The 55,776-nt window shown below is 66.8% G+C and carries 55 protein-coding genes and 1 tRNA gene; 24 read left to right on the top strand and 32 right to left on the bottom strand.

Annotated elements, in window-relative coordinates; genetic code table 11:
- Positions 1-140 precede the first annotated feature (140 nt).
- Positions 141-1,586 (top strand): molybdopterin-dependent oxidoreductase, encoded by a 1,446-nt coding sequence (locus ACFQ9K_RS42045; protein WP_378720572.1) that lies wholly within the window; start codon positions 141-143, stop codon positions 1,584-1,586.
- Between the two features lie 260 nt (positions 1,587-1,846).
- On the opposite strand, the gene ACFQ9K_RS42040 is transcribed toward ACFQ9K_RS42045, so the two are convergent.
- Positions 1,847-2,665 (bottom strand): MerR family transcriptional regulator, encoded by an 819-nt coding sequence (locus tag ACFQ9K_RS42040; RefSeq protein ID WP_378720573.1) that lies wholly within the window; start codon positions 2,663-2,665, stop codon positions 1,847-1,849.
- A 46-nt stretch (positions 2,666-2,711) separates the two neighbouring features.
- On the bottom strand, positions 2,712-4,691 hold the full coding sequence (locus tag ACFQ9K_RS42035; protein ID WP_378720574.1) for a TPM domain-containing protein: 1,980 nt from the start codon (positions 4,689-4,691) through the stop codon (positions 2,712-2,714).
- 101 nt (positions 4,692-4,792) lie between these two features.
- On the opposite strand from ACFQ9K_RS42035, the gene ACFQ9K_RS42030 reads away from it, so the two are divergent.
- The 4 genes from ACFQ9K_RS42030 (at position 4,793) to dnaG (ending at position 9,613) form a co-directional block, all read left to right on the top strand.
- Positions 4,793-5,470 (top strand): MBL fold metallo-hydrolase, encoded by a 678-nt coding sequence (locus tag ACFQ9K_RS42030; protein ID WP_378720575.1) that lies wholly within the window; start codon positions 4,793-4,795, stop codon positions 5,468-5,470.
- Between the two features lie 92 nt (positions 5,471-5,562).
- Positions 5,563-6,243, top strand: a complete 681-nt coding sequence (locus ACFQ9K_RS42025) for a YdcF family protein (protein WP_378720576.1) — start codon at positions 5,563-5,565, stop codon at positions 6,241-6,243.
- Positions 6,243-7,502, top strand: a complete 1,260-nt coding sequence (locus ACFQ9K_RS42020; RefSeq protein ID WP_378720577.1) for a deoxyguanosinetriphosphate triphosphohydrolase — start codon at positions 6,243-6,245, stop codon at positions 7,500-7,502. Before ACFQ9K_RS42025 ends, ACFQ9K_RS42020 begins: the two co-directional genes overlap by 1 nt.
- 185 nt (positions 7,503-7,687) lie before the next feature.
- Positions 7,688-9,613 (top strand): DNA primase, encoded by a 1,926-nt coding sequence (gene dnaG / locus ACFQ9K_RS42015; RefSeq protein WP_378720578.1) that lies wholly within the window; start codon positions 7,688-7,690, stop codon positions 9,611-9,613.
- A gap of 57 nt (positions 9,614-9,670) precedes the next feature.
- Here dnaG and ACFQ9K_RS42010 read toward each other — a convergent pair whose 3' ends face one another.
- On the bottom strand, positions 9,671-9,916 hold the full coding sequence (locus ACFQ9K_RS42010) for a hypothetical protein (RefSeq protein WP_107654933.1): 246 nt from the start codon (positions 9,914-9,916) through the stop codon (positions 9,671-9,673).
- A 140-nt stretch (positions 9,917-10,056) separates the two neighbouring features.
- Here ACFQ9K_RS42010 and ACFQ9K_RS42005 point away from each other — a divergent pair, with 140 nt between their 5' ends.
- Positions 10,057-10,884, top strand: a complete 828-nt coding sequence (locus tag ACFQ9K_RS42005; protein WP_378720579.1) for a methyltransferase domain-containing protein — start codon at positions 10,057-10,059, stop codon at positions 10,882-10,884.
- A gap of 51 nt (positions 10,885-10,935) precedes the next feature.
- On the opposite strand, the gene ACFQ9K_RS42000 is transcribed toward ACFQ9K_RS42005, so the two are convergent.
- Positions 10,936-11,076, bottom strand: a complete 141-nt coding sequence (locus ACFQ9K_RS42000; RefSeq protein WP_191094305.1) for a hypothetical protein — start codon at positions 11,074-11,076, stop codon at positions 10,936-10,938.
- Positions 11,077-11,220: 144 nt separating this feature from the next.
- Here ACFQ9K_RS42000 and ACFQ9K_RS41995 point away from each other — a divergent pair, with 144 nt between their 5' ends.
- Together ACFQ9K_RS41995 and ACFQ9K_RS41990 are read left to right on the top strand one after the other, a co-directional pair.
- On the top strand, positions 11,221-12,147 hold the full coding sequence (locus tag ACFQ9K_RS41995; protein WP_378720580.1) for an endonuclease/exonuclease/phosphatase family protein: 927 nt from the start codon (positions 11,221-11,223) through the stop codon (positions 12,145-12,147).
- A 78-nt stretch (positions 12,148-12,225) separates the two neighbouring features.
- A tRNA-Asn gene (locus ACFQ9K_RS41990) sits at positions 12,226-12,298 on the top strand.
- Between the two features lie 23 nt (positions 12,299-12,321).
- Here the strand turns inward: ACFQ9K_RS41990 and xerC are convergent.
- From xerC to ACFQ9K_RS41925, 13 genes are all read right to left on the bottom strand, one after another.
- Positions 12,322-13,692 carry a tyrosine recombinase XerC gene (xerC, locus tag ACFQ9K_RS41985; RefSeq protein ID WP_378984431.1) on the bottom strand — a complete coding sequence of 457 codons (1,371 nt, stop codon included), beginning with the start codon at positions 13,690-13,692 and terminating at the stop codon, positions 12,322-12,324.
- Between the two features lie 46 nt (positions 13,693-13,738).
- The gene (locus ACFQ9K_RS41980; protein WP_378720582.1) at positions 13,739-13,978 is read right to left on the bottom strand and encodes a hypothetical protein; all 240 of its coding nucleotides are present in this window, start codon (positions 13,976-13,978) and stop codon (positions 13,739-13,741) included.
- A 10-nt stretch (positions 13,979-13,988) separates the two neighbouring features.
- Positions 13,989-15,599, bottom strand: coding sequence for a replication initiator (locus ACFQ9K_RS41975; protein WP_378720583.1), 1,611 nt, complete (start codon positions 15,597-15,599; stop codon positions 13,989-13,991).
- Between the two features lie 77 nt (positions 15,600-15,676).
- The gene (locus tag ACFQ9K_RS41970) at positions 15,677-16,015 is read right to left on the bottom strand and encodes a hypothetical protein (protein WP_378720584.1); all 339 of its coding nucleotides are present in this window, start codon (positions 16,013-16,015) and stop codon (positions 15,677-15,679) included.
- A complete protein-coding gene (locus ACFQ9K_RS41965; RefSeq protein WP_378720585.1) occupies positions 16,015-16,389 on the bottom strand; it encodes a hypothetical protein in 375 nt (124 codons plus the stop codon). Before ACFQ9K_RS41965 ends, ACFQ9K_RS41970 begins: the two co-directional genes overlap by 1 nt.
- Positions 16,386-16,712, bottom strand: a complete 327-nt coding sequence (locus tag ACFQ9K_RS41960) for a hypothetical protein (protein ID WP_378720586.1) — start codon at positions 16,710-16,712, stop codon at positions 16,386-16,388. The genes ACFQ9K_RS41965 and ACFQ9K_RS41960 overlap by 4 nt, the downstream gene beginning before the upstream one ends.
- The gene (locus tag ACFQ9K_RS41955) at positions 16,709-17,365 is read right to left on the bottom strand and encodes a DNA methylase (RefSeq protein ID WP_378984426.1); all 657 of its coding nucleotides are present in this window, start codon (positions 17,363-17,365) and stop codon (positions 16,709-16,711) included. The genes ACFQ9K_RS41960 and ACFQ9K_RS41955 overlap by 4 nt, the downstream gene beginning before the upstream one ends.
- The gene (locus ACFQ9K_RS41950; RefSeq protein ID WP_378984423.1) at positions 17,362-18,684 is read right to left on the bottom strand and encodes an FtsK/SpoIIIE domain-containing protein; all 1,323 of its coding nucleotides are present in this window, start codon (positions 18,682-18,684) and stop codon (positions 17,362-17,364) included. The genes ACFQ9K_RS41955 and ACFQ9K_RS41950 overlap by 4 nt, the downstream gene beginning before the upstream one ends.
- The gene (locus tag ACFQ9K_RS41945) at positions 18,681-18,899 is read right to left on the bottom strand and encodes a hypothetical protein (protein ID WP_378720590.1); all 219 of its coding nucleotides are present in this window, start codon (positions 18,897-18,899) and stop codon (positions 18,681-18,683) included. Before ACFQ9K_RS41945 ends, ACFQ9K_RS41950 begins: the two co-directional genes overlap by 4 nt.
- Positions 18,896-19,237, bottom strand: coding sequence for a hypothetical protein (locus ACFQ9K_RS41940; protein ID WP_378720591.1), 342 nt, complete (start codon positions 19,235-19,237; stop codon positions 18,896-18,898). The genes ACFQ9K_RS41945 and ACFQ9K_RS41940 overlap by 4 nt, the downstream gene beginning before the upstream one ends.
- Positions 19,234-20,040, bottom strand: coding sequence for a hypothetical protein (locus tag ACFQ9K_RS41935; RefSeq protein WP_378984420.1), 807 nt, complete (start codon positions 20,038-20,040; stop codon positions 19,234-19,236). The genes ACFQ9K_RS41940 and ACFQ9K_RS41935 overlap by 4 nt, the downstream gene beginning before the upstream one ends.
- Positions 20,040-20,282, bottom strand: coding sequence for a hypothetical protein (locus ACFQ9K_RS41930; protein WP_378984418.1), 243 nt, complete (start codon positions 20,280-20,282; stop codon positions 20,040-20,042). The genes ACFQ9K_RS41935 and ACFQ9K_RS41930 overlap by 1 nt, the downstream gene beginning before the upstream one ends.
- Entirely contained in the window at positions 20,282-20,743 is a 462-nt protein-coding gene (locus tag ACFQ9K_RS41925) for a hypothetical protein (protein ID WP_378984415.1), read from the bottom strand. Before ACFQ9K_RS41925 ends, ACFQ9K_RS41930 begins: the two co-directional genes overlap by 1 nt.
- A 142-nt stretch (positions 20,744-20,885) precedes the next feature.
- Between ACFQ9K_RS41925 and ACFQ9K_RS41920 the strand changes: the two genes are divergently transcribed.
- Positions 20,886-21,623, top strand: coding sequence for a helix-turn-helix domain-containing protein (locus ACFQ9K_RS41920; RefSeq protein ID WP_378720596.1), 738 nt, complete (start codon positions 20,886-20,888; stop codon positions 21,621-21,623).
- 5 nt (positions 21,624-21,628) lie between these two features.
- Positions 21,629-22,111 carry an NUDIX hydrolase gene (locus ACFQ9K_RS41915; protein WP_378720597.1) on the top strand — a complete coding sequence of 161 codons (483 nt, stop codon included), beginning with the start codon at positions 21,629-21,631 and terminating at the stop codon, positions 22,109-22,111.
- On the opposite strand, the gene ACFQ9K_RS41910 is transcribed toward ACFQ9K_RS41915, so the two are convergent.
- The 4 genes from ACFQ9K_RS41910 to ACFQ9K_RS41895 all read right to left on the bottom strand — a co-directional run bounded on the left by ACFQ9K_RS41910 (position 22,087) and on the right by ACFQ9K_RS41895 (position 26,507).
- A complete protein-coding gene (locus ACFQ9K_RS41910; protein WP_378720598.1) occupies positions 22,087-22,614 on the bottom strand; it encodes an HD domain-containing protein in 528 nt (175 codons plus the stop codon). The two genes, ACFQ9K_RS41915 and ACFQ9K_RS41910, sit on opposite strands and share 25 nt — an antisense overlap.
- Before the next feature lie 930 nt (positions 22,615-23,544).
- Complete coding sequence (locus ACFQ9K_RS41905; protein ID WP_378721293.1) at positions 23,545-24,228, bottom strand: hypothetical protein; 684 nt, start codon at positions 24,226-24,228, stop codon at positions 23,545-23,547.
- A gap of 708 nt (positions 24,229-24,936) precedes the next feature.
- A complete protein-coding gene (locus ACFQ9K_RS41900; protein ID WP_378721292.1) occupies positions 24,937-25,254 on the bottom strand; it encodes a hypothetical protein in 318 nt (105 codons plus the stop codon).
- Positions 25,255-25,415: 161 nt separating this feature from the next.
- Positions 25,416-26,507, bottom strand: a complete 1,092-nt coding sequence (locus ACFQ9K_RS41895; RefSeq protein WP_378721291.1) for an MrcB family domain-containing protein — start codon at positions 26,505-26,507, stop codon at positions 25,416-25,418.
- Positions 26,508-27,483: 976 nt separating this feature from the next.
- Between ACFQ9K_RS41895 and ACFQ9K_RS41890 the strand changes: the two genes are divergently transcribed.
- The gene (locus tag ACFQ9K_RS41890; RefSeq protein WP_378721290.1) at positions 27,484-28,353 is read left to right on the top strand and encodes an alpha/beta hydrolase; all 870 of its coding nucleotides are present in this window, start codon (positions 27,484-27,486) and stop codon (positions 28,351-28,353) included.
- A 24-nt stretch (positions 28,354-28,377) separates the two neighbouring features.
- Here the strand turns inward: ACFQ9K_RS41890 and ACFQ9K_RS41885 are convergent, their stop codons facing one another.
- The 4 genes from ACFQ9K_RS41885 to ACFQ9K_RS41870 are packed head-to-tail and all read right to left on the bottom strand — an operon-like array spanning position 28,378 to position 31,895.
- The gene (locus ACFQ9K_RS41885) at positions 28,378-29,163 is read right to left on the bottom strand and encodes an MBL fold metallo-hydrolase (RefSeq protein WP_378721289.1); all 786 of its coding nucleotides are present in this window, start codon (positions 29,161-29,163) and stop codon (positions 28,378-28,380) included.
- Positions 29,160-30,038 (bottom strand): alpha/beta fold hydrolase, encoded by an 879-nt coding sequence (locus ACFQ9K_RS41880; protein WP_378721288.1) that lies wholly within the window; start codon positions 30,036-30,038, stop codon positions 29,160-29,162. Before ACFQ9K_RS41880 ends, ACFQ9K_RS41885 begins: the two co-directional genes overlap by 4 nt.
- A gap of 56 nt (positions 30,039-30,094) precedes the next feature.
- Positions 30,095-31,249 carry an MFS transporter gene (locus ACFQ9K_RS41875; protein ID WP_378721286.1) on the bottom strand — a complete coding sequence of 385 codons (1,155 nt, stop codon included), beginning with the start codon at positions 31,247-31,249 and terminating at the stop codon, positions 30,095-30,097.
- 40 nt (positions 31,250-31,289) lie between these two features.
- Positions 31,290-31,895, bottom strand: a complete 606-nt coding sequence (locus ACFQ9K_RS41870; RefSeq protein WP_378721285.1) for an NADPH-dependent FMN reductase — start codon at positions 31,893-31,895, stop codon at positions 31,290-31,292.
- Positions 31,896-32,102: 207 nt separating this feature from the next.
- On the opposite strand from ACFQ9K_RS41870, the gene ACFQ9K_RS41865 reads away from it, so the two are divergent.
- Positions 32,103-33,119: an AraC family transcriptional regulator ligand-binding domain-containing protein gene (locus ACFQ9K_RS41865; protein WP_378721284.1), complete on the top strand. Its 1,017-nt coding sequence runs from the start codon at positions 32,103-32,105 to the stop codon at positions 33,117-33,119.
- Positions 33,120-33,252: 133 nt separating this feature from the next.
- Here ACFQ9K_RS41865 and ACFQ9K_RS41860 read toward each other — a convergent pair whose 3' ends face one another.
- On the bottom strand, positions 33,253-33,549 hold the full coding sequence (locus ACFQ9K_RS41860) for a hypothetical protein (protein WP_378721283.1): 297 nt from the start codon (positions 33,547-33,549) through the stop codon (positions 33,253-33,255).
- A complete protein-coding gene (locus ACFQ9K_RS41855; protein ID WP_378721282.1) occupies positions 33,546-33,857 on the bottom strand; it encodes a hypothetical protein in 312 nt (103 codons plus the stop codon). The genes ACFQ9K_RS41860 and ACFQ9K_RS41855 overlap by 4 nt, the downstream gene beginning before the upstream one ends.
- A gap of 428 nt (positions 33,858-34,285) precedes the next feature.
- On the opposite strand from ACFQ9K_RS41855, the gene ACFQ9K_RS41850 reads away from it, so the two are divergent.
- The 8 genes from ACFQ9K_RS41850 (at position 34,286) to ACFQ9K_RS41815 (ending at position 47,451) form a co-directional block, all read left to right on the top strand.
- Entirely contained in the window at positions 34,286-34,735 is a 450-nt protein-coding gene (locus ACFQ9K_RS41850) for a winged helix-turn-helix domain-containing protein (RefSeq protein ID WP_378721281.1), read from the top strand.
- 264 nt (positions 34,736-34,999) lie between these two features.
- Positions 35,000-35,299, top strand: a complete 300-nt coding sequence (locus ACFQ9K_RS41845; RefSeq protein WP_378721280.1) for a hypothetical protein — start codon at positions 35,000-35,002, stop codon at positions 35,297-35,299.
- A 106-nt stretch (positions 35,300-35,405) separates the two neighbouring features.
- Positions 35,406-40,538, top strand: coding sequence for a hypothetical protein (locus tag ACFQ9K_RS41840; RefSeq protein ID WP_378721279.1), 5,133 nt, complete (start codon positions 35,406-35,408; stop codon positions 40,536-40,538).
- 47 nt (positions 40,539-40,585) lie between these two features.
- Positions 40,586-41,119, top strand: a complete 534-nt coding sequence (locus ACFQ9K_RS41835; RefSeq protein WP_378721278.1) for a hypothetical protein — start codon at positions 40,586-40,588, stop codon at positions 41,117-41,119.
- Positions 41,120-41,147: 28 nt separating this feature from the next.
- The gene (locus ACFQ9K_RS41830) at positions 41,148-41,414 is read left to right on the top strand and encodes a hypothetical protein (RefSeq protein WP_378721277.1); all 267 of its coding nucleotides are present in this window, start codon (positions 41,148-41,150) and stop codon (positions 41,412-41,414) included.
- A gap of 293 nt (positions 41,415-41,707) precedes the next feature.
- Positions 41,708-45,481 carry a hypothetical protein gene (locus ACFQ9K_RS41825; RefSeq protein ID WP_378721276.1) on the top strand — a complete coding sequence of 1,258 codons (3,774 nt, stop codon included), beginning with the start codon at positions 41,708-41,710 and terminating at the stop codon, positions 45,479-45,481.
- Positions 45,482-45,625: 144 nt separating this feature from the next.
- On the top strand, positions 45,626-46,507 hold the full coding sequence (locus tag ACFQ9K_RS41820) for an SDR family NAD(P)-dependent oxidoreductase (RefSeq protein ID WP_378721275.1): 882 nt from the start codon (positions 45,626-45,628) through the stop codon (positions 46,505-46,507).
- Positions 46,504-47,451 (top strand): enoyl-CoA hydratase/isomerase family protein, encoded by a 948-nt coding sequence (locus ACFQ9K_RS41815; protein WP_378721274.1) that lies wholly within the window; start codon positions 46,504-46,506, stop codon positions 47,449-47,451. Before ACFQ9K_RS41820 ends, ACFQ9K_RS41815 begins: the two co-directional genes overlap by 4 nt.
- Before the next feature lie 5 nt (positions 47,452-47,456).
- On the opposite strand, the gene ACFQ9K_RS41810 is transcribed toward ACFQ9K_RS41815, so the two are convergent.
- On the bottom strand, positions 47,457-48,629 hold the full coding sequence (locus ACFQ9K_RS41810; protein WP_378721273.1) for an MFS transporter: 1,173 nt from the start codon (positions 48,627-48,629) through the stop codon (positions 47,457-47,459).
- A 77-nt stretch (positions 48,630-48,706) separates the two neighbouring features.
- Here ACFQ9K_RS41810 and ACFQ9K_RS41805 point away from each other — a divergent pair, with 77 nt between their 5' ends.
- A complete protein-coding gene (locus tag ACFQ9K_RS41805; protein ID WP_378721272.1) occupies positions 48,707-49,450 on the top strand; it encodes an AraC family transcriptional regulator in 744 nt (247 codons plus the stop codon).
- Positions 49,451-49,475: 25 nt separating this feature from the next.
- Here ACFQ9K_RS41805 and ACFQ9K_RS41800 read toward each other — a convergent pair whose 3' ends face one another.
- A complete protein-coding gene (locus ACFQ9K_RS41800) occupies positions 49,476-50,522 on the bottom strand; it encodes a crotonase/enoyl-CoA hydratase family protein (RefSeq protein WP_378721270.1) in 1,047 nt (348 codons plus the stop codon).
- Positions 50,523-50,576: 54 nt separating this feature from the next.
- Here ACFQ9K_RS41800 and ACFQ9K_RS41795 point away from each other — a divergent pair, with 54 nt between their 5' ends.
- Positions 50,577-52,214 (top strand): acyl-CoA dehydrogenase family protein, encoded by a 1,638-nt coding sequence (locus ACFQ9K_RS41795; protein WP_378721295.1) that lies wholly within the window; start codon positions 50,577-50,579, stop codon positions 52,212-52,214.
- A 29-nt stretch (positions 52,215-52,243) separates the two neighbouring features.
- Here the strand turns inward: ACFQ9K_RS41795 and ACFQ9K_RS41790 are convergent, their stop codons facing one another.
- From ACFQ9K_RS41790 to ACFQ9K_RS41780, 3 genes are all read right to left on the bottom strand, one after another.
- Positions 52,244-52,981 carry a PaaX family transcriptional regulator C-terminal domain-containing protein gene (locus tag ACFQ9K_RS41790; protein ID WP_378721269.1) on the bottom strand — a complete coding sequence of 246 codons (738 nt, stop codon included), beginning with the start codon at positions 52,979-52,981 and terminating at the stop codon, positions 52,244-52,246.
- Positions 52,982-53,159: 178 nt separating this feature from the next.
- Positions 53,160-53,492, bottom strand: coding sequence for an Lsr2 family protein (locus ACFQ9K_RS41785; protein WP_378721267.1), 333 nt, complete (start codon positions 53,490-53,492; stop codon positions 53,160-53,162).
- Positions 53,493-53,656: 164 nt separating this feature from the next.
- Entirely contained in the window at positions 53,657-54,529 is an 873-nt protein-coding gene (locus ACFQ9K_RS41780) for a LysR family transcriptional regulator ArgP (protein ID WP_378721265.1), read from the bottom strand.
- 73 nt (positions 54,530-54,602) lie between these two features.
- Between ACFQ9K_RS41780 and ACFQ9K_RS41775 the strand changes: the two genes are divergently transcribed.
- On the top strand, positions 54,603-55,235 hold the full coding sequence (locus ACFQ9K_RS41775) for a LysE/ArgO family amino acid transporter (RefSeq protein ID WP_378721263.1): 633 nt from the start codon (positions 54,603-54,605) through the stop codon (positions 55,233-55,235).
- Between the two features lie 249 nt (positions 55,236-55,484).
- Positions 55,485-55,736 (top strand): CsbD family protein, encoded by a 252-nt coding sequence (locus tag ACFQ9K_RS41770; RefSeq protein WP_378721294.1) that lies wholly within the window; start codon positions 55,485-55,487, stop codon positions 55,734-55,736.
- Positions 55,737-55,776: the final 40 nt, after the last annotated feature.

Raw genomic sequence — 55,776 nt, 5'->3', positions numbered from 1 at the left:
CGCCCCCCGCATCGGCGATTGCCCGTCGCAGGGGGCGTAGAGCTGGGTGCCGGTGGGTGAAAGGGGGAGGGTCGAGGCTGTCGTTCGGGCAGAATGCTGGGTGACAGCGGACGATCGGGTTGGAAGCGGGTGTGCCAGCGGTGGTGACGAACGGAGACCGGGGCAGTGGGGTCGGTGCGGCCGCGGTCGGGCTGGCCGCGCTGGGGGTGGGCGAGGCGATCGCCGCGACCAGGGGCGGCTCGCTGATCGACACCCTGGGGCGGGCGGCCATCGATGTTGTGCCGGTGCCGGTCGTCGAGGTCGCCGTGGCGAAGTCCGGCCGGCACGACAAGATCGCTACCCGGGTGGGTATCGGCGCGGGGGTGGTCGCGGCGGCCGCCGGGCTGGCCGCCCTGCCGGAGCGGTTGCGCACGCCGGTCACAGTGGCGGCCGGCGCGGGCGCCGCGGCATTGGCGACCCGGCTGCCGACCCGCTCCACCGCCACGGTGGCCGGCGCCGTGGCGGCCGGCGGAGTGCTGGCCGCCGGCTTGCGCAGAAGGCCGCGCGGGCTACTCGGCGGGCTGGCCTGGCTCGCGACGGGCGCGGGAATGTTCGCCGCGGCGCACACCTTGCACCACGACCTGGACCGCAAGCAGGACAACGACATTCGCCGGATCGGCCCGATGGGCGCGCTGGGCGTCGTGCCGCAGGACGGACTCGAAGACGAGCCTGGCTTGTCCCCGTTGGTCACCGCCGCCCGCCGAATGTACGTCGCCGACGTCAATCTGCGCCCGCCGCGGATCGATCCGGACCACTGGCGGCTGTCCGTCACCGGCAAGGTCGCGCATCCCCTGCGCCTGACGCTGAACGAATTGGCCGAAGACGCAGTGGAATTCGACGCTGTCATGGTGTGCGTGCACAACCACCCCGGTGCAGGCCGGGCCGCCAACGGCCGCTGGTTCGGCGTACCGCTGTCCGACCTGCTGAAGCACGCCATCCCCGAATCCGACGCCACCCGCCTGGTCACCAGGGCCGTGGACGGCTACACGATCTCCCTGCCGATCGAGCCACTGCGCTCCGGCGAATGGCCCGGCTACGTGGTCATCGGCATGAACGGCGAACCCCTCACTCCCGCACACGGATTCCCCGCCCGCGTCTTCGTCCCCGGCCTGTACGGCCAGTACACCGGCGCGAAATGGCTCGGCGAACTGGAACTCACCGACGACGAGCACGTCGACTACTGGTGGCGCCGCGGCTGGCCCGCGGGCCCACTCTGGGTGACCCCGCAGGCCCGCATCGACGTCACCGCCCCCGGCCGGGCCGCCGCGGGCACCACCACGCTCGCCGGCGTCGCCTGGGCCCCGCCCCACGGCGTCGCCGGCGTGGACGTCCGCATCGGTGAAGGCGATTGGCGCCCGGCCGATCTCGGCACCGAACTCGCCCCCGCCGCCTGGCGCCGCTGGCGCATCGCGGTAGCACTCCCACCGGGCGAACACCAGGTACAGGCCCGTGCGATCAGCCGCTCCGGCGAAGTCCAGGACGGCCGCCACCGACCACCTTTCCCCACCGGCCCCTCCGGCTTCCACACGATCACCGTCCAGGCCTGACCACCCAAAGCGCCACCGACACAGCCACACCCAGCGCTCTACGCCAACCACCTGCCCCTTGGCGCGCGCCGGGCAAAGCCCTCGGCGAACTGGTCAGCAAGTTGCGGCTGCGGCCGAGTACCTGCGCCTGACCAGAGGCCGTGCTCAGCACGACGCCCGGGAACATGCCGTCACCCCAACGAATCGTTCTCCCAACGAGATCCGCACCGAAGCCGGTGCGGACCTCGAGGGAGTGCCGATCCTGGAACCCGACGCCCCGCCTACTTCGGGACGATCGGTTCCTGGAGTTCGGTGACCCAGCCGCTCGGGTCCTCGGTGTAGACCAGGGTCACCTCGCGGCTGGGGCCGCTCAGCCGGTACCCGTTGTCGTCGACCCAGCGGCCGAGCGCCTGCCAAGGCGCCAGAACCTCGTCCATGCTGCCGCGGTGCACCACCGTGGCGGCCTGAGGCACGGCGGGGAGGTCAACGACCGCGAAATCGTGCCCCTCGGTGCTGTCGAGGTTGACCGGCATTGCGGCGTGCGCGAGCACCGAACCGTCTTCGCGCTCGTCGTAGTACGCGATGGCGTACCCGGCGATCGGTATCCCGGCGTCCTCCAGCCGTTTGCAGACGTCTTCGAACAGCGGCCCGATGACCGGCCCGATCGATTCCGGCTCGAAACTGGCGGCGACAGCGGTCAATTCGGCTACCCGAACCGCCGGGATGGACTTGATCAGCACATCGTGGACAGGCATGGCGCCCTCCTTCTCGATGATGCGGAGCCTCGTCTCGACCTGGACCAGCCTGGCCCGGTCGCCCGCGATGCGCTGCTCGAGCTCGGCCCGGCGCAGGATCAGCATGCCGCGCAGTTCCGCGCCGCTGACCTGGTCGTCCAGAATCTGGCCGACCTGTTCCAGGGTGAAGCCGAGATCCTTCAGTGCGACAAGGCGATTGAGCCGGGCCAGCTGGCCGCCGGAGTAGAAGCGGTACCCGCTGCGCTGGTCGACCCGATCGGGGCGGAGCAACCCGATCGCGTCGTAGTGGCGCAGCATGCGCACCGACACCCGTCCGTGTCTGGCGAAGTCTCCGATGGTGAACATAACGACTCCTGGTCTATGACCTCACACGGTGTCAGGGTCAAGCGCGTCAGAATCGGCCGCCGCGGCTGATTCGCCGGGACCCGCTGGACCCGCCGTAAGAGCCGGCACTCCAGCCGTCGGACCCGGACCGACGGCCGCCGCTCGCGGCTCCGCGCAGCAGTCCGTCGATGAGGATCCCGCCGAGCACGGCGCCCGCCTGCGACGATCCCGACACCGGTTGGGCCGTCTCCCAGGCCCGCACGCTGGCCTGGGCGGCCCGCAACGCGCGTCCGGCGAGGTCGGCGGCGGACTGGGCGCTGGTCAGCGCCTGTGCCGGGTCGGTGGTGCTTTGTTGTTGGGCTGCATCGAGATTGCGCTGCGCCTCGGACAGCCGGGTGCGCGCCTCGGCGTCGATGCCGCCGCGCCGGGTGGTGATGTAGTCCGACGCGGCGCCGACGCGTGCGCGGGCGTCGGTCAGCGCCTGATCGAGCCTGCGTCGCAGGTCCTCCGCGGCGAGCTTGCGGTCGGTGGCGGCGGCGATGGCGCGGTCCAGATCGCCGTCGGCGGCTACCGCGTCGTGGAAGGCGTCGAGCGGATCCGCCGTCGCGGCGGCAGCGGCCTGGTCCAGGATGGTTTGCGCCGTCGCGATCGCGGCGGCGAGTTCCTGCCCGCCGTAACCGGAAAGCTCGGTGGCGGAGGCGATATCGCGACGCAGCTCGTCGAGCACCGCGGGCAGCCCATCGCGGGCCTGCTGAATGTTGGCGGACGCGTTGTCGATTCCGTCGAGCAGCGTGCGCGCCTGGCCGACGGCCGCCTCCGCCGAGCGGATCGCGGCCACCGCCCCGCCCTGCTTGCCCACCGGCTGCGTCAACGCCGCACGTCCCGCATCGATGTTCTGCTCCGCGAAGGTGATTCGTTCACCCGCCATGGTCGCGTTGTCCTGGATCGGGGCGAGCACGCTGGCCGGATGCGCGGCGGTGAGCCGGGACAGCTCCGCCTGAGATGCAGGCAGCCGGCCCTTCAGCTCGACGAGATCCCGGGTCAGCCCGTCCAATCGATCGCCGGCATTGATCAGCAGGTTGCGCATGGCGTCGAATTCGGCCACCTGAGCGTCGAGTTCGCGATCGGCGCGTCCGACCGTGCCGATCAGGTCGACCAGCAGCGTGCGCTGTTCGTCCGGCGTCTCCGGAATGTCGTCGTCGAGCCGCTGCCGGATGGAGAACGCTTTGGACGCAGCGGCTTTCGCATTGTCGAGTGCGGTGGTGAAGGGCAGCGTGGCGGTCGCACCGAACTCGCCGGTCGCCAACTCCAATTCCTCCGCGCTGGTCCGGACCGCGTTGTCGATCTCGACCAGCGCCTCCCGCGAACGCGCGTGCAGTGCCTCCAGCGACAGCGTACCCAGCGCGGTGCTGTTGTCCGGGTCCACCTCGCGCGCCACCGCGAGTTCGGCCTTCGCCCGGTCCCGCCGCCGCTTGCGCGCGAACAGCACCAGCCCGCCCACCACAAGCACAATCAATACGCCGACAACGAGCAGGAATGCGACATTGACGCCGCCGCCCCGCATCGCCGACTGCACTCCGTCCGCGGTCTCCACGCCCGCGTCCGCCCACCGCCCGTCCCGCAGCGCGGGCTCCACGTCCCGCGTCAGCAGACTGTTCAACTCGGAATCGCTGACCCCGCTGGGCAACTCGCCGTAGAACCAGTACGAACGATCCTGCGTGGCAACCGCGAGCAACAGATCCCGGCTACCGAATCCGGACTTCGCCGCCGTCTGCTCCGCCCACGCCTGCGGCCCCAGACCGCCGAAATCGTGCACGTAGACCACCCACAACCGCACCTGCTGGTCGGCGTACAACTCATCCACCGCCGACCGCACCCGGTCGACCTGCCCACCGCTGAGCGCCCTCGCCGAATCGACCACATAGGTGTCCATCCGCAGCGGCGTCTCCGCCACCCCGGCCGGCGCCCCGACCAGCACGGCCCCGGCGAACAACACACCGAGCAGCACCCGGGACGTCCAGCAGGCAACACGATTCGGCAGCGACATGGCACGAATCTAGCGCGCGACCCCGCCGACCGAGCCGAAGACGACCGACCGGGGCGCCCGCGGAATGGCAGGGGTGGGCAGTGGTCGATAGCATCGTCGGTGTGATCACCATCGATCGCCCGTATACCGGTCATGTCTCGCCGGGTTCCGATCCGCAGCAGCGTGACGTCTCGGGTGCCAGCATCGTCAAGCTGTCCGTCGGCGGCATGGACAACAACTGTTATCTGGTGCAGTGCGCGGCCACCGGCGCGGCCCTGCTCATCGACGCCGCGAACGAGGCCGACCGGGTCGAGGAACTCATCGCCTTCGTGGCGCCGGGCCAGGTCGCGATGATCGTCACCACGCATCAGCACCCTGACCACTGGCAGGCGCTGAAGCAGACGACCGCCGCCACCGGCGCGCCCACCGCCGCACACGAACTCGACGCCGGACCCCTCCCGGTCCGCCCCGACCGCCTGCTCGCCGACGGCGACCACATCGTCATCGGTGAGCTGGACCTCGAGGTCATCCACCTCCGCGGCCACACCCCGGGCTCGGTCACCCTCGCCCTCACGGACGGCGACGGCCGGGTCCATCTGTTCACCGGCGACTCCCTGTTTCCCGGTGGTCTCGGCCGCACCACCGACCCGGCGGACTTCGAGTCCCTCTACCGCGACGTCACCACCAAACTCTTCGCCCGCTACCCCGACGACACCGTCGTCTATCCCGGCCACGGCGACGACACCACCCTCGGCGCCGAACGTCCGCAGCTGTCCGAGTGGCGGGAACGCGGCTGGTAGCCGGGATTCGCGCCCACCTGACTCGGGTAGATCCCCGAACAACGCGTGCGTCGCGCACCTACTGGCAGACTTGGGGAGTGGATTCGCCAACGATGCGCGCTCGAGCCGACGCGCCGCCCGGACCCGTGCCGTCGCGAGGGTTCGGCGCGGGAGTGCTGCGTTGGGTCCGGCGGCTCTTCGTCGGCTCGGTGCTGATGGGGTTGGTGCTGGTCGGCGGGACCGCCTTCCGGGTGTGGCAGGTGGCGCGCATCGACGATTACGCGACGGCCGACGCCATCGTGGTGCTCGGCGCCGCGCAATACTCCGGCACCCCGTCGTCGGTGTTCGAGGCACGGCTCGACCAGGCCTATCGGCTGTTCCGGCTCGGGGTGGCGCCGCGCGTGATCACCGTCGGCGGCAAGCAGGAGGGTGACCTCTACACCGAGGCGGCGTCCGGCAAGAACTACCTGCAATCGCGCGGCGTGCCGAGCGACAAGATCCTGGCCGTCGAGACCGGCTCGGACACCCTGCGCAGCATCGAGGCGGTCGCGACCGCCATGCAGGCCCGGGACATGGGCTCCGCGGTGCTGGTCAGCGACCCGTGGCATTCGCTGCGCACCCGCACCATGGCCCGCGACGAGGGTCTCGACGCCTGGACCGCGCCGACCAGGACCGGCCCCGCGGTCTACACCCGTGAATCGCAGGCGCACGGAATCGCCAGGGAGACCGGGGCTCTGCTCTGGTACCAGCTCACCCATTTCGCCGCGGACTTCCGATATACGGCAGGACAGTAGTGGACGGTTATACCGAGCACGATTGCGAACGACTCGTCGCCGAGCGCGCCAAAACCGCCGGATTGGGCCCGCCGCGTAGCGAATTCGAGACCGGCCATCGCACGGAATTCGCGCGCGACCGGGCCAGAGTGCTGCACTCCGCGGCCTTGCGCCGGCTCGCCGACAAGACCCAGGTCATGGGGCCGCGGGACGGCGACACCCCGCGCACCCGGCTCACCCATTCGATCGAGGTCGCTCAGATCGGCCGCAGCATCGCCGATGGTCTCGGCTGCGACGCGGATCTGGTCGATCTGGCCGGGCTCGCCCACGACATCGGTCATCCGCCGTACGGGCACAACGGTGAAAAGGCGCTCGACGTATTCGCCGACGCGCATGGCGGTTTCGAGGGCAACGCGCAGAACCTGCGCATCCTCACCCGCCTCGAACCGAAGGTGCTCGACGCCGACGGGGTCAGCGCGGGGCTGAACCTGACCCGTGCCTCCCTCGACGCGGCGCTCAAATACCCCTGGGGCAGAACGGGTCCCGGAACCAAGTTCGGCGCTTACGACATCGACACCGAGCGGCTCGACTGGATTCGCAAGGGCGCGCCCGAACGCCGCCGCAGCCTGGAATGCCAGATCATGGACTGGTCCGACGACGTCGCGTACTCCGTGCACGACGTCGAGGACGGGGTGATCGCGGGTCGCATCGACCTGCGCGCGCTGGCCGATCCGGTCGAGCAGGAGGCGCTGGCCAGCCTGGGCAGGCACAAGCACTACTCCCTGTCGGCGGACGAATTGGTCGCCGCCGCGCAACGACTGTCCGAGCTACCTGTCGTCGCCGCGGTCACCGTCTACGACGGCACGCTCGCCAGTTCGGTTGCGCTCAAACGCCTCACCAGTGAGCTGGTCGGCCGGTTCGCCACCGCCGCCATCATCGCGACCCGCGAGACCGCGGGCAGCGAGAACCTCTCCCGCTATGGCGCCGACCTCGAGGTCCCGCACGTGGTCGCCGCCGAGGTGGCCGTGCTCAAGACGGTCGCCCTGCGCTACGTCATGTCCGACCCCGACCACAAACTCCGGCAGGCCGCCCAGCGCGACCGCATCCACGCCGTCGCCGAGGGCCTGCTCGCCGCCGCGCCGCACAGCCTCGACCCGATGCTGCTGCCGTGGTGGGACGCCGCCGCCGACGACACCGCGCGGGTGCGCGTGATCGTCGATCAGATCGCGTCCTACACCGAGAGCAGGCTCGAGCGCGTCGCCGCCGAACTCGGCGCCTGAATCCGCCGCGTTCATCCGCCCCCGCCGAGCCCGCACCGATCGGTGTGACGAGAATGACGCGGCGCGCGATCGGATGCGCCGCGCAGGCCGCCGATGCCACCTTCTTCGCGGACGGCCCCGCGGAGTCGCGGTAGAGCCGGAGCCGTGGGTGAAGAACGTCGGTCCCGGCGGGTACGCTCACTGCCGTGGCCGGACGACTCCCAGATCGCGATATCGCGGCGATACGTGACCGCGTCCGCATCGAAGACATTGTGGGGGAGTACGTCGCGCTGAAGCGCGCGGGCGCGGACTCCATGAAGGGCCTGTGCCCGTTCCATGACGAGAAATCGCCGTCGTTCCACGTGCGGCCGAATCATGGCCTCTTCCACTGCTTCGGCTGCGGTGAGGGCGGGGACGTCTTCGCGTTCCTGCAAAAGATCGACCATGTCGGCTTCGTCGAAGCGGTCGAGCAGATGGCCGACCGGATCGGCTACCAGATCAACTACGAGGGCGGCGGCACCTCGGTGCAGCGCGACCGCGGCACCCGCTCCCGGCTGGTCGCGGCCAACGCCGCCGCGCACGAGTTCTACATGGCCCAGCTGCGCGAGCCCGGCGCCGAGACCGCGCGCAAGTTCCTCACCGACCGCAATTTCGATGCGGCGGCCGCCCAGCAGTTCGGCTGCGGCTACGCGCCCGCTGGGTGGGACACGCTGACGAAACACCTGCTGCGCAAGGGTTTCGAGTTCAAGGAGCTGGAGGGCGCGGGCCTGTCGAGGCAGGGGCAGCGCGGCCCGATCGATCGGTTCCATCGGCGGCTGCTCTGGCCGATCCGCAACCTCGGCGGGGACGTCATCGGGTTCGGCGCGCGCAAGCTGTTCGACGACGACACCATGCCGGGCAAGTACATCAATACCCCGGAAACGATCCTGTACAAGAAGTCTCAGGTGCTGTTCGGCCTCGACCTGGCCAAGCGGGACATCGCCAAGGGACATCAGGCCGTGGTCGTCGAGGGCTACACCGACGTGATGGCCATGCATCTGGCCGGGGTGAAGACCGCCGTCGCGTCCTGTGGCACCGCGTTCGGCGAGGAACACCTCGCGCTGCTGCGCCGGCTGCTGCTGGACGACAACTTCTGGCGTGGCGAGATCATCTACACCTTCGACGGTGACGCGGCGGGCCAAGCCGCGGCGCTGAAAGCCTTTGCCGGAGACCAGAAGCTGGCCGGGCAGACCTACATCGCGATCGCGCCCGACGGGCAGGATCCGTGCGAACTACGCCAGCACTCCGGCGACGGCGCGGTCCGCGATCTGGTCGCGCGGCGAACCCCGTTGTACGAGTTCGTGATTCGCGGGCTGCTCGCCGACCACAATCTGGATACCGCCGAGGGGCAGGTCGAGTCGCTGCGGCGGGCGATTCCGGTGGTCGCGCAGATCAAGGACAACGCGTTGCGCAAGGCGTACGCGACGAAGCTGGCCGGGTGGGTCGGCTGGGACGATATCCAGACCGTGGTTCGCCGGGTCGGCGACGAGGCCAAGCGCAACCGGATGGGCGGCGGCAGTGCCGGCGGGCGGCAGGCGCCGGCCGCGAAGCAGACCGAGTCGGTCGCCGAACAGCCTGCGGCACGGCCCAATCCGAACGATCCGACGTTGATGCCGCAGCGGCAGGTGCTGGCCGCCGCGTTGCAGTATCCGGCGATGGCGGGGGCGGTCTTCGACTCGCTGGAGGCCGACGCCTTCACCCATCCCGCGTATGCGGCGGTTCGGATGCTGATCGCCGAGGTCGGCGGCACCGGGGCCGGGCTCGGCGGTGCCGAGTGGGTCAACGCGATCGCGGATCGGACCGACGACCTGACCATGCGTGCGCTGCTGTCCGAGCTGGCGAACGAGCCACTGCCGGTGAAGAACGCCAGCGGCATCCCGCGGTTCGTCGCCGGGGTGCTGGCGCGCACCCAGGAGGCCTGGGTGGGCAGGCAGATCGCCGAACTGAAGTCGAAGCTGCAACGAGTGTCGTCCACCGAGGAGCCGGACGCCTATATGGCGTTGTTCGGCGACCTGGTGGCGCTGGAGCAGTATCGGAAGAGTCTGTTGACCCAGGCCATGGGCAATCACGACGACTTCGCCACCAGAGCTTAGTAACCGTCCCGGAACACGAACCGGGGTACCGGCGGCCGGATGATTCGGGCGCTGTGCTCAGCGACGCAGCTGATCCTGCGGCACCAGAATCGTGGTGCGCTCGTCCAGCGGCTCCATCGGTTCCAGCCGCGGCTTCGTGCTGAGCTTGTCCGACAGCTTCTGCCTGCCGACCAGCACCAATTTGCGAGTCACCGGGCTTTCCGACAGCGCACGGGTCGCGGCGCTGATCTGCTCGTAGCGAGCCCGCCCGGCCTTGCTGCCGAGTACATACCCGGCCGCCACGCCGATGATCAACCGCAGCATCTCGATGTGCTCCTCCCAGTTGCCTGTTCGCGGCTCTATCCTGCCCGACGCACGATGGCCGTGTCGATCCGGATAGCGCTGCGTGGGCGAATCCGGCAACCCATCCCGCAAAGGGCAAGGGAGCGGCCAGAATCGAGCACATGACCGCCCTCTCGCTGACCGCCGAGCGCCGGGCCGAACTCGCGGCGCTGCTCGGCGACGATCGACGACTCCGCGCCGAATATCCGAAGGTGGCCGACTACCTCGTCACCGCGCCGCTGCTGGCCGACACCGGTGACGCGGGTGCGGACGCGGCGTTCGATCTCCGGTTCGTGCACTTCATGACCAGTGCGGAGACCACGGATCCGTATTGGGCCATCGTCGGGCCGTCCGTGACGGTGGACGGAGGTCGCCGGGTGGTGAACGGTGGCCGGGCCGGCGGGAGCGCTCGTCTGGGATACGCGCAGACGATCTTGCAGGCCGGGTACGCCTACGCGATTCCGTCACCGGAAACGCTGCGCTGGGTAGCGCGGTTCGCGCAGGGGAGACGGGTGCTGGAGCTGGGCGCCGGTCGCGGGTATTGGGCGCGGCAGCTCGCGCGGCTGGGCGTCGATGTCGCGGCGTTCGATTCGGCGCCGCCGGACGAATCGGAGAACCTGTCGTTTCCGGGCGCACCGGGCCAGCTGGACGTGTGGCAGCACGTCGGGAATCTCGCCGAGTACGCCACCGAGTCGCACGCCGAGTGCGTACTTCTCCTGTGCTGGCCGCCGGGCTGGGGCGACCCCATGGCCTCGCGCGCGCTGCACGACTTCGAGCAGGCCGGCGGGAACCGGCTGATCTTCATCGGCGAGCCGAAGGGCGGCAAGACCGGAGACGACCCGTTCTTCGATCGGCTCATCACCGCATGGACGCTGGAAAGCCAAGACCCCGACCATGTTTCGTGGTGGAACCTCGGCGATGTCGCACAGGGGTGGGTCCGTCGGAAGTAGGCGGTGTCGGCCTGGCCGGGCCGGTGACCCGACCAGGGTTCGGAACCGTGATCAGGCGGCGAGTTCTTCTCGCTTGGCCCGATGCTCCTCACACAGTTGCCGGGTGCTCCGGCGGATCAGCGCCGGGTCCAGTCGTTGTGCGAAGGTCAGGTTCTCGTTGCGCCAGCAATCGCCGCATGCGAATTCGCTCATGTCGGCCTCCTAATTCCGTTGCTCAGCGGGGTTGCTGAGGAGTGCCCACTTCGCCACCCGCTCAGCGTCTACGTATTCATACTCGCCCCCGATAGTGGCCGTACCGTTACTTCCATGTGAGAACGGTCGAACTCGCCTGCATTCATGAACCTCTCATCTGACGTGTTCATCGTCGACGGCATGGGATATCTGAAGGATCTCGCCTTGGCGGGCGCCGCGCTGGTGCTAGGTGCGCTGCTGATCGGCTGTCGGCTGTTGCCGGACGGACCACGTCAGTTGGTCGGCAGTTTTCTGCCCTGGCTGCTGGTGCCGACGCTGCTCCTCGCCGTGGTCGCACTGAGCGTCGGCGCCAAGCTCGGCCTCGTCGCCGTGGTCGCCCCGTTCCTGGCCTGGTCGCTGCTCTTCGTGCCGCAGCTCATCCAACGCCCGTACCGCGGCGAGTCCGCCGACGCTGTGCGCGTCGCCACCCAGAACCTCGGCGCGACCGGCACCGCCGCCGAATTGGTCGACGCCACAGTGATTTCGGTCCAGGAACTCACCGACCGCAACCGCGCCTCCGTCGCCGCCGAACTGGACCCGGCCCACCCTCACGTCGCCACAGTCGGCACCGTCGGCCTCTGGAGCCGCTACCCCCTCGACGACATCGAACGCCTCGACCTGGACCAAGGCTGGGCCCGCGCCCTGCGCGCCCGCGTCCACGCCCCCGCCGGCGACATCACCGTCTACGCCGTCCACCTCGGCTCCATCCGCTTCGGCGAAACCGAATCCCGCAACCGCACCCTCCGCACCCTCACCGACCTGGTCCAGCGCGACCCCTCCGACCGCCTACTCGTCCTGGGCGACCTCAACACCGCCTCCACCGACCCCCAACTCACCCCCCTCACCCGAACCCTGCACGACGTCCGCACCGGCCTGGCCTTCACCTGGCCGTCCGACTTCCCCCTCACCCGCCCCGACCACATCCTCACCCGAGGTTTCACCCCCCTTGACGCCACCGTCCGCCGAACCCCCGGCAGCGACCACCGCGCCGCCACCGCAACCCTCGCCCCCACCCCACATGTCAGCAGGTAGAGACGCGATTTGGGCGGGCGGCAGCCCATACGCTAAAGTTTCTCCTCGGCCCGCCTAGCACAGACGGACCGAGGATAGTCCCCTATAGCTCAATTGGCAGAGCAGCCGACTGTTAATCGGCAGGTTTCTGGTTCGAGTCCAGATGGGGGAGCCTGAACGGCCCCTGACCAGGAGTTATGCATCTTGGTCGGGGGCCGAACTCGTACCAGAACCCCCCAAGTCGACAAAAAGTCGGCGAAAAGTCGCACCGTGTCCATTCGCGTCGTGATCGTGGCCTGATCCGTTCGTCACCGCATCGTGGAACACCGCCGCTGCCTCATGATGCACCCGTCCGCGCGCCATGTACTTGCGCTGCGTCATTGCCGGGTCGGCATGCTGGAGTACGTCCGCAGTCACGCGCGCCGACAGCTTGGCATCGTCGAGAACCGTTGCCATGATCTTGCGGAAGCTGTACGGGCTCACATCGTCGGGAATGCCGAGCGCTTCACGAACTCGCTGCCATTGGTGGTTCACATTCACCGGGTCTCGCAATGTCCAGTCGAAGGACGGAAAGATCAAGTCCACGTCGTAGTCGGCCGGCGGGGAACACTCCTGCTTACGCAATTGCATGCGCTCCCACCGCCGATCGAGCATGGCCACGGCGAATCCCGGGAGTGCGATGGTGCCCTGCGGGTTCTTCGGATCGTTGTCCTTGACCACCCGGATCAGGCCCTTGCCCTTCACCCGGATGACTTTGCCGACAGTCTGAATTTGCTTCTTCTCGGCGTGGTAGAACGGCCAAGCCAGCCCGAGCACTTGACTCGGTCGCTGCCCGATGGCGGCCATCATCACCACGAGGTCAGCCAAATCGGCCTCATCGCAATATTCGGCGACAGTCGGCGGTGTGTAGGACCGAATGCCGCGGCGCTGCTCTTCCTTGGTCAGTTTGCGTGGACACGGCAGCACCGACCCGTATATCGCATTGAGGATGAATCGCAGATCCTCCACCGCGATGTGGGCGGCGCCACCGGTACGCCCCTTCGGCTCGACGTTCTCCGGGATGTCAGCTTCCCGAACAGGATTCACATCAATCGCGTCCTTACGCACCGCGTACCGGAACATTCCCGACATCATCGACCGGGCATTGAGCATCGAGCCCGGACCGTGGTTCGCGGCCACCCATTCCAGGAATGCTTCGGCCGTGCTGGTCTTGAATTCCTCCGGCCCGATCCGGCGATACCCGTACTCGGCGACAAGCATTGCTGCCCACCGGTCGTACAGTGTGAGCGTGCCTTCAGCGCGCCCCTTCTTCACCAGATGCGCCCGGTACAACACCCACAGCTGTGCAATAGTCGTAGTCCGGGTCAGCTCGCTACCGGTATCCGGGACCAGCTCAGCAGCGGCAGCCCGTACCGCGGATTCGGCACGACTTCCGTCCCTATCGGGAATTCGCCGGCCGCGGCTGTCCAGGCGCACGGGTGACACTCGCTGAACTTGACGAAGCTTCCCGCGACGATCCCGCACCCAGGTATGCGCCAGCCAGTGCCCAGTCCGCAGCTCGGTCAACCGGACCACCCCTGGCACACCTAGCGGCCCCCGCGGCCGGCCAGTCCTAGCCATCGCCTGATGTACCGTCCTCGGTACGCATGGCTTCCATCGCCTCATAAAGCGCATCGACACTCCACAAGTACTGCCGCCCACGGCGTTTGGGCTTGGGCAGCGCGAACGGAGCTGAACCGGTGCGATGCCAGCGCCGAAGAACTTCAGGGTGACAGCACACGATTGCCGCCGCGCGGTTGGTGTCGACCCACCGCGATCGATGGTCGCTGGCGCCGGTATGTGCGGTAGTCATCGTTTCCTCCTCACGCGGCTTCTTGAGTTGCCGAATATTCTTGTGCCCCAGGTGGTCCCGCTGCGAGCAGGGCATTGGTGTACTCGGCTCGCCAGGTGGTGCGTTGGGCGATAGCGGTCAGGATCAGGTGCTCACGCGGTGGGACCTGCTGGTCTCCGGGTTCGACCGGGGTAACGCGCAGATGCGAGGTATCTGGTTTCTCGATGCCGACATCGGCAAGGAGTTGCCGAACAAAATCGGCACGATCTGCCTTGTGGTCGGGCAGTGTCTTGCCGGTCCAGCGTCGCGAAACCAGCACACGACGGCCCGGTAGGCCGAGGGTGTCACGACGGTGAGCCTTGCCGCGGCAGCGACCGGGTTTGGTCTTGGCGGTCGCGCCCTTGGGGACGATGCCGTGGCGCAGCCACACCGCACACCGAGGCGAGCAGGGGGTGTGTGCGAGTTCGGCGTGTAGGCGGTCGTAGTGGATGGCGGCGCGAACCGATTGCGGTTCAACGATTTCCGCGATCGACTTCGTCAGGTACTTGGTGACGTAGGCGATCGTGCGGTCGGCCTTCTCCCCGGGCGTCATGCCCTGGATGTGGCGCGGGTCGACCTGGACACCGAAGCGCATCGTGTGCGCAGGTTCGAGGTCATCGACGGTATCCATGGTGTCGAGTGCCTCGTCCCAGCTGGTCAGCGGTCGATGGGTGCGCGGGTCGAGGAAGGTGGCCTTGTCCTCATCCCATATCGGCATGTTGTCTCCGGTGTAGACCTCCTGGTCGAAGTGCGGCCACCACACACGATGATTGGTCGCTTCGGTGACCTTGAGGACCAGCTCACGCGGCAGGTCGGTGCGGATGAGGACGTGCACGTGCGGGGCGCCGCGTTTCTGCGGTTCGACCACGGTGAAGTACTGGAGATCACGGCCGACTGCGCGGCGCATGTTCTGAATCCAGCGGTCGAACAGCTTGCCGAAGTGGATGATGTCGCGGGCTGCGCGGGTGTAGTCGTAGTCATCAGGGCGACGAGGAGACCCGTCCGAGCACGTCTTGCCCTCAGGGTCTTTCGCGCCGTCGCGGTTGATCGCACCGTAGGACGGCAACGTCAGGGTGATCAGCATGCCCGGGCGATGACGACCGGCGTACGCGTCACGGATTGTATTGCGCGACACCTTCTTCCGCGGAAGATCCGGAGCGCCGTCGAGCCGACGAGTCGAGCGAGTCCGACGCTTACGAGTCTTGGGCTCCAGCGCAGGCAACCGGCCCCGCAATCCGGTCTCACGCAAATCGCCGTCCACGATCGTCACAGCCGCCGCGATATCGGCCATCCGCTCCTCGTCACCGTCGGCTTTGGCGGAGTGGTAGTCGCTGACCAGATCCGCTCGGGCAGCGAGTATTTCGCGTTGCCAGTCGGTGGCTTCGCGGTGTTCGTCCACTGGTTCGCGATCGAGATGCCAGCCCTCCCGGCATTGCGTCATCCGCAGGTACCGCGCTTGCTTCGCGCATGCCGGGCACGCCGATTCCACCGTCGACTTACACGGGGCCGCGATATAGGAAACCGTCAGGGTCTTCGGGTCTTCCACCCGCATCGGGATCGGCCGCTTGCACACCCCGAACTTCTCGGCCGTGGCCTGAGCCACCTCTAGGAACGAAGGCTTCGCGCGGCGATCAGCGGCCGTCTCTCGGACCGGGGCAGCCTTTTCAGGGGCAGTGTCGGTCACCATAGGATTGCTCTTTTCAGGCGTGAATCAGCGTGGTAGAACCGCAGTTCCACGGTGGCCGGACCGATCAGCTCTGCCCGGCAGTGATCGGCGTCGAACGCGGCAGCGAGATCGAGGGTCCGGTGGTACCAGTCGGCGGGGCATTGGCCCGGCAGCATCCGCACCAGCACCGAATCGATGTCGTCGCCGATGTCGATGCCCAGCCGGGCCGGGACCATCACCGCGTCGGCGTAGGGGACAACGAGGTGGCAGGCGGTGAGCTGGCGGGTCCAGCAGCGGCCGTAACGCCACCAGCCCAGCACCCAATCCTGCGGGCGCACAGTGAGTGTGGTCATTACTTCCCCCTGACCGGTGTCTCGAACAACGCCAGCTGATCCGGCGGTGCAGGCTTGGGTCGTTTGGCGGCGCGGCGTGGTCTGGCCGCTGCGGCGAGGATCGGGTTGATGTGGTGGATCGGGGCGAACCGGCCGACCTTCAACCGGGCATCGCTATCGACGAAGCGGGAGAACCGTGAGGCGACCGGGACCAGTTCCCAGCCCGCGCAGGTGCCTTTCCCGGGATCGGCCGGCATGCGGCGCACCGTGCCGATCGTCATCGGGCCACCACGCAGCGGGTTGCCGTTGATCTCGTAGAGGACATCACCCACTTCCACCTTCTTCGGGGTCACGACGTAGAAGAACTGCGGTTCCGGATCAGCTATCGCGGTCATGGCAGCACCTCCACCTCTGCACTGCCGCACACTCGGCAGGTGCGGGAACGGGTGGAGACCCCGAGCAGTCGTTTCGTGGTCTGCCAGGTGTCCGGGTATTGGTGGCCGTTGCGGTCGCAGTAGTCCGCGGCGATGCAGCCGTCGCACCAGATCCGGTCCCCGTCATAGACCCAGCCGACACCAGCGGCCCGCGATTGCAGATACGACACGGCTTGCTGGACGGAGTCGAAACAGATTGATTCCGAACCGTTTTCGGTGTACACGTCGCCACACATGTCGCAGTAGACGACTGTGTGGTTCTCGGTCACGAATCCGCGTTTCATGCTGCCACCGCCTTGCCGGTGTCGAGCTGTCGCAGGAGCTGAGTGCCGAGGTATCGGGTGTAGGCCGGCGGAATCGCTTCACGCAGGCCCTCACGGCTCATCCACGATGCGCCCATCGCTTGGCGGGCTTGAGCGACACCGGAGAAGTTCCCGACGACGTGCATGAACTCCCCGGGTTGGGGCGGGCGGCCCATCTTCGTTAAGGGCATCGTGTGTGCGGGATGAGCCGGGACCGTGAGCGGGATATTCGATTCGAACAGCCGGTGCCGGTAGGTGCGCAATCCTTCGAACATGGCTCCGCACAGGGTGATCGGGTTGAGCAGGGGCGCATCTTCGACGTTTTCGATCACATACGGCCGGCCACTCGCGACGAGCACATCCCTGATCTGGGTGATCAGGTCCGGGTGCGTGCGGTTGTAGATCCGCTGGGCCTTGCTGTGTGCTTGGCACGGCGGGGACGCGTGCACGGCATCGAAGGCCCAGCCATGGCGTGCGGCGTAATCCACCGCGTCGGCCTGGATGAACCGGAACGGGTACCGCGGCTGTGCTTCGATGTCGACACCTACGACGTCGAAATCGGCCAGGTGATAGCCCATGCCGGCACCACCCTGCTTGCAGAACAGATCCAGCAGCATCGGACGCGTGCTAGTCATGCCGCCACCGACCCTTCCCCATCGCCGAGATCATCAGGGTCGAACGCCGATGGATCGAAGTCGTCATCAGGTTCGACTGCGGCACTGGGTGTTTCGTGCCGGGGTGCGAACTGGTCGACCATGGCGGCGATGTCGTCATCGGTGACCATGTAGAACCGAACCCGTGTGAGTTCGCGCGAGCCGTCTTGTTCGATGTAGCCGACACCGGGTGTGTAGGAGGAGATTTCGTCGCACTCCGCGCCACGATCACGTGCGCCGGCACCGAAGACCATGCCGATCTGGGTGGGTTCGGCCAGTCGCAGGCCCATCCGCAGCGGGAACAGCTGCCGTTGGGGCATGTTCTCTTTCGACGGGTCCTGGATGAACGCGAACACCGAAATCGCGGTTGCGCGAGCCTGCGTCAGCAGCAATCCGAGCAGCTCGTCCAAGCGTGTCTTGGTTTTGGGATCGGCGTAGGCCGACAAGGCCGCGAATTCATCGATGATCAGGAATATCAGCGGTTCATCGGTGGTCGGGATGTGTTTGCGGAGCTTGGCTTTCATCAGCTTGGCTTGCCGTTCCCGCATCACCGCGACGGCTTCTTCCAGCAGCGCGAGGATGTCTTCGGCGTTCTGGTAGGCGAAGCGGACGAACAATTCCTTGCCGGGGCTGAACTCGACACCGCCCTTGGGATCGATCCCCCACGGATCGACGAGTCCGGCGCGGATGGCGGGAGCCAGGCCGGCGACCAGCGACCAGATGATCGAGCCCTTGCCCGAGCCGGTGAGTCCGGCACCGATGCCGTGGGTGTAGAGCACCGGGATACCGACCCGTTCACCGTCTTCGGTGATGCCGGCGGGGACCGCCTTCAGGTCTACGTCGTTGGAGACCCAACCCGGCAACGCTGCCGGGGCCGCGAGTGTGTCGAACACGCGCAGCTGAAGACGGACCACCCCCGGAGCAGGCAACGACACTGTCACCTTCTCCACACCGAGGACCTGAGCGAACGCATCACGGGTCTCCTCGTTCGACCACTTCTTGCGCGACTGGCCGGCCAGCATCACGAACACGGCGTCGATGCCGTGGCGGGTGTAGTCGTAGCGCTCCAACGGTGGAAACCCCGTCTCGACCGAACCGAGCTTGAGCGCTTGAAGCATCAGGTTGGTTTGCAGCGGATCAGCCAGCACCGACACAGCCGGCCGCAACGGTGGCGGGGCGCTGTCGATGATCTGTTGCAGGGTCAGCACCTTCGGTGCGTGGATGGTGACGCAGGACCGCAGGAAGGTCCCGATGGCGACCGCACTACCGGTGGCGAGGAACAGGGGCAGGATCGTGCTCACATCAGCCCCCGCAACGGCTCGAACGACAGCGATACCGAATGCTCAGCGAGGACGTTGGGCAGCACGTAGGTCAGGGTGCGGGCGTCTTCGAGGCTGAGCTGGATTTCGGTTCCGCCGACGAGGAACGACATCCGCGCCGCCGACTCGACCGGCTGAAATGGTGATGCTGCAACGTATTTCACGTTCCGCAGGTCTCCACTGATCGGAGTAGTCATTGCGGTTCACCCCACGCAGGCTCATCGCAGAACATCACGCAGCCACGCGCAACGGCTATGGGCTTCGGCTTGGGCTGCGGTGCACGAGGCGGCTCGCACTTCCAGAGTCGGATGTTGATTCCGGGAGGCGGCTCGGCGCAGTTCGCGTCGTTGAACGACGGCTTCGGGACGTCTTCGCAGAACATCACGCACGCGCCAGGAGCACTGCTCTGGTAAACCACCGGCTGTGGTGTCCGGTCGGTGGTGAGCAGGATCGCCGTAGCCAGCGCGGCCGTGGCCGGAACCCCGAGCGCGACGGCCAGGAATGACGGGCTGGAAGAGAAGTTGAAGGTGATCATCGGTTGCCCCCCAGGGCGGGAATCGCGAGCGGCAACATCGGCTGCACCGGACGCTCAGGTCGAGCAGATTGGACAGGTGTGGGTGTCGACGGGCGCGGTTGCCCGGTCTGTTCCACCACAGGCTTCGGTGCGTACTTCGCCGCAGTAGCAGGCGAGATCCCCAGCGCCGCACCGATTTCGGCGTAGGTGGCTCCCTCGGCACGCAGTTCGACCGCGCGGGCGACCTTCGCCGGATCGCGACGAGTGGTTCGCCGCTTCGCTGGCACCGGTCGCGACACGGGCACCGGGACTACCTCGGTAGCCGGAACCGCCTCGGCCGCAACGGGTTCGGTGAGGTCGTTGTCGCGGCTGATCATGTGGGCCAGGGTTGCGCCCATCCCGAGAACGGCCGGCGGGACGCACGCCACCAGCACGACTACCGGCCACGGAGCCGTAGCCCAGTGCGCAGCCTGCATGAGGTGGTAAGCGACCTGACCGACGCCACCGAGGATCAACGCACCCAGGGCACTCCACTTGGCGTATGCGCGAGTGCCAGGATTGGCGATAGTGCCGTTGAGCCATACGTGCAGGGCGTAGGAGGCGTAGGTTTCCATGCCGATCGGCAGCGTGATCGCGGTATTGATCGTGAAGTTGCCGGCGATACCCGGAAGCGGTTGCACCTCACCGAAACCGGTCATCGTGCCGAGCCCGACCCAGCCGGACCAGATCGCAACGAACGCCGGAAGCGCCAGCAACAGCACGGGCCACGAACGAATTCGCTTCTCCGGCTTGCCATTCTGATCCGGCTTGGGTCGGTAGAACATCAGGCCACCGCCCTCGGCTCATCCTCGGACAGGTACTCGGCGTACTCGTGCTGAGCCAGCACGTTCGGCAGCGCCTCCGCCAAATCGTGCGCATCGGCGATATCGAGCACGATCCGGACCGAACCGAGCTGGAACACCACCTGAGGCGGAAGGCTCCCGAGCTTGCGACCGCGGGACCGCTCGTACCGCAGCCCGTGCAGCTCACCGCCCACCGTCGCGGGGGTCATGACGAACGAAGTCATCACGCCGCCGCCTTCCCGCTACGCGGAGCCGTCGCCGAATGATCGCCAGGCGCAACGGTTCCCGAGTTGTCGCCCTTGAACCCGGTCGCCCGGATCGACCAGCCGATGCTCTTGAACTCGCCCGAACCGGCCATCTTCGGCTTGATCTGCAAGCCCTCCAGCTCGACCAGCATCACGTTCTCCGAGAACTGCGTACCGACCGGAACCGGCTGCACATCCGCCAGGAAGATCACGTCGAACGACGAGTCCTTCGAACCCATCCCCGAGGGATCGGCCACCGTCCCCTTCCACAACCGCTTGCCCGTGCCGTTGCCGTCATCATCCAGATCGACCTTCTGACGCTTACGCGCGTTGCGGTCCCGGTTGAACTCGGTCATCGGTTCCACGGTGCCCATGAACAGCAACTTCGACGGGAACGTCTCATTGAAATCGGGGCGGAACCATACATCCTTCAAAGCCATCGCTCTAACTCCTTGTGTCCGTTTGCCTCTCGGCCTGATCACCACCTCTGTGGTGTGCGACACATCTAGAATCTCGCGACATATAGGGACGTAATAACCCAAGAATAGGGACATTTAGGGACATTTATGATAGACTTGGGGCATGGCAAACGAACGGTTGCGAGGCGCGATCGCCTCGGCAGGACTGACCAAGCATGGGTTAGCCGAGCGGGTCGACGTCAGCACGAAGACCGTCGAGCGATGGCTTACGCAAGACCGCTGCCCGCACCCGCGCATTCGGCTACAAGTTGCGCGCGCACTCGATCGCGACGAAACCTATCTATGGCCGGAGCTTCTCGCCGGAAGCCGTTCCGCAACCGCATCGCTCTCTGAGATTGTTCAGATTTGGCCAACGAGACCCGAAGTGCCACATGAGGTTTGGCGTTCAATCATGCGACAGGCTTCAACCTCAATCGAGATACTTGTGTATGCCGGTGGGTTTCTCGTTGAATCCCTCGACTTCGTGAACGTTGTCCGAGCCAAGGCGGAGGCAGGCACTGAAGTCCGAATCCTCCTGGGCGACAGTAGCTCAGAGGCGGTGCGAGCACGAGCACGCGAAGAAGGCTTGCCATCGCTCCCTGAACGGTGCCACTCGACACTCGAATACCTCTGGGAAACTACGCAGCTGCCGACTGTTGACATCCGCACCCATCACACTCCGCTGTACAACAGCATCTATCGGTTTGACGACTCCATGCTCGTCAACACCCACAGCTATGGCGCATACGCGGCGAAGTCTCCCGTTCAGCACCTCCAACGAGTGCCAGGCGGCCAACTCTTCACCTACTACTTGGAGTCGTTTGAAGCAGTCTGGGCTACCGGTCACCCAGCAGTACTCTGAAGTGCATGGGACGACGCATCGACTACCACCAGGACCCGAATGCGCCAGCAGCGAACAGTGTCCGGCCGAGTGCCGGCGCTTTCGTGCGCCGTGACGATGCCGTACTACTGATCTGTCGGTCTGACAATGGGAACTGGACGATGCCTGGTGGTGCTCACGACCCTGGCGAATCGCTCAGCCGCACCGCGGTTCGCGAAACTCGGGAAGAAACGGGAGTCGATATCCGACTCGTCGGGCTTGTGGGCATCTTTACCGATCCGACCCATGTCATCCATTACACGAGCAACGATGAGGTTCGGCAGGAATTCACCGTCATCTACCGTGGTGAGGCGATCGGTGGTGTCCCGACACCAAGTGACGAAAGCACGCGGGTCGAATGGGTTCCAATCGGCCAGATACCTGCCCTCACGATGGACGCAAGCCAGCGCAAGCGGCTCGACTGGGCAATGAACAACCTAGATCCTTACATCGACCCAGACGCCCGCTGAACAACGGACCTGATCAACGGCGCAGCACGGCTGATGGCCGTGTGAACGATACTGCCCGGCTCATATCGGCGGAGGATCTCATCTAACCGCTCGTCCACCGTGAATGTTTCGCCGTTCGGGCCGGTCGTCATGTCAGCCCACCACATGAACGCGTCGACCATATCTATTCCGGGAACGTCAACGACCTTAAAACGATCGAAGACCCCGAGGTCGAACCCGCGCACATCAGCTTCGATGACACTCGCCGAGTGAAATGCCACTACATGGCACACGACGGACGAATACCCCAACGACTGGAGCAGATTAGCTCCGTCGATGGGATGAAATCGCGTTTCGGGGTGCCCGTATCCGACATCATGCAGATAAGCCGCGGTGATGGCCTCCTGTCGAAGTTCCTCGGGCAGCAGGTGCGCCACGCTCTCCATGCGCCGCCCAACCGCGATCGAATGGGCACGCCGCGATTCCGTCAGAGGGGTCAGTAGTTCGGTGATTGCGGCATCCATGACCAACCATGCTACTTGCGTAGCCGCAACGCACGACCCTCACCGCAACGGCATCGTTCCATGTAAAGTCAAAGCATCACGCGAGTGATGCTGAGCGGTGGAGCCGCCACGCACGACGACTCCACCTGGTGGGTTATCTAGCCCGCACTCGGCGGACCACGATGAGCACCCCGGCGGCTACAGCAGCTCCTACCAAGATGATGCTGAAGTCGACCGGGGTCTTGCTCTTCCGGCGATGCTTTGCCATCCCACCACCTCCTCTCTCGGCGCGGCATGGCTGGACCGATTCCATACCGCCCCTCAACTGGAGGTGCGACCACCCTACGACGATGTGACGACGGAAACCGTTGGAACACGGGACCTTCCGTGAATTGCCCGGAATCCCCAGTACGCCACCCAGAAATCGGCGTATCACCACCCACAATCCAGCCGGACGCGCACCCATCGCCAATGCGTTGCGCCTGCGTACATCGGACGCAGCGATCCTCCACGTCACCCAACCATCGCAGACCATTGCCGAATTTGGCCATACAGGATCAAGGGCGGCGGCCCTACGGGCCGCCGCCGCCGCGCTCACGACGCGCAACGGGCCTACGCTCCGTCCCTCCGCCGCCCCGGCGCAGTCGGCGCGTCGGCGACGACCCGCAGGACCGAAATCCACTGATCCCGATGAGCCTCAATCGGCCGGCACTGCCAGCACCATCGGACCAGCTCACGCAGATACGTCTCGTCTACGGATCGGCGTGGTCCAGCTGGGTGCCCGCCTCCTCATAGCCCAATGATCTGACTTCAGTCCGGGAGAGTAAAGGGCGCTACGCGTCGCTCCGCGATGCCTACGGCACCCTTGACTATCCCTCCTTCAGCACAGGACGGCCAGTATGAGGAAGCGGATGGTGTAGGCGACAGGGCGGATAGACAACCTATCCGCAATCACGATTCGTTCGACTCAGGACCGGACTCGTGGTTGTCGATTGGCTCGGGGAGTCCAATATCCTCGAAGTTGTCAGGCGGCGCTGGAGGAAGCTGGATTCCCCGATTCGCGAACTCTTGTTCCACCCAGTGCTGCCATTGCACGTGGCGCCGCGCATCCTCCACAAGCTTCGCAATCGCCGCATCGCGTTGCCGCATCCGCTCCGTGAACTGGGCAAGTTCCTCGCTGTGGAGTCTGGTCGTCTCCTTCACATCCAGCTTGTCGAGAAGCGATCTCAACCAGAGCAACCCCGCACCGCACGCAAAAATGACTGCAATCGGGAGGAGACGATCTCGCCACGAGTCAGCGATCCACCATGCGTAGACATACGAAAATACCAGCATGACTGCCAGAACAGCCCGGATCAGGTTGTATTGAACGCGCTCCCGTGTGTGATCGGAACCGAGGCGCCAGGCTCTTGGGAGAGCAGTTGTCGCCAACAGGCGAACTCGGCGGTCAATACTTGTCATCAGAACGTCCCGACCATACATATTGTCTGGTAGAAGGCCTACAAGGTCTAGGTCGGCTCGAATCTGTGCCCGCTTGTCGCGCAACTCCGCCCGGCCCCTTAGATAAGGGGTGACGGCAACAATCACGGCGATAAGGATCGGCCCGAAGAACCCCAACCAGTCGGCGAGCTTCATGAAGCGATAGTCGCACAGCCGAGATGGTTCATCGCCGATCCGTGGCCGGACACGACAAAGATGCCGAAGGCCAGGCAGTCCCACAGCTTCGGTACGCGGCAAGTACGCAGCGCCGCCCGGCAGTACCCACCACACCCAACGTTGCGACCTAGAACCAGCAGGTCAGGACCACTCAGTCCAACTCGGCCCACCAGCACAAACGCCAGGACCGATGTTCATCATCAACATGCTGAGCAGGGCGCCTGCACTCCTGAATCGAACTGAATTAAGCAGCATCCACCTGCAGTCAATCACCCCAACTGCCCCCACCTGTGAAGCCACCGGGTGTGAGCTCATTCAAGTGGCACTGTTCCTCGCTTGGGCCGCTGAAGATAAATGGCTTGTCGGGGTAATCGTGAAGGTTTTTCAACAGATCTGCCTGCTGCTGGGCACAGTTGATAACCACTGCCGGCGGAGGAGGCGGAGGGGGCGGAGTGGATTTTAGCAATCCGAAGAATCCTGCTATACACGCTGCCAAAATCGCAAATCCACCGCCCATAAGACCTATCGTCCCTGGTCGATGGATGAGCCTCTGTGGTACGGGCGCGAACGCAGGGGCTTCGGGGTCGGCTGCCGGCGGAGGCGGTGGTTGCGAAACAACTAGGTTTGCAAGGTTCTGATTGAAGTACCGCTGTATAGCTCGGTGCATCTCAGCATCGGAGGTCGGCACTAGTCTTCCTCGCCTTCGCGCAAGGCTTCATTTTCGTCATCAATCCGTCTCAACGCTGCGTTCGAACGTCGATTTACGAGCAGATATTGGAGACAGACGTACATAAGAGAGAATGCTCCGCTGACAAATGCTATCCAAAGGAATGCCTGAGTAATCGGCGATGCTTCCACTTTATTAGGTACGACGGCGTTAATCAATACTGCTGCGAACATGCCTGCGAAGGCCATAATTCCGCCGAATAGCAGTCTTACGATGTTCTCGTATTTGTATTCCAGAATGGCACGTCTGCGCCAGTCGTCGGGTCCCTGGGATCGCATATTTAGATGATACTCGGCGAGCGATGATTCCGTTGTGGCTCGTAGAATTTCACCACAATGCCTGCTCATAGTTAAAGCGGAGTCGGCGGTCCCAGCTGGTTCGAACCAGCGACCTTGCACGTGTGAGGAAGACGCTCAGAAGTTGACCGGCGGCTCCCAGACTATGCGGGTGGCGTGGTGTAACGATAGGAAATTGGCCGAAGCATAGTGACGTTGATCTGCCATGGCTGATGGACGACGACAGTACCTCCCGATGCGACCGGCGGAGTCTGCTTCCGGTCGAGATCGATCGAATGCACAACCACGAGAGCGTTGTTGGGGTGCACTTCGAGGTGATGCTCGACCTCGTTGTAGGTCAAGATGACCTGCTCACCCCTGGAAACCGTTCCCTTGACCTCCACGTAGACCTTCTCGGATCCAAGTGTCGCCAGCAGGTCGTAGGACTTCTTCTTGCCGGTGTTCTGGACGGTGTAGTGCCTCGCTTTGAAGTGCTCGATCGCGAGTTTGACCGAGTGATCCTCGATCGCGGTCTTCTCAGCGTGACTCAGTCCGCTTCCTTGGCCGGCCGCGCGCCGCGGGTGACCGGCGGATTCGACCGCAGCGACTTCGGCGTCGACGATCTCCGGTGCGACATCACCCGGAATGAAGGCAGTTTCATCGTCGATCTGGTACAGCCTGTCGAGCAGCTCGCCGATTCTGCTGAAGTCCTGGCGGAGCTGGTCGTCAGAGGGGATGGAACCCGCGCTGTACCGGATGCCGTGGATGTTGCCCAGCTCGTAAGCATGACCCAGTCCGTTGGTCGTACGCAGGTCGATGGTGTCGAAGGTCGCTGGAGCTGCCCCTCCCGCGGTGAGCGCTGAGCGAGCCCAGTTGGTGCGGGTGGTCACCACATCGTCAGGCAAGGGGATGATCCGTTGCCGGATCGGGTCGAACGGGCTCGTGCCCTGATTCAGCGACAGGTAAGCCGCATCTCCAGTGGCGCTGAACAGGTAGACGGCGTACCAACCGACGCCAGCTTTCGGGCTGCGGTCATGATCGCAGTAGCGACTCCACGGAATCAGCGCTGGAGTGCCCCGGCCTCCACTGCCCTCGGTGTGCCACTTCGGAAAGCTCGACGCTAACTCTGCCGCGATCCATCCGGGGATCTCCTTGTTGACCAGCTCCCGCCGACGGACCATGGATGGATCTTCCGCGTCCGTCGTGAAGTTGGGTTGCAGTGTTAGCACTTCATCGAGCAAGTCCCTGAGCGACATGCCCGGCAATCTACTCACTGCCACCGACACGGATCGCCTATTCGCTCGACAGTAAGTCGACACAAAGTCGCTCGCCGTCCCCGTTGTCCCGAGTTGTATTGAGTTGTCAAGCATCGTCATTCCAAGCCCATATGTGCAGGCAGGCAACTACTTTCACGTCCTGCTTGACTGCGTGGGGTTGTCCGGAGTAGCTCCGCCATCTGCAAGTCGGCAGGTTTCTGGTTCGAGTCCAGATGGGGGAGCCGGAACGGCCTCTGACCAGGAGTTACACATCTTGGTCAGGGGCCGAACTCGTACAGAACTACCTCATTGCCAACCCGCCGGCAATCATTCATCTGAACTGCACTTCGTCGCTTCGACCTTCTCCTTGGACACAGTGCCAGCGAACCGAACCGGCTGCCCTCGTCGCGACTTTCCACGACCCAACAGCCGACCCGCTTGTTGTCACGGCCTACCAACTCGAAAGCGTTTGTGATCTTCCCACTCGCCGGAGCATCGTTCGACGCCTTGCAATTTCCGGCCCCTGTGTAAGCAGCAGACTCGAGGTCGGCGTCTACTACCTTTCCCTCGACGATCTTGTCGCAGGTGTAAGTCCATGTGTGTGCGGCTTGGGTGGTCGGCGCGAGGAGCACCACGCCGATGCGGCGACCGAACAGGACGCTGCGGCGGTGACGATCCGGGCACGGCGAGATTCATGCGATAGCTCCATCCGTAGAAGGAATCCGCTTCTCGGATTCGAACCCATTCGGGACACTCCACCAAATTGGATTGGCCGCGCCGGGCAACAACGCTCCACTGATTGACCAGTCGCGGACACAACAGGGCGCTATCCAGGAGAAGTCGGCAGTGCGTTCAACACCGCCCGCGGTGCGACCCTCACCGCGGCAGCCCGATCGCGAGCAGTGGCAGGCCTGTTCGCACCCGTGCTCCCGCTCGCCTTAAGGTTCACAAGTTAGAACAATTCAAGGGGATCACAGTGTCGACAACCGAGAGATTCGTATTCACCAGCGAGGGCGATCAGCTGGTCGGGCTGCTGCACCTGCCCGACGGGCCGCCGATCGCAGCGGTGGTCACCAGCGGTCCGCTGACTTCGGTGAAGGAACAGGCTGCCGGGGCCTACGCGCAGGCGCTGGCCGCGCGTGGGTTCGCCGCGCTGGCCTTCGATCACCGGACATTCGGGGAGAGCGAAGGCCGGCCCAGGCAGTTCGAGAACGGGTTCGGAAAGGCCGAGGACATTCGCAACGCGGTCACCGCGTTGGCGGCTGACGAGCGCACCGCCGGACTTCCGGTTACTGCGGTCGGTATCTGTGCGGGCGCGGGATACATGGCCCGGGCGGTCGCGGACGATCCGCGCATCCTCGCCTTCGCCGGTGTCGCCGGGTACTACACCAATCCGTCGGACGCTCCGCCTGATCCTGCCGTGATCGAGCGCGGTCGGGTCGCCGAGGCGATCTGGCGCGAAACCGGTGAGTCCGAGACCATTCCGGCCGTCGCGCCCGATGGCGGTGACGTCGGGATGCCGCTGCGCGAGGCGTACGAGTACTACGGAACCCCGCGCGGCGCGGTCCCGAACTACACCAACGGGTACGCCGTGGCCTCGTTCGCCTACGGGGACTTCGATGCCATGGAGGCCGCCGCCCGCATCGCGGTGCCGTTCGCCCTGGTCCATTCCGAAAACGCCCTGGTGCCACCGTTTGCGCGCAAATTCTATGCGACCGTGTCCAGCGAGAAGTCCGAGCTGTGGCTCGAGTCGATCGGCCAGATCGATTTCTACGACGACCCGAACCTGATCAACCCGGCAGCCGATGCGGCCGCGAAACTGTTCCGGAGCGTACTCGGGCACTGAATCGCGGCCGCACTCCCGGCCTGCTCAGCGGACGACGGCGGCCGCGACATCGACGACGAGTGGCTCGCCGGGCACCGGGATGCGCAGCAGGTGGGCGCGATCGGCGAGCACGAACCGGTTGGTCAGGTAGTGCAGGTGCTCGGAAAAGTGCGCCCACCCCTCGGCGTGGACGGGCACGATCACGCTGTCGCCGAGTGCGGCGGAGGCGCGGACCGCGGTGCGACCGTTGAGGGTCAGATCGGCGTCGCCGAAGCGATCGGTATTGGCCGCACCCACATTGAGGATGGCCAGATCGATCCGGCCGATCCGGGCCACGACGCGTTCCACGTAGTCGACCGAGGCGTTGTCGCCGGAGACGTAGACGGTCGGCAGGCCGTCGGCTTGGAGCACGAATCCGGTGACCACGCCGGTCAGGGGCTCGCAACCCTCGGGGCCGTGCAGGGCGGGCACGGCCGTGACGGTCACGGCGCCGAGCCGCGTCGTCTCCCAATTCGACAGTCCCCGAACGCCTTCGATGCGCGCGGCCGCGTCCGGCGTGGACAGCACGGTCGCGACCCTGCCGAGCAGTTCCCGGCCGGAGCGATCGAGGTTGTCCGGGTGCTGGTCGTGGGAGAGCAGCACCACATCCACGGGGCCGATGTCGGCGGCGGACACCGCGGGTCCGGTCAGCTTGGTGAGGGTGACGCCGCCGCCACCCACATAGTCGCCCGGCTCGTCGAAGGTGGGGTCGGTCAGCCAGATCAGGTCGGCGTAGCGGAATCGGATGGTGGGTCCGCCGATGTGCAGCAGTTCCAAAGTCGTGTTCTTCATTGGTCTTTCCGTGTGGTCAGGTTCCGGCCGAGGAACTCGCGAATGAGCGAGGCGATCTCCTCACCGTGGGTCTCCAGGGCGAAATGGCCGGCGTTCAGCAGATGCAGTTCTGCGTCGGGCAGATCGCGCAGGTATGCGCGGGCGCCGTCGGCGCCGAAGATTTCGTCGTGCTCGCCCCAGGCGATCAGCGTGGGCGGGCGGTATTCGGCGAAGTACTTCTGGAAGTCGGGGTAACCGTCGAGGTTGAACTGGTAGTCCCAGAACAGTTGCAGCTGGATCTCCTTGTTGCCGGGGCGATCCAAGTATGCCTGGTCCAGTATCCAGGTGTCCGGACTGACGAGAGGCTTACGGTCCTCGGGGACGCCATGCAGGTACTGCCACTTGGTGGCGTCGAGTTCGAGCAGCTTGCGCACCTCAGCCTCGTTGGCGGCGCGGTCCTTGGCATGCGCGAACAGCACATCCCAGAAGGGGGTGAAGCCTTCGCGATAGGCGTTGCCGGACTGGGTGATCAGTGCGGTGACCCGTTCGGGATGGCGGGAGGCGATCCGCAGGCCGATGGGCGCGCCGTAATCCTGGATATAGAGTGCGAACTCGTCGATGCCGAGGGTGTCGAGCAGTTCGATGGTGATCTCGGTGAGCTTGTCGAAGCTGTAGTCGAACTCGCCAACCTGCGGCATAGCGGACTGACCGAAACCGATGTGGTCGGGTGCGATCAGATGATATGTGTCGCCGAGGTCGCGGATAAGATTGCGGAACATGGCGGAGCTGGACGGAAATCCGTGCAGCAGAACCAGAGTCGGGTTGGCCCGATCTCCGGCTTCACGGTAGAAGACATCCAAACCCTGGATCTGCACGGTGCGGTGTTGTGTTGTCATTAGCTTTCTCTTCCGTAGGAGGGGGATTGGCTGCCGAGCAGCGCCTGGGCGTTGTGCTACTGCGCGGGCGCGAGTTCGGTTCGAGGAGTGCGGCTCGGCGTCAAAAGTGCCAGGCAGGCCAGGCTGAATAGCACACCGAGCGCGAAATAGCCGCGGTAGCTGTCGGTTTGGGCGTGGATGAGGGTGGCGACGCCCAGGCCGGCCGCGGCCGCGAGTTGGTGGGTGATCCAGGCCGGCGCCAGGGTCCGGCCCATGCGGGCGGGGTCCAAGCCTCGCGACATGACGGCCATGGTCAGCGGGACGATCGGGAACGATGCCGCGCCGAACAGGACTGCCGTCGCGACGAGCCCACCGGTGCCCGGGACGAAGGCCGCCAGAACCAACCCGAGCACGCGGACCAGATACAGTGCGCGCAAGAGGCTTTCGGGACGGTGTCGGCGCAGCAGGCGGACCATGGCGGCCGAACTCAGGCCCGCGGCGAGCGCGGCCAGGGCTACCAGCCGGCCCGCGTCGGTGACACTCCAGCCGAGTTCGGTCGCGTGCTCGGGCAACATGAGGATCACCACGTAAAGGGTCGCCGCATGTAATCCGAAGGCCACCAGCAGCTTTCCGCGGCCGTGCAGCGAATCCGCGCCACCGGCCCGCCGTCCGGCTCCGGGACACGCTGGCAGACGCAGCACCAGGAAGACGGTCACGGCGAGACCGATCGCGCCCAGCAGGGCGTAGGTTGGGCGCACTCCGATCGGGTCGAACAGGGTGGTGGCGGCCCATGGAGTGATCAGTTGCCCGAGATTGATGCCGAGCGCCGCGCGCGACAGTGCGGGCCCGGCCTGATCGCCGTGCACGCGGCCGAGCAGTGTGGTGACGGTGAGGGTGGACGAGGACGCGAAGCCGAGTCCGCCGAGAACCATGTAGGCGGCGACGAACTCCCAAGTCCGGTCCACCACCGAAAGCGCCAGGTAGCTGCTCGAGATGAGCGTGAGCCCGCCGACCAGAACGGCTTTGGCGCCGGTGCTGTCGAGCAGTCGCCCGATGGGGTGCTGTGCCAGGCCGGTGACGGTCGTGCCGAGGGTCGCCGCGATGGCCATGGCGGTGGCGTCGATACCGTACTCGGCCGCGGTGGGGGCGAAGAATACGCCCATGGTGAAGTTCAGGCCGAAGGATACGGTCATGGCGGCGAGCCCGGCCCAGGCGATCTGTTCGGGTCGCATGGTGTTGTCTCCCAAGTGAATACGTGATCTGCAAGCGCGGTCAGGCGTGCACTGATGCGTGCTCGCTCAACTGATTCGGCACGTCGCGGTGGACCTTCTGCGCCAGGGCCGTGAGCAGGTTCTGAAGTAGTTCGATGGTGGTCTCGTCGACCAGGTTGCCGCCCTCGTCGAAGCGTTCGTGCGAACGGAAGGCGATCACCTCCGGTTTGACCACCACGTCGCTCTCGGTCCATACGAATACCTGACGCAGTGCGAGTTGTGCACGGACAGAGCCGAATTGGGTGGGAGCCGCGCCCATGACGGCGATCGGCTTGTGGCGCAGCGGCAGCCCTTCGTGCTTGGTCCAGTCGGTGGAAACCCAGTCGATGGCGTTTTTCAGCACGCCGGGAACCGAATAGTTGAATTCAGGCGTGGCGATGAGCAGGCCATCGGCCTCGGTTATGCGCCGGCGCAGTTCGGTGACCACGGCTGGGCGCCGCGCCGGGTTGTCGAGATCGAAGTCGTAGGGCGGGATTTCGCGCAGACGCTCGTAGATGTCGATCTCGAGTCCGGCACTGAACCTCTGGGCTGCGCGCAGCAGTGCGGTGTTGTGCGAATCCGCGCGCAGGCTGCCGGAAATGCCGAGGATCTTCGCGGGACTGGTCATGCTATCGGCCTATCGGTGTGGTAGAGGAACGGGAGAGTGGGCTGCTCCTGGACGGGGTTTCGCTGTCCGCGTTCGCCGCAGGTTCGCCCGCATCCATGAATCTATGAGCGGACCAGAGCCCTGGACAGGGACCGTATGCGTCCGGATGGGGACCGCATACGCAAAACCGACCACATGGAACTATCTGCCGCTCGCTATGCTCCGCCGATGATGGAAGGCACCATCCCGGCGCGGACCGCCGCGGTGATCCGGGCGACCGCGTTGCGCGTTGGCGTGGCCGGTGTGCAGTTGGCCCATGAAACGGGCTTGGACGCGGCTGATCTCGACGACGACCTGTTGCGGGTACCCACGCAATCGGTGTGGCGGATCTGGGAATTGATCGACGCCACCGCCGGCCCCGGTTCTGGGTTGCTCGCGGCCGCGGAGGCCGATCGAGGCAGGTTGCACGTCTGGGACTATCTGTTCTCCAGCCGGGCCACCCTGGCGGAGAGTTTGCGCACGGTGATCGAGTTGCGGGCCGTGGTGACCGATCCAGGGGTCGAGTGGGAGCTGGTGCAAGACGGCAGTCTGCTCACCATTCGCACCACGGCGACCGTCGAACCGGAGATGGTGCTGGCACCCGTCGAAGAATTCGTGCTCGCGACCATGTTGCGGCGCATACGCGAGGCCACGCGCCAGCAGTTGGTTCCGGTACGGGTCGCGTTCACCCATCGTGCGCGGGACCGGTACAACCATCTGGTCGACGGGTTCGGCACCCGCCGTATCGATTTCGGCGCCCCGCATTCCGAGATCACCTTTCTCGACGTCGGCGCTCTGCCCACCGGTGCCGACCCGCACCTTGGGCAGGTACTGCGCAATTACGCCGCATTGAATCTCGCCGCCGCCCGGCCGGTCTCGAGTTGGCACGACAAACTCCAGGCCGCGGTGACCGCCGCCCTGGCCGAGGGCGACCTAGATCTCGACGGCGTCGCCGCCCGGCTCGCCGTGAGCCCGCGCACCGTGCAGCGCCGCCTCAGCGAGGCCGGGACCAGCTGGCGCGCCACCGTCGACGCCGCACGTCACCGGCGGGCCACCGACTTGTTGCGCGACACCGACCTCCCGGTCCACTCCGTCGCCGCCCGCGTCGGCTACACCGACGCCCGGGCACTGCGCCGCGCCTTCCTCCGCTGGACCGGCCACACCCCGGACAACTTCCGCCACGCCGCGATCGATCGCCCGCCCTGACCGATCCCATACGGTCCAGCAGACCCACCGCCGACTGCCCCCTACTCGAACGGGACACGACAGAGCTCTGATCGGCGTGTCGGCGCGGCCATGTCCCGTTCGCGGGCGCCTTGGTGGGGTGTGGGCTGGGCGACTAGGTGAAGATCGCGCCGACGGCGAGGCCGGCCAGGAAACCGATGACGGACAACAGAAGTCCCGCGAACGCCGCTAGCAAACCGACTCCGAGTCGGCGGATGCGCATGCTGTGTGGCAGTCCAGCGGCGCTGACGGCGACGAGCAGGCCACCTATGACGAGAGGACCGATAACGCACCAGACCGCGTCGCGGGGGACTATTCCCGAATACGGCAGCGAAATGCTGACCATGCCAACGACTGCAGCCACAAATGACTCGGGACCGAACCAGTCCGCGCGCACATACTTCGCGCTCATCCTGTCGCCACCCAGATAAACGCGACCAGAAGGCCCGCCGTCGCTACGCCAGTAGCCACCCCCAGTGCCCGCGGCGTCCTCCGCAGCACGAGGACAGCAGCAGTCGCAACCATCAAAACGACGACGGCCAGGAACACCACCTGTCTCGACGCGTCGATCGACGGATAAGCCGCATCGGCAAGTCGGGCGATAAACGCGAACACCGCCACGGCCGCCGCCACCCCGACAGGCAACGCCAACGTCGTCGCCTGCCAGAACGCTGAGTCGCTCATCAAACCACGAATGTCGACCTCATCACCCTGCTTCACTTCCGAACAACCACGGCTGAGGGTGGTTTGCTCGGATCGCCTAGGGAGGTCGGCTTATTCCGTCCCCAATTCGGATCACTGAAATCAGCCTTGGACGGCTCGAACATCGCCTTACCTCCTCCCACCTCGTGAAACGACGGCAGATTCGCGACCGGCCCCACTCGCTGACCAGCCAGCTCCTTGGCTTTGTGTACTGATACTGACGCACGGTGGCGCTTATCGGTTCCGTCGGCCCGGCAATTTGGCGTGCCTTCGGGTTCTGTGGCGGCCCCTTACCGAAAGCAGCGAAGTGCGACGATCCGAGCTCGGGCGACCATGCAGCCCGCCAAGACCTGTTGAAACGCAACAGGTCCCGAACTTGTCCCCGACGCGATCCCGCTGCCCGCCGTACTCTCGATCCCAGTACCGCAGACGAAGGGATCGACGGGATGGCCGAGGCGGCATACGTCACCATCGCGGAGGACTATGCGCGGCGGATCCGCAACGGGACGCTTGCTGGCGATGCGCAGTTGCCGAGTCATGCTGAGCTGGCCGAGCGGCACGGGGTGTCGCGGTCGGTGATCCGGCAGGCGATCCAATTGCTGAGTAATCAGCAGCTGGTGCGGACCGTGCCGCGACGCGGGACCTTCGTCATCGGTCGGTCGCCGGTCGCGAAGGCCGAGCCGCTCCCGCTCGATGACGATGTCGACGAAATCCGGTCCGTCGCGCATCCGATCCGCCGCGCTCAGCTGGCCGGCAACCTGATCACCCACTATCAACTCCGGATCGCCGAGCTGTCCGGCATCCGTCAGACCGCGATCGAAGACGCACACGATCACGGCATGAGCATCGCCGACATCGGCGAGCGACTCGGGTTGAGCAACGGCCACCTCGGCTAGCTCGCGCGAGTGCGTAGCGGTCGCTTGGTCGGGTTCGGGACGCGCGCTCGAGCGTCGCACGGGAGTTAGCTGAAAGATCGCTAGAAGCTATTCACGCGGCAGTGAGCTGTGCCACTGAATCGAGATGTCAAGATTTGCAGACATCAATGACCCGTAAAGATAATCCGCGGCGGATTAGTGATAGAAGCAGCTCTACCTGCGAGGATATGCGAATCAACGAACTTGTTTGTTGACTCGCCCAGGCGCTGCCTCGAGCCTGATTGCATGAACGGAAACACCAGCTGCGCAGCATTAGCTGCGGTCTATATTTCGACCATCGTGTGTTCGGCGTTCGTCGCAGGTTCGGCCGCCGCCGACCCACCTCCCTCTGGTTGCACCTCCGACTACGCGGTGCCCAACCAGCTCACGATCACCTGTGCGCCGGGGGCAGGCGTCGGACAGCACGCGTACATCCGCTGCCGCGATATCGGCGGAATTCTGCACACCCGCATCGGGACCACCGTCGGATCGAACGGTGGCTGGTCACGCGCGGTCTGTGCGACCGGCGAAAGCGGACCGGTCTGACCCACACGAATCGTCGTCGTTCGGAGAGCTCCGCGCGAGCTCAGCATTCCCAGCCGAGTCCGGCTGTGTATTCGCTGCATCACCTGTTCGATCGAAAGGTTCTCCCATGCTCACAGCCAACGAACGTTCTCGAACAACCAAGCGCGCCGCCAAGCATCGCAAGGTAGCCAAACGCCATCGCCGAGGTCTCTACGCGGCGGCCGCGTTCGCATCGCTGGCCACCGTCATGGTGTCGACCGGCCAGGCGTCGGCCGAAGCTCCCGCGTTTCCGCCGATCCCCGCGAACCCGACCGATTTGATCCCCGGCCTCAACTCGGCCGTGCCCGGTCTCGGCGACACGGTCAACGGTGCGGTCACCGAATTCGGTGGTTCCGTACCCGACATCGGTGCGGCGGTCCCCGAACTCGGCAATATCGCGACGAACCTCGGACCGGCCGGACAGAGCGCGATCGACCAGGCACTGAACGCACTGGACAACGTCACCGCGGGCACCCCGGCCCAAGGCGCGGGCGAGATGATCCGTGGCTTCACCACGCCGCCGGCCACACCGGCCGACCAGCCGCACCCTGCGGGCACGCCGAACGCGGCACCCGGTGCGACCACCGCCTCCGGCCCGATCGGCCTCGCGCCGTCCTCGGTCACCGAGCTGGCCGCGGTCGCCGAGCAGGTCATCAGTACCGGCGTCGACCTGAAACAACTGGCCGGATGGGCCGACGCGACCTTCCCGAGCGGTCCGCTGCGCGGTCCCGTCGAGGACATGCTGGCGTTCGTCAATGAGGCGATCGAGCAGGCCGGCGCCCGCCGCGACCCGATCGCCTCGCCCATCGAGGACCTGATCAGCCAGGCCCGCACCCTCTTCGACTTCCCCAAGGACGGACCCGACCCCGCGCAAGCGCTGCGCGACCTGCTGAACCCGATGCTCGGCCAGACCGTAGGCGACGGAGATCCGTTGCTGGGCTTGGCCGAAGGCATCCGAAAGCTCATGGCGGACCCGGCAGGCTCGCTGCACGAGGTCCTGCAACCGGTGCTGACCGAAATCCGCAGCATGCTGAACAACGACGGATTGTTCAGTACGCGGCATGCGGCGCTGCCGTTGCTGGCGATTCCGGTCATCGTCACGGTGTTGATCGTCGGTGCGTTGGCGGTCGGTGCGGTGGCACTGCTGGCCGCTCCGCTGATCATCGCGGCGCTGATCGTCGGCGCCATCGTGGTGGCCGCGATCGCCATCCCGGTGCTGGTTATCGGTGCGATCGTGCTGGCTGTTGTGGCGCTGCCGGTGCTGGTGGTGCTCGGCGGCATCGTGCTCGCCGCCGTGGCATTGCCCGCGCTGGCCGTCATCGGCCTCGCCATATTCGGTCTCGCCGGCACGGTGACGCTGGCCGCGCTGGCCCTTGCCGCGGTGGCGACGATCGCGGTGCTGGGATTCGCCGCGCTGGTAGTCGTGCTGGCGATCGGCTGGACCGGAATTCCCGCCTTGATCGCGCTGGCCGCGATCGCTCTGGTCGGCGTGGTCACGCTCGGCGCGTTGGCGTTTGCCGCGGTTGCCGCGCTGACGGTGTTCGCCGTGGTGGAGACGATCGCGCTGGCCGCGCTCGCCCTCGCCGCGCTGATCGTGATCGCCGCGGTGACGTTCGCCGCGCTGGTCGCTGTCTTCGCGCTGGGGTTGCCTACGGCAATCACGCTCGCCGCCATCGCATTCGGTGTCGCGGTCGTGGTCGGCGTGCTTGCGCTTGCGGCCGCGATCGTCTTCGTGGTGCTGGGCTGGACCGGATTGCCCGCGCTGATCGTGATCGGGATGATCGCCGCGGTCGCCGCGACCGTGGTGGGCGCGGGCCTGGTGGCGTCGGTAGTGGTGATCGCCGCGTTCGTGACCGCTTTGGTGGCCACGCTCGCGAGCCTCGCGGTCGGCGGCGCGGTCACTCTGGCGGCGCTGGCCTTCGCCGCATTGGTCGTGATCGCCGTGTTCGGCGGACCCGCGCTGCTCGCGTTCGGTGCCTTCGCCGCAGTGGTCACCGCGGTTGCCGTGGCAGCTCTGATCGCACTCGCTGTTCTGGCCGCTCCGTTGGTGCTCGGCGCGTTGGCGATTGCGGCTGTGGTCGGCCTCGGGATCCTTGCCGCAATTGCTGCTCCGTTTGTTCTCGGCGCACTCGCGATTGCAGCAGGAGTTGCGCTGGCAGTGCTCGCATTGCCGGTGCTGGCGCTGGTTATCGCCGGTGTTGTGGGCGCGGTGATTCTTGCCGCGATTGCCGCACCGTTCGTGCTCGGCGCGTTGGCAATCGCGGCAGTGGTTGCCGTCGCCGTGATCGCTGCGGTGGTGCTTGCTGCGATCGCCGCACCGTTCGTCCTCGGTGTGCTCGCGATTGGGGCCGTGGTGGCGCTTGGAGTGTTGGCTGCGATCGCGGCCCCGTTTGTGCTTGGTGCGGTCGCGATCGCAGCAGTCGTCGCCCTCGCTGTGCTGGCCCCGCTTGCGCTGATCGTGTTGGGCGCGTTGGCACTTGGTGCGGTGATCGGCATCGGTGCGCTGATCGCTACCGGTGCCGCGATTCTGACCACGTTGGCCATCGGCGCCGCCGTGTTGGCGATCGCGGCGGCACCGATTCTGCTCGGACTCGGCGCTGTCGCACTCGCTGTGCTCGCCGGTACCACGGCGGTCGTGCTCGGTGCGCTCGGATTGGGTCTGGCCGGGGTGGTGACACTCGGTGCGCTGGCTCTGGCCGGTGTGGTGACGACGCTGGTGCTCGCGTTCGCCGCGCTGGCCGTGGTCGTGCTGTTCGGCTGGACCGGCATACCGGCGCTGATCGCGCTTGCCGCTATCGGTGTCGTCGGCGCGATCGTCCTCGGTGCGCTCGCTCTTGCCGCCGTCGTCGCGCTGACCGCGTTCGGCATCGCCAGCACGATCGGTCTTGCCGCGCTGGCCCTGGCCGCCGTGGTCACGGTCGTCGCGGCAACCCTCGCGGGACTGGCCACGCTCGGCGCGCTCGCGCTGGGCACGGTCGTCACCCTTGCCGTCCTGGCCTTCGCCGCGGTGGCAGTGGTGGTGCTCGCGGGTTGGACCGGATTGCCGGCCCTCCTCGCACTCGGCGCAATTGCGGTCGTCGCAGTGGCCGTAGTGGCCGCCGCTCTGACCGCTGCCGCAGTGGTCGTCGCCGGCCTCACCGTCGGCGCCTTGATTGTGCTGGCCGGCTTGGCCGTCGTCGCCTTGGTGGTCACTGCGGTGCTCGGTTCGCCTGTGCTCGCCGCGCTCGCCGGTCTGGCCGCTGCGGTGGCAATCGCCGCTCTCGCCACGCCATTCGTGCTCGGGGCACTCGCCATCGCCGCATTGCCGGTGCTCGGTGCGCTGGCGCTGGCTGTGCTCGCCGCTCCGTTCGTGCTCGGCGCTCTAGCAGTCGGCGCGGTGCTCGGCGCATTGGCTCTGGCGGCTGCGCCGTTCGTGCTCGGTGCGTTGCTCGTCGCGGGCGCGGTGGCACTCGGTGCGCTGGCACTGGTGGTCGCCCCGATTGTGCTGGGCGCACTGGTCATCGGAGGAGCGGTCGCGCTGGCCGCGCTGGCGGCACCGTTCGTCCTCGGCGCACTGGCCCTGGCAGTACTTGCCGCGCCGTTCGTGCTCGTCGCGATCGCGCTGGCACTGCCCGTACTGATTGCGTTGGGCGCGTTGGTTCTTGGCGCCGCCGTCACGGTCGGCGCGCTGCTCGCCGCGGGTGCTCTTACGGCCTTGGCCCTCGTGGCTGCGCCCGTGGTGCTGGCCGTTCTCGCAGTCGGTGCGGTGCTCACAATCGGTGCCGTGCTCGCGGCCGGTGCTATCGCGCTGGCGGCACTGGCGCTCCCGGTGCTGATCGGGCTTGCCGCGCTGGCACTGCCTGCGCTGATCGTGTTCGGCGCGCTGGCGCTGGGTGCGGTTGCGACGGTTGGTGCGCTGCTCGCGGCAGGTGCGATCGCCTTTACGGCTCTGGCCTTCGTGGTGGCACCGGTGCTCGCCCTGGGTGCCGTGCTCGCGTTCGGTGCGGTGCTGGCGGCCGGTGCGGTTGCTCTCGCGGCATTGGGGGTCGCGGCGCCGATTGTGTTGACCGCCTTGGCTATCGGGGCGGTCATCGCTCTTGCTGCGCTGGGATTGCCTGCTGTGGTGGTGTTCGGGGCGTTGGCCTTGGCTGCTGTTGCTACGGCAGCGGTGCTCGGACTGCCTGCGCTGGTCGCGTTCGGGGCGCTGGCTCTCGGCGCGCTGGTCACGCTGGGGCTGCCGGTGGCGATTGCGTTGGGCGCCTTGGCCTTCGGTGCGATTTCGGTGGCTACCGCGCTGGCGCTGCCGGGCTTGATCGCGTTGGGCGCGCTCGCGCTGGCTGTGGCGGTGCCTGCGCTCACCGCGTTCGGTGCGGTTGCGCTGGCCGTGACCGCCGCTGTGCTGGGCGCGCTGGCGCTCGGTGCGGTGATCACGACGGCGGTGCTGCTGACCGTCGGTGCGGTGACGCTGGCGACGCTCGCCATCGCGCCGCTGGTGGTTGGAGCCATCGCCGTCGGCGCGGTTGTCGCGCTGCTCGGCGCGGGCGCGGTGGCTGGCCTGGTTGCCCTGGCGCTGGCGGCGTTGCCGCTGCTGGCCTTGGCTACTGCTGTCGCAGTAACGGTTTCGGTGGCCGTGGCCGCTGCCGTGGTGACCGCGGTGATCGGTCTGCCGCTCCTCGCCTTCGGCGTCCCTGCGGCGCTGGCGGCCCTGCTGACCGTCGCTTTGCTGGCGACGCTGCTGGCGGTGGCGGTGCCGGTCGGTGTGGCCGGTGCGCTCGGCGCGGCCGCGCTGGCGGGCCTGGCGTTGGCCGCCGGTGGGGCAGCGCTCGTCGGTGCTCCGCTGCTGCTCGCCGCGGCGGCGACCCTGCTGCTGGCCGGTGTGCTGCCGGTGGTGGTCGTGGTGCCGCTGCTGCTGCTCGCGGTCATCGTGGTGGTGCCGCTGATCGGGCTGTCGAGCCCGGATGTCAAGTCCTACATCGTTTCCGCGATCCGGGCCTGGCGCGACCAGAACACCCCGCGCGGTGACTCGAACAGCGGGATGACGCCCACCGGAACCCAGTTCCTGGACGACATCCAGGACACCGCGAGCCTCGAGGATCTCATCGCGTCCTTGCAGAAGGCGCTGGCCCCCGTGCCCGCGTCCGCGCCCGCCCCGCACGCCGAGATCCCGCTCGTCGGGAACGCGGCCGCGGACGGGCGCACCGCCACCGCGGACGACCGCCGCCTGGTCGCCCTGTCCCTGTGAATCAACCAGAAATCACTGTCCAGCAACACAATACAAAGGAGCTCATCATGATGTCCGATCCGACCAACGTCGACACCGAACTGAACCCCGACTACCCGACCCTGCACCTGGAGTACCTGTACGGCCCGCAGTGGCGCGACGTCGCCGAAATCGTCGAACGCGCAGCACAACTCACCCCGGACGAGCGCGAACGACTCAACACCGCGGCCGGTAACGGCCTGCAAGACGGGTTGTCCACCCTGTCTGCCGGCGCCGGCCTGTCCGCATTGTTCGCCGGCCTCGGCGCCTCCTCGGAGGACTCGCAACCGGCACAGATCGCGGCCGAGACGGCCAAGGAGTTCGGCCGCTCCCGCCACATCCAGATCGCGGGAACCATTGCCGGACAAGCGGTGTCACCGACCACCGGACCGGGCGCCGATGATCTGGGTGGCCTGCTGAAGTCGCTCACCTCGATCGGCGCGCTCGTCGTGGTCAACCGTGCGGTCACCGCGGCGACCCTCGGTGACCTGGTCGGTCGCGGCACGTTCACCAGGGAGGTCTACGACGCCCTGATGAGGCCCTGGACCGACACCATCCGCTGAGCCGGCGACAGACTCGGGAGGTTCGATCATGTTCGATACCAGGTTCTCCGGCAGCACCGCCGATCCGCTCGGCGGACTGCTCGACATCAGCTCGGCACCGGTCGGCTTCGGCTACTACGAACAGAACGCCACCGACGCCGAAACCATCACCCGCTGCCACGACCGGACCCACGTCGGCCCGATCGGCTGGTGGAACCGGCACCGGCGGCTCGGTATCGGCGTCGGCATGACGCTGGTGGCGTCGCTGGGGTTACTCCCCGCGGTGCAGAACGCCATCCTGATGGGTCTGACGTAGCCCGTACAGCAGGGTGACGCGCACTTCCCGGTGCCCGTCACCCTGCTATGGCAATTGCGTCGCAAACTGGAGTTGATGATGCTGACTGATACCCTTGAACTGCTGATATTAGATAGTCGCCAGTGTTCTAAACCGTGGCGATTCGATCCGGTCTGGCCCGCGCGCAAACACGGCGCATCGTCAGCCCGGCACGACAATGTCCACCACACCCGACACCCCGGAGACCATGCGATTGTCCGTCCCGCCGGTTCGCGCAGCCGCCATGCCGACCTCCCCGTGGCGGTAGGCAGCTGATGGACGAAGGCCGTCGTAACTTCGCCGTCCGGTTCGGCGAACTGTTCGCCGCCGCCGGAACCCCGCCGGCGAAGTCGGTGGTCCGGGCCGCCAACGCGCGCATCCCGGACGGCGCGGGCAAGGTCACCGCGCAACGGATCAGCGACTGGCGGCGCGGGAACCGCACGCCGGCCACCTTCGTCGCGGTCCGCCCGGTACTGGAGGTCCTGATCGCCGAGGCCCGCCGCCAGGCCGCCGACAACCCGCACATCGACCCCTCCCTGTTGGATCTGGTTCGCTGGCACGAGGATTGGAAGGCTGCCAAGGTCGAGCCGCCGAGCATCGACATCGGCCGCGAGCCCTACCGCGGCCTGTGGGAATACCGAGTCGAGGACAGCGATCTGTTCTTCGGCCGCGACAGCGCGAAACATCAACTCCTCGAGCTGATTTCGAATGTCGAGACGGGCGACGCTCCGGCAATGGCCGTGCTGCTCGGCCCTTCGGCCGTCGGAAAGTCCTCACTGCTCGCGGCCGGGCTACAGGCCGCGCCGGGCGCGAGAACCCCGATCTCGATGACCCCGGGTGACGACCCGATGGCCGCGCTGGAGTCCGCCCTCGGGGCCCGCCCGGGCGGGCACTGCCTGCTGATCGTCGACCGCGGCGAGGAACTGTTCACCCGCTGCGCGAACGAAGCACTGCGCCAACAGTTCCTGACCGCACTGGCCTCCCTCGCCGCCGCGGACGCCGACGCGCCCACCACCGTCGTCCTCGCGTTCGACACCGCTCACCTCCCGGAACTCCTGCGTTACCCGCTGTTGACGATGGTGCTCCGCGATCACGCGATGCTGCTCGATCCCATGACGCCGCAGGAACTTCGGGAGGCGATCGTCCGTCCCGCGGCCGCCACCGGCCTGCGCGTCGAGGACACCCTGATCGACACCCTGCTCCAAGACCTCGACACCATCGACGCGCACAGCTCGGTGCGCCTCCCGCTGCTGTCCTTCGCCTTGGCCGCGACCTGGGCCAACCGTCGCGGCCGGACCCTGAGCCTGGAGGCCTACCGCGAGGCGGGCGGAATGGCGAAAGCCTGTGCGGTGGGCGCGGAATCGTTCTGGTCCCGGCTCACCGACCGCCAGCGCGACGCCGCCCGCCACGTGCTGATCACGCTGACGATCATCGGCCCGACCACGGTCGTGCGCAACCGCATGCCGGTAGAGCAGCTCATCGAGGAATCCGCCGACCCGGACACCACCCGGGCCGTCATCGCGCGCCTGACTCGAGCGCGAATAGTGGTGCAGCGCAACGGCGAGGTCGAGTTGGTCCATGATCTGCTGCTGTCGGGCTGGCCGAGGATGGCCGGCTGGCTGGCCGAGGAAAAGGAATTCGCGCCCGCCCGCCAGCGCATCGAAGCCGACGCCCGCGAGTGGGCACGCCAGGACCGCCCGGTGTCGTTGCTCTACTCCAGGACTCGACTCGAGGACGCGGCGTCCTGGATGCGCCGCACCGAGTCGCCGAACCTACTGGCCCGCGAATTCGTCGCCGCGTCGCTGGCCCGGCAGCACCGGCACACCGTGCGCAGGCAGGTGCTCTGGTCCACGGTCGCGGTGCTCGTGGCGCTGGCGGTGGTGCTGTCGGGAGTGATTGTGGTGCAACGTGTTTCCGTCGCACAGGAACACAAGGGCGTGGTGCTCGGCCAGATCATCGAGCAGTCGCAGCGGGTGCAGAACGTCGATCCCGGCCTCGCCACCCAACTCGCGCTGGCCGCGTATCGACTGAGCCCGGACGACCCGATGGCGCGAGCGCGGCTGCTGGCGACCCAGGTGCTGCCGCTGGACATCGCCTCCACGGTGGCGCACAAGGGACTCGTGCGCGACCTCGCCCTGAGCTCGGACCGAAAGCTCCTGGCCAGTGCGGGCAGCGACGGTCTCATCCGGTTGTGGGACGTCGCGGATGCGCGCGCGATCACCCCCGCGGGCCCCGGCCTCACCGGTCACCGCCACAACGTCGAATCGGTGGCGTTCAGCCCGGACAACAGCGTGCTCGCCAGCGCGGGCGACGACGGCACCGTGCGCCTCTGGGATGTCCGCGATCCGAAGCAGGCCAGGGCGTTCGGTGAATTCGTCAACGGCACGCCCGTCACCGCACTCACCTATCTGCCCGACGGTCGCACGGTCGTCGCAGGCGGCGCCGATGGAACACTGAGCTTTCTCGATACCACTGTCCCGCGCGCAATTCACCGTCGAGGGGCACCCATCGCCACCCAGACCGGCGCGGTAAAGGTGCTGACGGTGGCTCCGGATCGCCCGGTGCTGGCCGGCGCGGGGAGCGACCGAACGGTGCGTCTGTGGGCGGTGGACGATGCCGACCGCCCGACTTCGTTGGGCGCGCCGATCGAAAGTGAGGGCGCGGTGCAAGCCCTCGCCCTCGGCCCGGACGGCCGACTCGGAACGGGTACCGCGGACGGAGTAGTCCAGGTCTGGAACGTCGATGACCAGGGCCAGGCACAGCTCATCGGCAGGCAACAGTCGCGTCCCGTGCCGATCACACAGCTGGAATTCTGGCGCAACGGCAAGATGCTCTCGATCGCGGACGCCGGCGGCACCATGCGCGCACTGAACACCACCCGCCGCGACCGAATCACCGCGATCGGACGCGAGATTCACGGCAACAGCGGTTCGGCCCGGTCCTTCGCGATCGTGTCCGACACCCAGCTGGTGACCGCGGGCTCGGACGGGTGGATTCGCACATGGAGTCACGCGGGGGTGAACGTGCCCATCGTGTTCGCGGGCGCGCTCAGCTCGGTCGGCTTCGACCAGGCGGGCAAGCTGCTGGTCAGCGGACTTCGCGACGGCCAGGTCAATGTGTGGGACACCGGCGACCCGTTCTACAGCCGGTCGGTAGGCCAGGTGACGGCGGGCCCGCCCGACCGGCACGGTGCGCACGTAGTGCTGCGCCCGGACGGCACCCTGCTGGTCACCGCCGGCGGCGGTGAGGTGCGATTGTGGGATCTGACCGATCCCACGCGCCCGGCGCCGATCGGCGCGCTCCCCGGGACCGATCTGAGCGGGCCCCTCGCCATCGACCCGGCCGGAAAACGATTGCTCACCGGCGTCGACCACCGGTCACTCCGGCTGTGGGACATCGCCGACCCCAACCGCGCCCGTGCGCTGGGTCAACTACCGGCCGGACCCGCTCGCGAACTGGAGAGTGCGGTGTTCGCCCCGGACCGCCCGCTGATCGCGGCCGCCGACGACGACTCCCGAATCCACCTGTGGGACATCACCGATCCGGCCGCGCCGGTGCAGACCTCCGTCGACGCCGGCGGCGCGAATGTGCGCAGCCTCGTCTTCACTCCGGGCGGTCGCACCCTGTTCGGCGCGGACGACCACGGCATGATTCGCGCCTGGGACGTCACCGACCCGGCCCGGGTTCGCGACCTCGCTTCGATCCGCGCGCACTCCGCGGCGGTCCGTACCCTGGCGATGGATCGCTCCGGACACCGCCTCGCCTCGGGTGGTGACGACCAGACCGCCCGCGTGTGGGACATCGCCGACCCGTCCGACATCCAGGCGCTCGGTGAACCGATCGCGGCGGAGGTCGGCTGGACCTGGTTCCTGCGCTTCGACCCCGGCGACGAGTCGCGCCTGCTCGGCATCGGCGACGAACTGTCGGCTCTCTGGTACACCGACCCGGACGTGTTCGCGGGCAAACTCTGCGACTCCGCTGCCGCACAGATCGATGAGCGGACGTGGCGAGAGCTGCTGCCGTCCGTGGACTTCGTCTCCACCTGCTGATCCTCGGGCCGACCGAACCAGAGGCACCGGACCCCCGGCAGCCGCATCCGATTGTGCACGCGCACAGACTTTCTCGAAGTGCCAAGCGGGAGAGCAACCGTTCTCTAATGTGAGTCGCGGTAGGGGCGAGCGGAAGGCTGCGAGATGTCTGACAGGCGGTTGGACGGCAAGGTGGCGGTGGTGACCGGCGCGGCGTCGGGGATCGGGGCGGCAACTGCCGTCGAATTCGCCCGACGCGGTGCGACCGTGGCCCTGGGCGACATCGACGAAGCCGGCCTGCGGGAAACGGCGGGCCGGGTGGCCGCACTCGGCGTCGAGGTCAGCACGCATCGGGTCGACGTCGGCAGCGAGGACGCGGTCTACGCTTTTGCCGACGACATCGAAAGACGTTGGGGCAGGGCGGATATCGTACTGAACAACGCCGGCGTCGCGGTGCTCGGCGACGGCGTCACGATCAGCGAGGACAGTCTGCGCTGGATCGTCGACATCAACTTCTGGGGCGTGGTGCACGGCACCAGGGCGTTCCACCCGATTCTGGAACGGGCGGGCGGCGGCACCATCGTCAATGTGTCGAGCGTGTTCGGGTTGCTCGGAATGCCGTGTCAATCCGCCTACAGCGCAACTAAGTTCGCGGTTCGGGGGTTCTCCGAGTCGGTGCGGATGGAACTGCGTCTCGCGGGGTCGCCGGTGCGTGTGATGGCCGTCCACCCCGGTGGGATCCGGACGAATATCGCGCGTTCCACCCGATTCGAGGGCACCGGGGTCGCCAGGGCCGGGTCCGCGGCGGCGAACGTCGAGATGTTCGACCGGATCGCGCGAACCTCGCCGGAGCGGGCCGCCGTCGCGATCGCCGACGGAATCCGGCGCGGTAAGGCGAAAGTGCGGATCGGCGCCGACGCGGTGGCCATGGATGTGCTCCAGCGGCTGTTCCCGGTCGGCTACCAGCGAATCGTGCTGGCGGCGGTCAGGTTCGGCCTCCGCCCCGGCGCAACGGCGAAAACATCATCGGCACAAGGGGAATCATGAGCTTCATCCGTACCGAAACGGACGGCGCAGTCCTGACCGCGTGGCTGGACAACCCGCCCTACAACTTCCTCACCAGCGACATCATGTCCGCTCTCGCGGATCTGCTCACCGCGCTCGAACGCGACACCCGCACTCGCGCCGTGATACTCACCAGCGCGGTCGAGGATGTCTTCGTCAGTCACTATGACGTCGCCGAAATCCTCGCCGGCGCGGAGGCTTCCCCAGTCACCCTCACCCGCCGCGCCGCCGCCGCGGCCCTGCACACGAGTCGTGCCGCCGATCGCATCCCCGGCGGGCAGGCGGCGTTGGCTCACGCCGGCGCGGGCGGCGTCGCTGACCTGCGCCGCTACCACGAGGTCTGCCGCAGGATGCGCGACTCGGACAAGGTATTCGTCGCCGCCCTCAACGGCCGCACCCTCGGCGGCGGTTGCGAGTTGGCGTTGTCCTGCGACATCCGGTTGATGGCCGACGGCCCGTACGAGATCGGTCAACCCGAGATCCTGGTCGGGATCATCCCGGGCGGCGGTGGCACCCAGATGCTCACGCGGGTGCTCGGCGCGGCCCGTGCGCTGGAGCTGTGCCTCGAAGGCACCCCGATCACGCCCACCCGAGCCCACGAGATCGGCCTCGTGCACCGGCTCGTCGCACCGGCAGATCTGCTGGGCGAGGCGCGCACCACCGCCGCCCGGCTCGCCCGCAGATCGCCGGTGGCTGTCGCGGCGCTCAAACGTGCCGTCTACGCGGGCGGCTCCGAATCTCTCGAACAGGGACTGCATATCGAACGCACCGGCTTCCTGGAGACGAGCTCGACCGCGACCGCGCAGCGGGCGATGCGCCGGTATCTCGACGAGATCCGTGAAGTCGAAAGCAGCGGAGGGGATCTCGCGGCCTTCGTCGCGGAACGGCTGCCGCGATGGGCCGAGGGAAGCGTGACCGACTTCTGAGGCCCTCAGTCGGCGGGCTGGGGGAGGAGCAGGGCGAGGCCGAGGGCGGCGAGGGGAACGAAGCACAGGGTGGTCAGGACCGCCTGCGGCCCTTGATGATCGGCGATCATCCCGAGCACCGGGACGAACAGTCCACCCGCGCTGACCGCGAGACCGAGCGTGACACCCGCGGCGGTGCCTGGGCGCTTCGGCAGGTAGTCCTGCCCCAGCTTGACCAGAACCGCGAACGGAATATTCACGGTCACGCCGGTGAGCACCGCCATCGCGAGACCCAGTTGCGGGCTCGGCACGATCCGCAACGCGGCAAGCGCGGGAATGGCGGCCGCGCTGCCGATGTGGATGGTCCGCAGCATTCCGATGCGGTCGGCGAGGCGACCGCCCAGCAGCGTGCCCGCCACACCACCGGCCATGAAGGCGGTCAGAGCCGCACCGCCGAGCGCCCGGGAACCACCCAGCGAATTGATCCAGTACAGCGCGATGAAGGTGCTCAAACCGAACGAAATGATCGCGCGCACAACAGCAATGGCGGTCAACACGAGGAACGGTATCCACCGGTCCCGACCTGCGGTCCTGGCCGCGGCGGGCACCCCGATGGTCTGCCGCAACTGGTAACGCCACAGCAGAAAGCCCATCAGCACCGCGGGCGGGATGAAGAACGCCGTGGCTCCGACGCCGTAGGAGACCAGCGCCGGCGTCGCGAGCGCGGGAGCGAGGAAGAACCCCACGCTGCCGCCGGCCGCGAACAGGCTCATCGCCGACGCGCTGTTCCCCGCGTCCCGGCGTGCGTCCCGCCCCGCCGACGGATGAAACGCCGCGACGCCGATCCCGGACAGCAGCAGCAAGGCCCACACCACGGGATAGGCCGGTGCCAACCCGGACAATCCGGCACCGAGCCCGGCGAGCGCCACCCCCGCGGGCGCGAGCCACAGCAGCCGCCAGCGGTCGGCGAGCAGGCCGAGCGCCGGCTGCGGTAGCGAACTACCCAGCGCCGCGGCCAGCGCGAGCCCCGAGGCGGCGACGTAGCTGTAGTGCCGCTCCAGCACGAAGAACGGAATGCTCGCGGGCACCAGACCCTGATAGAAATCATCGACCGCGTGCGCGATCACCCAGTGCCGCATGCGTTTCCACGCCGAGTCCGTGGTCACCGCTGTCGCGTCTTCGACACCCGCGCGCACCATCACACTCCTCCGCCTAGTACCCATCCAGCAGCCTAGGGACGGCACGCGGCAGCAGGCTTTCGATAAACTGCCTGATTATGTCGGTCTTCAGCCAGGACTCCACCGTGGTGCGGACGCTGGCCGGGGGAGCGCGCATCCACCGGCATCGACACGCCGACCATCAGGTGGTGTATCCGAGTTCGGGGGTGGCCGAGGTCCGGACCGACGCGGGCAGCTGGATCGCCCCGGCGGACCGGGCGATCTGGATCCCCGCGGGCAGCTGGCACGAACACCATTTCTACGGTCCGACGCGATTCCATACGGTCGGCTTCCCGTCCGATCTGGCGCCCGACTGGACCACGCCGTCGGTGCTCGTGGCATTGCCCTTGGTCCGTGAGCTCATCATCACCTGCTCCACGTCCCATGACCTGCCCGACACCGAACTCGTGCTGCTGCGTCAGGTGCTGCTCGATCAACTGCGCCGCAGCCCCGAACAGCCCCTGCGGTTGCCCGCGGCGCGCGACGAACGTCTCCGAAAGGCTTGCGCGCTGGTCGAATCCGACCTCACCGAGGTATGGACGCTGGCCGGGCTCGGCCGCCGGGTCGGCGCGAGCGAACGCACGCTGACCCGCCTGTTCCGCACGGAACTCGGCATGACCTACCCGCGATGGCGCACCCAGCTGCGCCTGCACAACGCCATGCAACTGCTCGCCGAACAGTTACCGGTCACCGTCGTCGCCCATCGGTGCGGCTGGGCGACCGCCAGCGCGTTCATCGAGGTCTACCGGCGCACGCTCGGACACACGCCCGGCGCGTTCCGGGCGAACCAGGGCGTGCGGTGATCCATCCGCTCGTCGCGGCCCGCACCTACTTCTCGAACTGCGCTCGCTTCCAGTCACCGTACGGCTCATCGCGCTCCCGCACCGCTTCGCGGAAACCGGCTGTCGCCGAACGCAGTTGGAACGCGTAGCCCTCGCGGGTATGCCGGGAGATGCCGTCGAAGACGGTGCTGATCATGCCCGAGTTGGCCACCCCCTGGGCCAGCAGCGCGCTGTTGAGCGCCAGTTTCGCCATGACCAGCTGATTGATCGGCATCCGCGCGATGCGTTCGAGCAGGGCCTCGGTGCGCTCGTCGAGCTCGTCGGCGGGCGTGGATTCCACTGCGAGGCCCCATTCTTCGGCCTGCTTGCCGGACAGGCAGTCGCCGGTGAACAGCAACCGCTTCGCGCGCTGATCACCCAGCCGGTGGGCCCACATGCCCGCCGCCGGAATGCCCCAGACCCGGGTGGGCGGGTAGCCGATCTTGGTGTCGTCGGCGCAGATGATCTGATCGGCGTACAGCGCGATATCGGTGCCGCCCGCGACGGCGAAGCCGTGCAGCTTGGCGACTGTCGGCTTGTTGGCGTGCAGCAGGCTGGCGAAGCCCCGGTTGAACCGGCTCATCATCGCGTAGTCGACCATCGGATCCCACGTGCCCCAGGGATTGTGATTGCGGGCCTGGACCACCGGATCCAGCACCGTGCCGGTGGGCGAACTCGCGCCTTCGGCGGGCTCGAACGAGCTCTCGGCGAAGATCGACAGGTCGTATCCGCCGCAGAAACCCTTGCCCCGCCCGGACACCACCATCACGTGTACCCGCGGATCGAGATCGGCGCGCTCCACGGCGTGCGCGAGTTCGATCGGGGTGTCGGCGGTGATCGCGTTGCCGTGTTCGGGGCGGTTGAAGGTGATCCGCGCGATTCGGTCGGTGACCTCGTAGGTCAGCGTGCGGTAGCTGATGTCCGCCGGGGGCGGCGTGCGGTCGGCCCACGGCGAGTCCGGGGCCTCGGTGAGTCCCTCGTACCACGCGGCGGGGCGGGTGCCGGAATGATTCTCGAAATCTGACAAGAGGGCTTCCTGGCGACGTCGGGGCATGCTTAGCACTGATATTACATACTTGTGTCGATTGACGAGCCACTGTAATACTGAATTATGGCCACCCATGCGGTAACGAACCAAGTTCCCCCGCTCGTCGACTACGACGCCGCCGAGCAGCCGGTGTTGCTCGAGGCGCTGCACCGCGCGGGCGCCGAGCACGCGCTGGACGAGTTGCACGAGATCGGCAGGCTGGCGGGCAGCGCCGAAGCCATCGAGCTCGGTGACCTCGCCGAGGCCCATCCGCCCGTGCTGAAGACGCACGATCGATACGGCAACCGGGTCGACGAGGTCGTCTACGACCCGAGTTATCACCGATTGATGACCCATGCGGTCGGCTTCGGCCTGCACGCCGCGGTCTGGGCGGACACCCGGCCGAATCCGCACCTCACCCGCGCCGCGAAATTGAGTGTGTGGGGGCCGGTCGATGCGGGGCACGGTTGCCCCATCTCGATGACCTACGCGGTCGTCCCCGCGCTGCGCGTTGCCCCGGATCTTGCCGCGCAGTACGAATCCTTGCTCTGTGCAAAGGAATACGACCCGGTACTACGCGCGCCGCTGACCAAGCGCGGACTCATCGCCGGAATGTCGATGACGGAGAAGCAAGGCGGCTCCGATGTTCGGGCCAATACGACGACCGCGACCAGGGTGTCCGACGGAACGTATCGGATCACCGGGCACAAGTGGTTCACCTCCGCGCCCATGTCGGACGTATTCCTGGTCCTCGCGCAGGCGCCCGGCGGGCTTTCCTGTTTCTTCGTTCCCCGCGTGCTGCCCGACGGGACCCGCAATACCTTTGCGCTGCAACGGCTCAAGGACAAACTCGGCAACCACTCGAATGCCAGCAGCGAGGTCGAATACGACAACACCGTCGGCTGGCTGGTCGGCGACGAAGGCCGGGGCGTGCCGACCATCATCGAGATGGTCAACCTGACCCGCCTGGATTGCACCATCGGCACCGCCACCGCGATGCGCACCGGCGTCGCCGCGGCCGCCCATCATGCCGCGCACCGCAGCGCGTTCGGCGCGACGCTGGCCGATCAGCCGTTGATGCGTAATGTGCTGGCCGATTTGGCGATCGAGGCGGAGGCGGCGACCACGGTGGCGCTGTGGCTGGCCGACCTCACCGATCGGGCGACGGCCGGCGAGGACGGCGCCGACCTCTTGCGCCGAATCTCGTTGGCGGTGAGCAAGTACCACGTATGCAAACGCGGCCCGATCCATGCCGCCGAAGCGCTGGAATGCCTGGGCGGCAACGGTTATGTCGAGGAATCGCGGATGCCGCGGCTCTATCGGGAGGCGCCGTTGATGTCGGTCTGGGAGGGATCGGGCAATGTCGCCGCGCTGGACACGTTGCGCGCGATGGCCAAACAGCCGGAAACCCTCGGCGCCTTTTTCGACGAAGTCAAACGCGCCACGGGCGCCGACTCGCACCTCGATGCCGCGATCGCGCGGCTGGAACAGCAATTCGGCGACTTCGACACCATCCAGCATCGGGCGCGCCGGATCGTCGGCGATATGGCGCAGGTACTTCAGGCGTCGCTGCTGGTTCGCTACGGGCATCCGGCGGTCGCCGACGCGTTCACCGTCAGCCGGCTCGGCGGCGAACACGGCGACGTTTTCGGCACGCTGCCGACAGGCATCGATACGGCCGCGATCATTCAGCGCGCGACACCCAAGCCGGGTAACTGAAACCGACCGGCCCAGTTCATCGATAGCGATTACGCATCCGACGTGACGAGCAGTTGCTCGGCGAATCCCATGAATTCGGTTCGGAACGCCGCGTATTCGGCGCGCAGCCGCAACCCCGGCCAGTCGGCGGGCAGCAGCGGATCGGGGAGGAGCGGGTCGTCGAGAATATGCCGCACCGCGGCGGCGGCCACCTCGAACCGCTCCCGCATCGAGGAAGAACTCGCGAACTCGCCCAGCAGCCGCTCCGCGTCGCGCGCCCAAAGGTGGGGCGCGAAAAGGGTTTCCGCGAGTTGCGCCGGTGAATCCTGCGGCGCGGCGGTGAACACGGAAACTCGCCGACTGGCGTCCGGCCCGAGAACTATCTCGATGTTCGCGGGCCGGGTCCATACGCCCTCGCGCAATTCGCCGAGCCTGCGCGAGCGCATCGTGTCCCGGAACGCGGTCCGGGCGGGCGCGTCGTCGCCGACGGCGGTTACCACCGCCAGAAACCATTCGCCGTCCCAGGGTTTCACCACGGGACTCACCGCGGCGTCCTGCCTGCGCTGTCGGTCGATCAGCCGGTCGGAGAGCCGATACACGCCGTTCGCGCGCTCCAGATCACCCATGGCGACCATTCGGGTCAGCGCGACCCGCACGGCCGATTGTTGCAGCCCGAGTTCCTCGGCCACCGAAACGATCCAGCTCACCGGCGCTTCGGCCGGATGCGCGCCGAGCAACGCGCTCAGAATCGCCGACCGAGCGGTCAGCTTCCGCACGCGTATCGCCACACACCCTGTCCTCTCCGAGCTCGCGCCGGTCGAACTCCGGCAGCCGAACCAGGAATTCTACCGGCGAACTCACCCTCGCTCTCGCGGTCCCGCCGCCGGACAACGCCTGCCCGAAGTCCGCGGCGACCGCCATGAACTGGCAATATGTCGGACCGAGGGACGAATCGACCTGGTTGTGCTAGTTCGCGTTGTTATATGCCGCGACAATGTCGGCCGGGATGCGGCCCCGGGTCGATACGTTGTGTCCGTTCTTCCTGGCCCATTCGCGGATCGCGGCTGTTTGCTCGCGATCGGTCGCGGAAGTCGCTTTGCCGGTGCCTTTCCGCTTCGCCCGTCCGGTCTTGCGCGCCTTTTCCGTCCACGGCTCCAGGGTCACGCGCAGCTTGCCCGCGTTCTTGGTGGACAGATCGATCTCGTAGGCCACGCCATCGATCGAAAATTGAACTGTTTCATTCGCTTTCGACTTGCCGTCGTAGTCGTCGACCAGGGTGACGGTGACTTTCTTGGCCATGGGTGCGTCCTTCGCGTAGTCACGAGTAATTGCTCGGAATACTAATACCGTATCGCATCGAACTCGGCGAGGAGAAAAGTACTGTGGCGCAGAAGTGCTCGGAGCGCTTGCGCGCGAATGCGCGAGACTGCACGTTCAAGTGCACGGCCATCCGATACGGGTACTCAGCGCAGTGATTCTGCGGCGGTCCTGGCTATCGACGAGGCGACCGCGCTCAATGCCGGTGAGTCGAGCCGCCATTGCTGCCAGTACAGCGGGACATCGATGAATGCGGCGCCGTCGATGGCCACCAGTTCGGTGCTCCGAAAATTGTGAGTTTGCAGGTCCGGCAACATTCCCCAGCCCAATCCGAGCCGAACCGCGGCGAGGAATCCGGCCGAAGACGGGACGTAATGTCGCGGCGGATCGAGTGGCTGACGACTGCGGCGGCGCAGGTGACGGTCTTGCAGATCGTCTTTGCGGTCGAATAGCACCACCGGCGCCGCGGCATATGCCTTGGCGGTCGCGCCGTCGCCGAACCAGGTGCGCGCGAATCGCGGTTCGGCCATCGGCCGATAGCGCATCGCGCCGAGCCGTTCGACCTTGCAGCCCTGTACCGGTGTGGAGGTGGCGGTGATCGCCGCCATGACCGTGCCGTCGCGGAGCAGCCGGGTGGTGTGCTCCTCGTCCTCGCGGTGAATTTCGAAACTGATACCGGCCGGCGCCGCGGCGAGCGCGGGCAGCACCCAGGTTTCCAGCGAATCGGCGTTGACCGCGATGGGCAGCCGGGCCGGGCGATCCGCGTCCCCGAGTTCGTGTGCGGTGTCGCCGGTCAGCAGCTCGATCTGTCTGGCCAGCCGCAGCACGGCGAGTCCGGATTCGGTGGCGCACACCGGTTTCGTGCGCTGGACCAGGACGCGACCCGCCGCGTCCTCCAGCGCTTTGATGCGCTGGCTGACCGCGGACGGGGTGATTCGCAGGCGCTTGGCCGCGGCATCGAAGGTGCCCTCGGTGACCGCCGCGTTCAAGGCGCGGAGCTGATCCAACTGGAGATCCATGTTAAGGAATCGTAATGGTAGTGCAGAATCTTTAGTTTGCCTGGAGATAATGCCGTCCCTAGCGTCGAGGGCTATGGAAGTCTCCTCGGCCGCCCTGGCGGCCCTGTCCGGGCTCGGGTTCGGGCTGTCGCTGATTGTGGCCATCGGGGCGCAGAACGCCTTTGTGCTGCGCCAGGGGGTGCGCGGACAGCACGTGTTCGCGGTGGTCGCCGTGTGTGCGCTGTCGGACATCGTGCTGATCGGCGCCGGCGTCGGCGGATTCGGGGTGGTCGTGCAATCGGTGCCCGAAGTGGTCACGGTGGTGCGGTACGCGGGCGCGGCGTTCCTGCTCGGCTACGCGGTTCTCGCGGCCCGGCGGGCGTTCGCGGCGTCGGCGCTCCTCACCGGAACCACCGGCGCGACCGTCGCGCTGGGTGCCACGATCGCCACCGCGCTCGCGCTGACCTGGCTGAACCCGCACGTCTACCTGGACACCGTGGTGCTGCTCGGTTCCTTCGCCAATACCTACACGAGCCCCGACCGCTGGTTCCTGGGCGCGGGCGCGATGCTCGGCAGTGTGGTCTGGTTCACCGCCCTCGGTTACGGGGCGCGATTGCTCGGCCCGCTGTTCGCCCGTCCCGCCGCCTGGCGGGTGCTGGATTCCGGCATCGCCGTGGTGATGACGCTGCTGGCCCTGGGACTGTTGCTCGCGGGTCCGTCGGCGTGACGTCGAAACCCGTTGGTTCGTACCGTCGTCGGCTCGGCTAGGCCCGTAGACAAGCGAGACCACCGATCAGGCGGCGAAAACTGGATCTTTGCCGACAGGTCGATGCCGAGTGTTGTTCGGCGAGAACAGGGTTGGCTGGGCGGGAAGCGTGACGGGAGACACAGCCGCCGTCGTGTCCCTTGCTGATTGGCGGCGGAGGGGCCGGGTATGCGGCGAATGACCGCTGACACCCGAGTTGGAGGAGTAGCCATGACCAAGCACGACAGTGGACCGCGCGAGGCAGTCGAGGGCGTCGTCGAGGACGTGAAGGGCAAAGCCAAGGAAGCCGCGGGCATCATCACCGGGAACGAGGGCCTCAAGAGCGAGGGCCGCGCCCAGCAGGACAAGGCCGAGTCCGAGCGGGAGGCGGCCAAGAAGGAGGCCGAGGCGGAGAAGGCCCGCGCCGAGGCCAACCTGAACGAGGCCCGCCAGAGCGCCTACGAGAGCGGCAAGGACTCGTAGGCCGCCAGAGCTTTCGGCGGCGCGGGGACGACCTATCGTC

The organism is Nocardia sp. NPDC056564 (genome assembly GCF_042793755.1).
Taxonomy (GTDB): domain Bacteria; phylum Actinomycetota; class Actinomycetes; order Mycobacteriales; family Mycobacteriaceae; genus Nocardia.
The sequence above is the reverse complement of the archived record's forward strand: the minus strand, read 5'-3'. Positions and strand labels throughout refer to the sequence as shown.

Excerpts from the sequence above, each read along its gene's own strand:
- ACFQ9K_RS42040 (WP_378720573.1), bottom strand. The coding sequence starts at position 2,665 with ATGTTCACCATCGGAGACTTCGCCAGACACGGACGGGTGTCGGTGCGC.
- ACFQ9K_RS42035 (WP_378720574.1), bottom strand. The coding sequence starts at position 4,691 with ATGTCGCTGCCGAATCGTGTTGCCTGCTGGACGTCCCGGGTGCTGCTC.
- ACFQ9K_RS42025 (WP_378720576.1), top strand. The coding sequence starts at position 5,563 with ATGCGCGCTCGAGCCGACGCGCCGCCCGGACCCGTGCCGTCGCGAGGG.
- ACFQ9K_RS42010 (WP_107654933.1), bottom strand. The coding sequence starts at position 9,916 with ATGCTGCGGTTGATCATCGGCGTGGCGGCCGGGTATGTACTCGGCAGC.
- ACFQ9K_RS42005 (WP_378720579.1), top strand. The coding sequence starts at position 10,057 with ATGACCGCCCTCTCGCTGACCGCCGAGCGCCGGGCCGAACTCGCGGCG.
- ACFQ9K_RS42000 (WP_191094305.1), bottom strand. The coding sequence starts at position 11,076 with ATGAGCGAATTCGCATGCGGCGATTGCTGGCGCAACGAGAACCTGACC.
- ACFQ9K_RS41995 (WP_378720580.1), top strand. The coding sequence starts at position 11,221 with ATGAACCTCTCATCTGACGTGTTCATCGTCGACGGCATGGGATATCTG.
- ACFQ9K_RS41980 (WP_378720582.1), bottom strand. The coding sequence starts at position 13,978 with ATGACTACCGCACATACCGGCGCCAGCGACCATCGATCGCGGTGGGTC.
- ACFQ9K_RS41970 (WP_378720584.1), bottom strand. The coding sequence starts at position 16,015 with ATGACCACACTCACTGTGCGCCCGCAGGATTGGGTGCTGGGCTGGTGG.
- ACFQ9K_RS41965 (WP_378720585.1), bottom strand. The coding sequence starts at position 16,389 with ATGACCGCGATAGCTGATCCGGAACCGCAGTTCTTCTACGTCGTGACC.
- ACFQ9K_RS41960 (WP_378720586.1), bottom strand. The coding sequence starts at position 16,712 with ATGAAACGCGGATTCGTGACCGAGAACCACACAGTCGTCTACTGCGAC.
- ACFQ9K_RS41955 (WP_378984426.1), bottom strand. The coding sequence starts at position 17,365 with ATGACTAGCACGCGTCCGATGCTGCTGGATCTGTTCTGCAAGCAGGGT.
- ACFQ9K_RS41945 (WP_378720590.1), bottom strand. The coding sequence starts at position 18,899 with ATGACTACTCCGATCAGTGGAGACCTGCGGAACGTGAAATACGTTGCA.
- ACFQ9K_RS41940 (WP_378720591.1), bottom strand. The coding sequence starts at position 19,237 with ATGATCACCTTCAACTTCTCTTCCAGCCCGTCATTCCTGGCCGTCGCG.
- ACFQ9K_RS41935 (WP_378984420.1), bottom strand. The coding sequence starts at position 20,040 with ATGTTCTACCGACCCAAGCCGGATCAGAATGGCAAGCCGGAGAAGCGA.
- ACFQ9K_RS41930 (WP_378984418.1), bottom strand. The coding sequence starts at position 20,282 with ATGACTTCGTTCGTCATGACCCCCGCGACGGTGGGCGGTGAGCTGCAC.
- ACFQ9K_RS41925 (WP_378984415.1), bottom strand. The coding sequence starts at position 20,743 with ATGGCTTTGAAGGATGTATGGTTCCGCCCCGATTTCAATGAGACGTTC.
- ACFQ9K_RS41920 (WP_378720596.1), top strand. The coding sequence starts at position 20,886 with ATGGCAAACGAACGGTTGCGAGGCGCGATCGCCTCGGCAGGACTGACC.
- ACFQ9K_RS41915 (WP_378720597.1), top strand. The coding sequence starts at position 21,629 with ATGGGACGACGCATCGACTACCACCAGGACCCGAATGCGCCAGCAGCG.
- ACFQ9K_RS41910 (WP_378720598.1), bottom strand. The coding sequence starts at position 22,614 with ATGGATGCCGCAATCACCGAACTACTGACCCCTCTGACGGAATCGCGG.
- ACFQ9K_RS41905 (WP_378721293.1), bottom strand. The coding sequence starts at position 24,228 with ATGAAGCTCGCCGACTGGTTGGGGTTCTTCGGGCCGATCCTTATCGCC.
- ACFQ9K_RS41900 (WP_378721292.1), bottom strand. The coding sequence starts at position 25,254 with ATGCGATCCCAGGGACCCGACGACTGGCGCAGACGTGCCATTCTGGAA.
- ACFQ9K_RS41895 (WP_378721291.1), bottom strand. The coding sequence starts at position 26,507 with ATGTCGCTCAGGGACTTGCTCGATGAAGTGCTAACACTGCAACCCAAC.
- ACFQ9K_RS41885 (WP_378721289.1), bottom strand. The coding sequence starts at position 29,163 with ATGAAGAACACGACTTTGGAACTGCTGCACATCGGCGGACCCACCATC.
- ACFQ9K_RS41880 (WP_378721288.1), bottom strand. The coding sequence starts at position 30,038 with ATGACAACACAACACCGCACCGTGCAGATCCAGGGTTTGGATGTCTTC.
- ACFQ9K_RS41875 (WP_378721286.1), bottom strand. The coding sequence starts at position 31,249 with ATGCGACCCGAACAGATCGCCTGGGCCGGGCTCGCCGCCATGACCGTA.
- ACFQ9K_RS41870 (WP_378721285.1), bottom strand. The coding sequence starts at position 31,895 with ATGACCAGTCCCGCGAAGATCCTCGGCATTTCCGGCAGCCTGCGCGCG.
- ACFQ9K_RS41865 (WP_378721284.1), top strand. The coding sequence starts at position 32,103 with ATGATGGAAGGCACCATCCCGGCGCGGACCGCCGCGGTGATCCGGGCG.
- ACFQ9K_RS41860 (WP_378721283.1), bottom strand. The coding sequence starts at position 33,549 with ATGAGCGCGAAGTATGTGCGCGCGGACTGGTTCGGTCCCGAGTCATTT.
- ACFQ9K_RS41850 (WP_378721281.1), top strand. The coding sequence starts at position 34,286 with ATGGCCGAGGCGGCATACGTCACCATCGCGGAGGACTATGCGCGGCGG.
- ACFQ9K_RS41845 (WP_378721280.1), top strand. The coding sequence starts at position 35,000 with ATGAACGGAAACACCAGCTGCGCAGCATTAGCTGCGGTCTATATTTCG.
- ACFQ9K_RS41840 (WP_378721279.1), top strand. The coding sequence starts at position 35,406 with ATGCTCACAGCCAACGAACGTTCTCGAACAACCAAGCGCGCCGCCAAG.
- ACFQ9K_RS41835 (WP_378721278.1), top strand. The coding sequence starts at position 40,586 with ATGATGTCCGATCCGACCAACGTCGACACCGAACTGAACCCCGACTAC.
- ACFQ9K_RS41830 (WP_378721277.1), top strand. The coding sequence starts at position 41,148 with ATGTTCGATACCAGGTTCTCCGGCAGCACCGCCGATCCGCTCGGCGGA.
- ACFQ9K_RS41825 (WP_378721276.1), top strand. The coding sequence starts at position 41,708 with ATGGACGAAGGCCGTCGTAACTTCGCCGTCCGGTTCGGCGAACTGTTC.
- ACFQ9K_RS41820 (WP_378721275.1), top strand. The coding sequence starts at position 45,626 with ATGTCTGACAGGCGGTTGGACGGCAAGGTGGCGGTGGTGACCGGCGCG.
- ACFQ9K_RS41815 (WP_378721274.1), top strand. The coding sequence starts at position 46,504 with ATGAGCTTCATCCGTACCGAAACGGACGGCGCAGTCCTGACCGCGTGG.
- ACFQ9K_RS41810 (WP_378721273.1), bottom strand. The coding sequence starts at position 48,629 with ATGGTGCGCGCGGGTGTCGAAGACGCGACAGCGGTGACCACGGACTCG.
- ACFQ9K_RS41805 (WP_378721272.1), top strand. The coding sequence starts at position 48,707 with ATGTCGGTCTTCAGCCAGGACTCCACCGTGGTGCGGACGCTGGCCGGG.
- ACFQ9K_RS41800 (WP_378721270.1), bottom strand. The coding sequence starts at position 50,522 with ATGCCCCGACGTCGCCAGGAAGCCCTCTTGTCAGATTTCGAGAATCAT.
- ACFQ9K_RS41785 (WP_378721267.1), bottom strand. The coding sequence starts at position 53,492 with ATGGCCAAGAAAGTCACCGTCACCCTGGTCGACGACTACGACGGCAAG.
- ACFQ9K_RS41780 (WP_378721265.1), bottom strand. The coding sequence starts at position 54,529 with ATGGATCTCCAGTTGGATCAGCTCCGCGCCTTGAACGCGGCGGTCACC.
- ACFQ9K_RS41775 (WP_378721263.1), top strand. The coding sequence starts at position 54,603 with ATGGAAGTCTCCTCGGCCGCCCTGGCGGCCCTGTCCGGGCTCGGGTTC.
- ACFQ9K_RS41770 (WP_378721294.1), top strand. The coding sequence starts at position 55,485 with ATGACCAAGCACGACAGTGGACCGCGCGAGGCAGTCGAGGGCGTCGTC.